General features: G+C 71.3%; 49 protein-coding genes, 1 tRNA gene and 1 pseudogene (2 of these 51 cut by a window edge). 27 read left to right on the forward strand and 24 right to left on the reverse strand.

Annotated elements, in window-relative coordinates:
* The 5 genes from ACIO5D_RS17770 to ACIO5D_RS17790 all read right to left on the reverse strand — a co-directional run.
* On the reverse strand, positions 1–255 hold the start of the coding sequence (locus ACIO5D_RS17770; protein WP_400652112.1) for an acyltransferase. Its footprint begins 975 nt before the window's first position; the window shows 255 of its 1,230 coding nt (coding positions 1–255); the start codon lies at positions 253–255; the stop codon falls past the left edge of the window.
* 53 nt (positions 256–308) lie between these two features.
* Positions 309–1,451 (reverse strand): alpha/beta hydrolase, encoded by a 1,143-nt coding sequence (locus ACIO5D_RS17775; protein WP_400796177.1) that lies wholly within the window; start codon positions 1,449–1,451, stop codon positions 309–311.
* A gap of 124 nt (positions 1,452–1,575) precedes the next feature.
* Positions 1,576–2,250: a response regulator gene (locus ACIO5D_RS17780; RefSeq protein WP_400796180.1), complete on the reverse strand. Its 675-nt coding sequence runs from the start codon at positions 2,248–2,250 to the stop codon at positions 1,576–1,578.
* Entirely contained in the window at positions 2,247–3,548 is a 1,302-nt protein-coding gene (locus tag ACIO5D_RS17785; protein ID WP_363607130.1) for a sensor histidine kinase, read from the reverse strand. Before ACIO5D_RS17785 ends, ACIO5D_RS17780 begins: the two co-directional genes overlap by 4 nt.
* Before the next feature lie 144 nt (positions 3,549–3,692).
* Complete coding sequence (locus tag ACIO5D_RS17790; protein WP_363607128.1) at positions 3,693–4,466, reverse strand: TetR family transcriptional regulator; 774 nt, start codon at positions 4,464–4,466, stop codon at positions 3,693–3,695.
* 217 nt (positions 4,467–4,683) lie between these two features.
* On the opposite strand from ACIO5D_RS17790, the gene ACIO5D_RS17795 reads away from it, so the two are divergent.
* Positions 4,684–6,288, forward strand: a complete 1,605-nt coding sequence (locus ACIO5D_RS17795) for an MFS transporter (protein WP_400652124.1) — start codon at positions 4,684–4,686, stop codon at positions 6,286–6,288.
* A gap of 142 nt (positions 6,289–6,430) precedes the next feature.
* Here ACIO5D_RS17795 and aceE read toward each other — a convergent pair whose 3' ends face one another.
* Positions 6,431–9,181 (reverse strand): pyruvate dehydrogenase (acetyl-transferring), homodimeric type, encoded by a 2,751-nt coding sequence (aceE, locus tag ACIO5D_RS17800; protein ID WP_363607124.1) that lies wholly within the window; start codon positions 9,179–9,181, stop codon positions 6,431–6,433.
* Positions 9,182–9,697: 516 nt separating this feature from the next.
* On the opposite strand from aceE, the gene ACIO5D_RS17805 reads away from it, so the two are divergent.
* The 5 genes from ACIO5D_RS17805 (at position 9,698) to ACIO5D_RS17825 (ending at position 13,735) form a co-directional block, all read left to right on the forward strand.
* Entirely contained in the window at positions 9,698–10,132 is a 435-nt protein-coding gene (locus tag ACIO5D_RS17805) for a DUF3052 domain-containing protein (protein ID WP_363607122.1), read from the forward strand.
* A gap of 326 nt (positions 10,133–10,458) precedes the next feature.
* Positions 10,459–10,917, forward strand: coding sequence for a peroxiredoxin (locus ACIO5D_RS17810; RefSeq protein ID WP_363607120.1), 459 nt, complete (start codon positions 10,459–10,461; stop codon positions 10,915–10,917).
* Positions 10,918–11,113: 196 nt separating this feature from the next.
* Complete coding sequence (locus ACIO5D_RS17815) at positions 11,114–11,689, forward strand: TerD family protein (RefSeq protein ID WP_363607118.1); 576 nt, start codon at positions 11,114–11,116, stop codon at positions 11,687–11,689.
* 208 nt (positions 11,690–11,897) lie between these two features.
* Complete coding sequence (locus ACIO5D_RS17820) at positions 11,898–12,473, forward strand: TerD family protein (protein ID WP_363607116.1); 576 nt, start codon at positions 11,898–11,900, stop codon at positions 12,471–12,473.
* A gap of 152 nt (positions 12,474–12,625) precedes the next feature.
* Positions 12,626–13,735, forward strand: a complete 1,110-nt coding sequence (locus tag ACIO5D_RS17825) for a DUF475 domain-containing protein (protein WP_363607114.1) — start codon at positions 12,626–12,628, stop codon at positions 13,733–13,735.
* Between the two features lie 176 nt (positions 13,736–13,911).
* Here ACIO5D_RS17825 and ACIO5D_RS17830 read toward each other — a convergent pair whose 3' ends face one another.
* Positions 13,912–15,036, reverse strand: a complete 1,125-nt coding sequence (locus tag ACIO5D_RS17830) for a DUF2637 domain-containing protein (RefSeq protein ID WP_363607113.1) — start codon at positions 15,034–15,036, stop codon at positions 13,912–13,914.
* Positions 15,037–15,395: 359 nt separating this feature from the next.
* Here ACIO5D_RS17830 and ACIO5D_RS17835 point away from each other — a divergent pair, with 359 nt between their 5' ends.
* On the forward strand, positions 15,396–16,136 hold the full coding sequence (locus ACIO5D_RS17835) for a Tellurium resistance (protein ID WP_363607111.1): 741 nt from the start codon (positions 15,396–15,398) through the stop codon (positions 16,134–16,136).
* Positions 16,137–16,188: 52 nt separating this feature from the next.
* On the opposite strand, the gene ACIO5D_RS17840 is transcribed toward ACIO5D_RS17835, so the two are convergent.
* Positions 16,189–17,304 carry a TerD family protein gene (locus ACIO5D_RS17840; RefSeq protein ID WP_400796185.1) on the reverse strand — a complete coding sequence of 372 codons (1,116 nt, stop codon included), beginning with the start codon at positions 17,302–17,304 and terminating at the stop codon, positions 16,189–16,191.
* A 362-nt stretch (positions 17,305–17,666) separates the two neighbouring features.
* Here ACIO5D_RS17840 and ACIO5D_RS17845 point away from each other — a divergent pair, with 362 nt between their 5' ends.
* The 3 genes from ACIO5D_RS17845 to ACIO5D_RS17855 all read left to right on the forward strand — a co-directional run bounded on the left by ACIO5D_RS17845 (position 17,667) and on the right by ACIO5D_RS17855 (position 22,484).
* Positions 17,667–18,983 (forward strand): HpcH/HpaI aldolase/citrate lyase family protein, encoded by a 1,317-nt coding sequence (locus ACIO5D_RS17845; RefSeq protein WP_363607109.1) that lies wholly within the window; start codon positions 17,667–17,669, stop codon positions 18,981–18,983.
* Between the two features lie 130 nt (positions 18,984–19,113).
* On the forward strand, positions 19,114–21,633 hold the full coding sequence (locus tag ACIO5D_RS17850) for a phosphoribosyltransferase (RefSeq protein WP_400796188.1): 2,520 nt from the start codon (positions 19,114–19,116) through the stop codon (positions 21,631–21,633).
* Between the two features lie 5 nt (positions 21,634–21,638).
* A complete protein-coding gene (locus ACIO5D_RS17855) occupies positions 21,639–22,484 on the forward strand; it encodes an HAD family hydrolase (protein ID WP_363607106.1) in 846 nt (281 codons plus the stop codon).
* Between the two features lie 53 nt (positions 22,485–22,537).
* Here the strand turns inward: ACIO5D_RS17855 and ACIO5D_RS17860 are convergent, their stop codons facing one another.
* A complete protein-coding gene (locus ACIO5D_RS17860; RefSeq protein ID WP_363607104.1) occupies positions 22,538–22,759 on the reverse strand; it encodes a zinc ribbon domain-containing protein in 222 nt (73 codons plus the stop codon).
* A 107-nt stretch (positions 22,760–22,866) separates the two neighbouring features.
* The gene (locus ACIO5D_RS17865; RefSeq protein ID WP_400759109.1) at positions 22,867–24,228 is read right to left on the reverse strand and encodes a hypothetical protein; all 1,362 of its coding nucleotides are present in this window, start codon (positions 24,226–24,228) and stop codon (positions 22,867–22,869) included.
* Between the two features lie 166 nt (positions 24,229–24,394).
* Between ACIO5D_RS17865 and ACIO5D_RS17870 the strand changes: the two genes are divergently transcribed.
* Positions 24,395–24,469: transfer RNA gene (locus ACIO5D_RS17870), tRNA-Val, on the forward strand.
* 547 nt (positions 24,470–25,016) lie between these two features.
* Here the strand turns inward: ACIO5D_RS17870 and ACIO5D_RS17875 are convergent.
* The 3 genes and pseudogenes from ACIO5D_RS17875 to ACIO5D_RS17885 form a co-directional block, all read right to left on the reverse strand.
* On the reverse strand, positions 25,017–25,964 hold the full coding sequence (locus ACIO5D_RS17875) for a hypothetical protein (RefSeq protein ID WP_400652142.1): 948 nt from the start codon (positions 25,962–25,964) through the stop codon (positions 25,017–25,019).
* Positions 25,965–25,966: 2 nt separating this feature from the next.
* Entirely contained in the window at positions 25,967–26,983 is a 1,017-nt protein-coding gene (locus ACIO5D_RS17880) for a DUF262 domain-containing protein (protein WP_400652145.1), read from the reverse strand.
* A 493-nt stretch (positions 26,984–27,476) separates the two neighbouring features.
* Positions 27,477–28,049: pseudogene (locus ACIO5D_RS17885) on the reverse strand (transposase); the annotation flags it as partial.
* Between the two features lie 279 nt (positions 28,050–28,328).
* On the opposite strand from ACIO5D_RS17885, the gene ACIO5D_RS17890 reads away from it, so the two are divergent.
* The 3 genes from ACIO5D_RS17890 to ACIO5D_RS17900 all read left to right on the forward strand — a co-directional run bounded on the left by ACIO5D_RS17890 (position 28,329) and on the right by ACIO5D_RS17900 (position 32,676).
* Positions 28,329–29,219: a YDG/SRA domain-containing protein gene (locus ACIO5D_RS17890; protein WP_400652148.1), complete on the forward strand. Its 891-nt coding sequence runs from the start codon at positions 28,329–28,331 to the stop codon at positions 29,217–29,219.
* 137 nt (positions 29,220–29,356) lie between these two features.
* Positions 29,357–30,058 carry a VIT family protein gene (locus ACIO5D_RS17895; RefSeq protein WP_400652151.1) on the forward strand — a complete coding sequence of 234 codons (702 nt, stop codon included), beginning with the start codon at positions 29,357–29,359 and terminating at the stop codon, positions 30,056–30,058.
* 86 nt (positions 30,059–30,144) lie between these two features.
* On the forward strand, positions 30,145–32,676 hold the full coding sequence (locus tag ACIO5D_RS17900) for an ATP-dependent Clp protease ATP-binding subunit (protein ID WP_400652344.1): 2,532 nt from the start codon (positions 30,145–30,147) through the stop codon (positions 32,674–32,676).
* Positions 32,677–32,739: 63 nt separating this feature from the next.
* On the opposite strand, the gene ACIO5D_RS17905 is transcribed toward ACIO5D_RS17900, so the two are convergent.
* Entirely contained in the window at positions 32,740–33,651 is a 912-nt protein-coding gene (locus tag ACIO5D_RS17905; RefSeq protein ID WP_400796191.1) for a metallophosphoesterase family protein, read from the reverse strand.
* A gap of 393 nt (positions 33,652–34,044) precedes the next feature.
* Here ACIO5D_RS17905 and ACIO5D_RS17910 point away from each other — a divergent pair, with 393 nt between their 5' ends.
* The 6 genes from ACIO5D_RS17910 to ACIO5D_RS17935 all read left to right on the forward strand — a co-directional run bounded on the left by ACIO5D_RS17910 (position 34,045) and on the right by ACIO5D_RS17935 (position 40,621).
* Entirely contained in the window at positions 34,045–34,962 is a 918-nt protein-coding gene (locus ACIO5D_RS17910; protein ID WP_400796194.1) for a serine protease, read from the forward strand.
* 124 nt (positions 34,963–35,086) lie between these two features.
* The gene (locus ACIO5D_RS17915) at positions 35,087–36,586 is read left to right on the forward strand and encodes a S28 family serine protease (protein ID WP_400796197.1); all 1,500 of its coding nucleotides are present in this window, start codon (positions 35,087–35,089) and stop codon (positions 36,584–36,586) included.
* A 141-nt stretch (positions 36,587–36,727) separates the two neighbouring features.
* Complete coding sequence (locus ACIO5D_RS17920) at positions 36,728–37,396, forward strand: TetR/AcrR family transcriptional regulator (RefSeq protein WP_400796200.1); 669 nt, start codon at positions 36,728–36,730, stop codon at positions 37,394–37,396.
* Entirely contained in the window at positions 37,380–39,014 is a 1,635-nt protein-coding gene (locus tag ACIO5D_RS17925; protein WP_400796202.1) for an acyl-CoA dehydrogenase family protein, read from the forward strand. Before ACIO5D_RS17920 ends, ACIO5D_RS17925 begins: the two co-directional genes overlap by 17 nt.
* A complete protein-coding gene (locus ACIO5D_RS17930) occupies positions 39,011–40,021 on the forward strand; it encodes an amidohydrolase family protein (RefSeq protein WP_400758968.1) in 1,011 nt (336 codons plus the stop codon). Before ACIO5D_RS17925 ends, ACIO5D_RS17930 begins: the two co-directional genes overlap by 4 nt.
* A 162-nt stretch (positions 40,022–40,183) precedes the next feature.
* The gene (locus ACIO5D_RS17935) at positions 40,184–40,621 is read left to right on the forward strand and encodes a hypothetical protein (protein WP_363607090.1); all 438 of its coding nucleotides are present in this window, start codon (positions 40,184–40,186) and stop codon (positions 40,619–40,621) included.
* A gap of 10 nt (positions 40,622–40,631) precedes the next feature.
* Here ACIO5D_RS17935 and ACIO5D_RS17940 read toward each other — a convergent pair whose 3' ends face one another.
* The 3 genes from ACIO5D_RS17940 to ACIO5D_RS17950 form a co-directional block, all read right to left on the reverse strand.
* On the reverse strand, positions 40,632–41,468 hold the full coding sequence (locus ACIO5D_RS17940) for a helix-turn-helix domain-containing protein (RefSeq protein WP_400796205.1): 837 nt from the start codon (positions 41,466–41,468) through the stop codon (positions 40,632–40,634).
* A 53-nt stretch (positions 41,469–41,521) separates the two neighbouring features.
* A complete protein-coding gene (locus ACIO5D_RS17945; RefSeq protein WP_363607088.1) occupies positions 41,522–42,004 on the reverse strand; it encodes a DUF2269 family protein in 483 nt (160 codons plus the stop codon).
* Positions 42,005–42,166: 162 nt separating this feature from the next.
* Complete coding sequence (locus tag ACIO5D_RS17950; RefSeq protein ID WP_363607087.1) at positions 42,167–42,883, reverse strand: 4'-phosphopantetheinyl transferase superfamily protein; 717 nt, start codon at positions 42,881–42,883, stop codon at positions 42,167–42,169.
* Positions 42,884–43,178: 295 nt separating this feature from the next.
* Between ACIO5D_RS17950 and ACIO5D_RS17955 the strand changes: the two genes are divergently transcribed.
* A complete protein-coding gene (locus ACIO5D_RS17955; RefSeq protein ID WP_400796208.1) occupies positions 43,179–44,597 on the forward strand; it encodes a choice-of-anchor A family protein in 1,419 nt (472 codons plus the stop codon).
* A gap of 98 nt (positions 44,598–44,695) precedes the next feature.
* Here the strand turns inward: ACIO5D_RS17955 and ACIO5D_RS17960 are convergent, their stop codons facing one another.
* On the reverse strand, positions 44,696–45,559 hold the full coding sequence (locus tag ACIO5D_RS17960; RefSeq protein WP_400652171.1) for a helix-turn-helix domain-containing protein: 864 nt from the start codon (positions 45,557–45,559) through the stop codon (positions 44,696–44,698).
* Between the two features lie 218 nt (positions 45,560–45,777).
* On the opposite strand from ACIO5D_RS17960, the gene ACIO5D_RS17965 reads away from it, so the two are divergent.
* Positions 45,778–45,951: a hypothetical protein gene (locus ACIO5D_RS17965; protein ID WP_363607083.1), complete on the forward strand. Its 174-nt coding sequence runs from the start codon at positions 45,778–45,780 to the stop codon at positions 45,949–45,951.
* A gap of 125 nt (positions 45,952–46,076) precedes the next feature.
* Here the strand turns inward: ACIO5D_RS17965 and ACIO5D_RS17970 are convergent, their stop codons facing one another.
* The 3 genes from ACIO5D_RS17970 to ACIO5D_RS17980 form a co-directional block, all read right to left on the reverse strand.
* Positions 46,077–46,574, reverse strand: a complete 498-nt coding sequence (locus tag ACIO5D_RS17970) for a hypothetical protein (protein WP_363607082.1) — start codon at positions 46,572–46,574, stop codon at positions 46,077–46,079.
* A 155-nt stretch (positions 46,575–46,729) separates the two neighbouring features.
* Positions 46,730–47,950 (reverse strand): kynureninase, encoded by a 1,221-nt coding sequence (kynU, locus tag ACIO5D_RS17975; RefSeq protein ID WP_400796376.1) that lies wholly within the window; start codon positions 47,948–47,950, stop codon positions 46,730–46,732.
* 50 nt (positions 47,951–48,000) lie between these two features.
* A complete protein-coding gene (locus ACIO5D_RS17980) occupies positions 48,001–48,840 on the reverse strand; it encodes a tryptophan 2,3-dioxygenase (RefSeq protein WP_400796211.1) in 840 nt (279 codons plus the stop codon).
* A 189-nt stretch (positions 48,841–49,029) separates the two neighbouring features.
* On the opposite strand from ACIO5D_RS17980, the gene ACIO5D_RS17985 reads away from it, so the two are divergent.
* A complete protein-coding gene (locus ACIO5D_RS17985) occupies positions 49,030–49,464 on the forward strand; it encodes an Lrp/AsnC family transcriptional regulator (protein WP_363607079.1) in 435 nt (144 codons plus the stop codon).
* A gap of 62 nt (positions 49,465–49,526) precedes the next feature.
* On the forward strand, positions 49,527–50,060 hold the full coding sequence (locus tag ACIO5D_RS17990) for an NADPH-dependent FMN reductase (protein WP_400796214.1): 534 nt from the start codon (positions 49,527–49,529) through the stop codon (positions 50,058–50,060).
* Between the two features lie 31 nt (positions 50,061–50,091).
* On the opposite strand, the gene ACIO5D_RS17995 is transcribed toward ACIO5D_RS17990, so the two are convergent.
* Both ACIO5D_RS17995 and ACIO5D_RS18000 read right to left on the reverse strand, forming a co-directional pair.
* Positions 50,092–50,724 (reverse strand): MarC family protein, encoded by a 633-nt coding sequence (locus ACIO5D_RS17995; protein ID WP_400652178.1) that lies wholly within the window; start codon positions 50,722–50,724, stop codon positions 50,092–50,094.
* Positions 50,725–50,747: 23 nt separating this feature from the next.
* On the reverse strand, positions 50,748–51,056 hold the full coding sequence (locus ACIO5D_RS18000; protein ID WP_400652181.1) for a barstar family protein: 309 nt from the start codon (positions 51,054–51,056) through the stop codon (positions 50,748–50,750).
* A gap of 118 nt (positions 51,057–51,174) precedes the next feature.
* Between ACIO5D_RS18000 and ACIO5D_RS18005 the strand changes: the two genes are divergently transcribed.
* Positions 51,175–51,744, forward strand: coding sequence for a DoxX family protein (locus ACIO5D_RS18005; RefSeq protein WP_400652184.1), 570 nt, complete (start codon positions 51,175–51,177; stop codon positions 51,742–51,744).
* A gap of 82 nt (positions 51,745–51,826) precedes the next feature.
* Here ACIO5D_RS18005 and ACIO5D_RS18010 read toward each other — a convergent pair whose 3' ends face one another.
* Positions 51,827–52,936 carry an NlpC/P60 family protein gene (locus ACIO5D_RS18010; protein ID WP_400652187.1) on the reverse strand — a complete coding sequence of 370 codons (1,110 nt, stop codon included), beginning with the start codon at positions 52,934–52,936 and terminating at the stop codon, positions 51,827–51,829.
* A gap of 196 nt (positions 52,937–53,132) precedes the next feature.
* Here ACIO5D_RS18010 and ACIO5D_RS18015 point away from each other — a divergent pair, with 196 nt between their 5' ends.
* Both ACIO5D_RS18015 and ACIO5D_RS18020 read left to right on the forward strand, forming a co-directional pair.
* Positions 53,133–53,795, forward strand: a complete 663-nt coding sequence (locus ACIO5D_RS18015) for a hypothetical protein (protein ID WP_400796217.1) — start codon at positions 53,133–53,135, stop codon at positions 53,793–53,795.
* A 327-nt stretch (positions 53,796–54,122) separates the two neighbouring features.
* Positions 54,123–55,681: the 5' portion of a glycosyl hydrolase family 18 protein gene (locus ACIO5D_RS18020; protein WP_400652193.1), read on the forward strand. It continues 241 nt past the right edge of the window; the window shows 1,559 of its 1,800 coding nt (coding positions 1–1,559); its start codon is at positions 54,123–54,125; its stop codon lies beyond the right edge, outside the window.

The following is a 55,681-nucleotide window of genomic DNA, read 5'->3' on the forward strand; positions in this document are numbered from 1 at the left end:
GCCGACCAGGAAGAACACACCGAGCATCTGGAGCACCCAGCTGAGCGGGGCGAAGAAGCCGAGCGAGCCGAGCGGGCTGGCGTTGTGCAGCGCGCCGTCGGGGGAGAGGGTGAAGCCGCCGAGCATCCAGTGGCCGACCGGGACGGCGAGCAGGGCGAGGGCGCGCAGCCCGTCCAGGGCGCGGTCGCGGGTCTCGGGGGTGCGGGCGTCGACCTGGTGGGCGGCGCGGCGCAGGGCGGTGAGCGGGTGGGCCATGGCGGTGCTCCTCACGGTGGCACGGGCGGGACGGGCGGGTCGGGCGCGGCTGGTCAGCGGCCGAGGGCGATGTCGGCGAAGGCCGCGAGGGAGGCGGTGCCGGGCGCGAAGTACCCGGTGTGGCCGTGCGAGCCGGTGGCGGGCAGCGGGCGGGCGCCGAAGGCGGGGCCGGTCGGGTCGGCGCCGTGGCCGAGGCCCAGGACGGAGACGAACGGCACGTTGCCGATCCAGTCGGAGCCGTTGCGGGCGGTGGCCCAGAGCGGGACCTCCGGGTCGAGATCGGCGGCCGAGCCGACGCCCATCCCGGGCGAGCCGAGCACCACCACCCCCGAGGACTGCGCGGGCCCCGGCCGGGCCAGCCCGCAGACCACCGAGCCGTAGCTGTGGCAGAACACCGTGGCGGGCGCGTCGGGCCCGGTGGTGACGGCGAGTCCGTCGAGCAGCCGGGCCAGCCGCTTCGCCCCGGCGTGGGCCAGCTTCTCGGTGGCGGCGTCCGGGCCCACGCCGACCGGGGTGGTGTAGCCGGCCCAGGCGATCACGGCGGTCCGTCGGCCGGTCGCGTCGTGGAGCGCGCGGGCCATCCCGGCCGGGGTGCCGTACGGGTCGGTGGCGCGGTCGAAGCTCAGCAGGTCGATGTCGGAGCCGGGCACGACGACGGCCGTCCGGCGGGCGGTGGCCAGGTCGCCGTAGACCTCGGCGACCTGGCCGCGGCCGCGCGGGTCGAAGGCGAGGATCTGCCGGCCGCCGTCGAGCAGGGTGCGGTAGCGCTCGGCGCGGGCGCGGGCGGCGGCGTGGTCCTGCGGGGTGCGCGCCGGGTCGGTGGCGCGGGCCAGTTCGCGGCCACGCTCCTCGGTCAGGGCCAGCGCGTTGGCCCGGTAGCGCAGTTGGACGGGGGCGCCGTCCAGGTTGCCGACCACCAGCGGGTGGCGGACGGCCAGCGCGTCCCGCCGGGCCGGCGTGAGGCCGGCGAAGAAGGCGGCCACCTCGGCGGGCGTGGCGGTGGCCGGGTCGGGCAGGCGGATCCCGAGGGTGGTGTCCGCCACCCAGGCGGTGCTGCCCGGTGGCGGTCCGGTGAGGGCGTGCTGGGTGTCGGCGGCCCAGCCGCCCGAGCCCAGTACGGCGGCCAGGGCCACCGCGGCGGCGGTGAGCGCCCGGCGCAGACGTGTGGACCTGTTCTGGGGGCGCTGCTGCCGCATGTCCCTTGTCTCCCTTGTCCGTTCGGTCTCGACGGAGAGGAAGGTAGGAATGCGGCGGCCCCGCGGGCGTCACACCGCGGGGCCAACTCCCGGGTACTACCCGGGTATCACGAGGGGGGAAGTGCTACTGACCAGGTGTCACCAGGCCGGACTCGTAGGCGAGCACCACGGCCTGGGCGCGGTCGCGCAGGTCGAGCTTGGCGAGGATGCGGCCGATGTGGGTCTTGACGGTCTGTTCGGCGAGCACCAGCCGGGCGGCTATCTCCTGGTTGGAGAGGCCGCGCGCGATCAGCTCCAGCACCTCGGTCTCGCGCGGGGTCAGGCCGTTGAGCCGCAGCTTGGGGTCGCGGCGCCTGGCGGGCCTGGTCCGGGCGAAGTCCTCGATCAGCCGGCGGGTCACCGACGGGGCGAGCAGCGCCTCGCCGGCCGCGACCACCCGGACGGCGGCGATCAGGTCGGCCGGGGGCGCGTCCTTGAGCAGGAAGCCGCTGGCCCCGGCGCGCAAGGCCTCGTACACGTAGTCGTCCACGTCGAAGGTGGTCAGCATCAGCACCTTGGGGCGGTGCGCGCCGGGCACGGCCGGGTCGAGCAGCCGCCGGGCCGCCTCCAGGCCGTCCATGACGGGCATCCGGACGTCCATCAGGACCACGTCCGGATGGGTGCGGCCGGTGACCTCCAGGGACTGCGCGCCGTCCGCCGCGTCGCCCACCACATCGATGTCGCTCTGGGCGTTGAGCAGGGCGGCGAAGCCGGCCCGCACCATCGCCTGGTCGTCGACGATGATCACGCGGATGGTCATGCGGATGTCTCCAGGGGGGTGTCGAACGGCAGGACGGCGGCCACCTTGAAGCCGCCGTCGGGCAGCGGGCCGGTGTCCAGCCTGCCATCCAGCAGGCGGACGCGTTCCCGCATGCCGACCAGACCGTGGCCGGTGCCCTCGGCCGAGGCCTCCAGGGACTCGACGCGCTCGGGCGGGGCGCCGTTCACCACGGTGACCAGCAGCGCGGGGCCGTCCACGGCCAGCGAGACCCAGACCCGCGCGCCGGGGGCGTGCCGGACGACGTTGGCCAGCGCCTCCTGGACGATCCGGTACACGGAGAGTCCGACGGCCTGCGGCAGGGCGTCGTCGAGTTCGGGCGCCACGGACAGTTCGGCCGGCACCCCGGCCCGGGCGACCGTCTCGACCAGCTGGGCCAGCTGCCCCACCCCGGGCTGCGGCACCTTCTCGGTGGTGGACTCCTCGCTGCGCAGCACACCCAGCAGCCGCCGCATCTCGGCCAGCGACTCACGGGCGGTGCCGGCGATGGCGGTGAACTCCTCGGCGGCGTCGTCCGGGACTCCGGTGATCCGGTAGGGGGCGCTGGCGGCCTGGACGGCGATCACCGACATGTGGTGGGCGACCACGTCGTGCAGCTCGCGGGCGATCCGGGCGCGCTCCTCCAGCAGGGTGCGCCGCTCGCGTTCGGCCTCGCTGATGTGCTCCTGCTCGGTGAGCAGCCGCTGGGCCTCGGCCCGCTCCCGCAGGGCTCCGCCGAGCAGCAGGACCGCGCCGGTCAGGACCACCGCGAGCATGCTGTTGTCGCTGCCGACCTCGGCCGTGGCGCCGGCCAGGGAGAGCGCGAGACTGGCGGCGGCGGTGGCCAGCCAGACGGAGAGCAGGGTGCGGCGCGGCTCGCGGAGGGCGAGCGGGAGCATCAGCAGCAGATAGCCGACCATGCTGGTGGCCGGCCAGGGCCAGGCGGAGGAGGTCCCCCGCCCGGTGGTCAGGATCAGCAGGGACGTCAGCAGGTTGGTGCCGCCGATGACCCACCAGGCGGCCAGCGGGCGGCTCGGCGTCAGCAGCAGCGGTGCCGTCTGCGCGATGGCGAGGCCCGCGGCGAGCCCGGTCGCGAGCTTGTAGTCGTGCGCGAGGACGTTGATCGAGTTGGGCAGCAGGGAGGTGAAGGCGGCCAGTGCGAGGACGTAGGGGAGGTAACGGACCCACCGGCTGGAGGCGTTGGCCAGCATCGGGGTGCGGTCGGCGGACGGTCGGGCGAGCGGCGCGAGCAGGGCCCGCAGCGGGTCGCTCCGGGCCGGTCCGGGGGGCGGGTCGATCATCCCGCCAGGGTAGGCGGGCCGGGCGCCGCCGTCGTCCGACCGGGGGCCGGGATCCCGGGTAGTACCCCGGTATGACCCGGTACTCCGGTACGACCCGGTGCCCCGGGTGCGACTGGACGGCGGCCCGCCCGGGTCCGCCGGTCCTCAGTGCCGCCAGTCGCCGGCCAGGGCGGGGCCGAGCTGGTCGAAATGACGCTCGATCAGGGTGATCATGGCCTCCGGGCCGCACTTCTCCTGGTCGTCGCACCAGGACAGGTGGGCGGAGCGCAGCACGCTGCCGAAGACGGCGGCCAGTACGGTCGGACGCAGGTCCTCGGCCGGATCCAGCCCTTCGCGTTCGGCGATCACCGTGACCACGATCCGCTCCTGCTGCGTGATCCGGCGCAGGTGCGCGGCGAGCAGGGTGGGGGTCTCCTCGATCAGCCGCACCAGCTCCAGCGCGCTGGTGATCGAGCCCGGTCCGCCGAGGTCGCCGGAGCCCAGGTCGCGCCAGGACTGGACGATCGCGGCGCGCAGGGCCTGGAGCGGGTTCTCCTCGGCCGGGCGGCGGCGCAGGCACTCGATGAAGTAGTCCTCGGCGTCGGCCATCACGGCGAGCGCGACCTCGTCCTTGTTGGCGAAGTACCGGAAGAAGGTGCGCTGCGAGACGTCGACGACGGCGGCGATCTCGTCCACGGTCGTACCGGCGAAGCCCTGGGTGAGGAAGAGCCCGTGGGCGGCGTGCACCAGGGCGTCCCGGGTGCGTTGCTTCTTGCGCTCGCGCAGCCCGGGCGGTCGGCCGGAGGCGCGGTCGGCCGGGTGGTCCGGTGTGCGGTCGGGCGTGTGGTCGGCGGCCGGATCGGGTGTCGCGCCGGGGGCCGTGCCGTCGGCGGTTCTGCCGTCCGGGGCGGTGGCGGGGGGCGAGGTCTGAGCGGCCATGGCGGGGGCCTTCCGGGCGGTGGTGCGGGAGGGGTGTGATCACAACCTTAGCGCTCTGACAAATGTCAGCTGAAGTCAGAAGTCACCATTTGCCGAATGTCAGTGGCTGACATAATCTGCCGGAAGTGGCGTCCGTCGGGCCGGGTGACTCGTGGGGACGGGTGGGCCGGGGCGCCACGACCACGTTTGTTCTCTGCCATGCCCCGGAGGGCCCCAGATGAGCCAGTCCGCCGTCAAGAACGCCCAGCCGGGCGTGGAGCCGCCACACCGGCCCCCGTCCGGGAACCGGCTGAAGGGACACCCCTGGCTGACCCTGCTGACCGTCGCCGTCGGCGTCATGATGGTGGCCCTCGACGGCACGATCGTCGCGATCGCCAACCCGGTCATCCAGGCCGACCTGAAGGCCGCGCCCTCCGAGATCCAGTGGGTGACCAGCGGTTATCTGCTGGCGCTGGCGGTCTTCCTGATCACCGCGGGGAAGATCGGTGACCGGTTCGGCCACAAGAACACCTTCCTGGTCGGCGCGGTCGGCTTCGCCGCCACCTCGGCCGCGATCGGCTTCGCCACCAGCATCCAGACGGTGATCGCCTGCCGGGTGCTCCAGGGCCTGTTCGGCGCGCTGCTCCAGCCGGCCGCGCTCGGCCTGCTGCGCGGGGCCTTCCCGGCCGAGAAGCTCAACATGGCGATCGGCATCTGGGGCGGGGTGATCGGAGCCTCCACCGCGGCCGGCCCGATCGTCGGCGGTCTGCTGGTCGAGCACGTCAACTGGGAGTCGGTGTTCTTCATCAACATCCCGGTCGGCCTGATCGCGCTGGCCCTCGGCGTCTGGATCCTCCAGGACGTGCGGGCCGAGAAGGCCGCCAAGTCCTTCGACCTGCCCGGCATCGCCCTGCTCTCGGTGGCGATGTTCGCCCTGGTCTTCGGCATCATCAAGGCGCCCGAGTGGGGCTGGGGCAACGCCTCCACGCTGCTGCTCCTGGGCGGCGCGGTGGTCCTGATGGTGGCTTTCGCGCTCTGGCAGCGGGTGGCCCGCGAGCCGCTGATCCCGCTCGGCCTGTTCCGCTCGGTGCCGCTGTCGGCGGGCACCCTGCTGATGGTGCTGATGGCGTTCGCCTTCTTCGGCGCGATCTTCTTCGTGACCTTCTACCTGCAGAACGTCCACGGGATGTCGCCGGTCTCGGCCGGCGTCCACCTGCTGCCGATGACCGCCATGATGATCGTCGGATCACCGGTGGCCGGCCTGGCCATCGGCAAGCTCGGCCCGCGGATCCCGATCGTGGCCGGCATGCTGGTCACCACCACCGCCATGTTCGGGATGTCCACCCTGGACGCGGGCTCCGGCACCGGCGTGATGTCGCTCTGGTTCGTGCTGATGGGCCTGGGTATCAGCCCGGTCATGGTCGGTGCCACCGAGGTGATCGTCGGCAACGCCCCGCTGGAGCTGTCCGGCGTGGCCGGCGGCCTCCAGCAGGCCGCGATGCAGGTCGGCGGCAGCCTGGGCACCGCCGTGCTGGGCGCGCTGATGGCCGCCAGGGTCACCGACGTGCTGCCCGGCAACTGGGCCAGGGCCGGCCTGCCGCCGGTCGAGCCCGCGCAGACCGAGGGCCTCAACCAGGCCGCCCAGCTCGGCATCGCTCCGCCCGCCCCGGCCGGCACCCCGCAGCAGGCGGTGGACGCGATGGCCGGCGCGGTGCACGACTCCTTCGTCAGCGGGATGTCGCTCGCCTTCGCGGTGGCCTCCGTGGTGGCCTTCGCCGCCGCCCTGCTCGGCCTGCTCACCCGCCGCGGCACCACCGACGCGGGCCCGGCCGTGCACATCTGACCGGCCCCGCGCGACGGCGGCCCCGGACTCCGCGGAGTCCGGGGCCGCCGTGCGTCCGAACCGAAGACCGTTCGAGTGCCGCACATGCCGAAGGGCCGGACCTCCGTCGAGGAGGTCCGGCCCTTCGGTGTCCGACTGCGGATCAGGCGTCGCCGCCGGCGGCGCCCGGGTCGGCCGCCGCCACGTCCAGCAGCTGGTAGCGGTCGATCGCGTCCTTCAGGGCGCTGCGGTCGACCTTGCCCTGCTTGGCGAGCTCGGTGAGCACGCTCAGGACGACCGACTGCGCGTCGATGTGGAAGAAGCGACGGGCCGCGCCACGGGTGTCGGCGAAGCCGAAGCCGTCGGCGCCCAGCGACTGGTACTGGCCCGGCACCCAGCGGGAGATCTGGTCCGGTACCGCGCGCATCCAGTCGGAGACGGCGACGAACGGGCCCTCGGCGCCCTGGAGCTTCTGCGTCACGTAGGGGACGCGCTGCGTCTCCTCCGGGTGCAGCAGGTTGAACTCCTCGGCCTCCACCGCGTCGCGGCGCAGCTCGTTCCAGGAGGTCGCGGACCAGACGTCGGCCTTGACGTTCCACTCCTCGGCGAGGATGCGCTGGGCCTCCAGGGCCCACGGCACCGCCACACCGGAGGCGAGGATCTGCGCCGGGATCTGGCCGGCGGTGGCCGGCGCGTACCGGTGCAGACCCTTGAGGATGCCCTCGACGTCGACGTTCTCCGGCTCGGCCGGCATCTTGATCGGCTCGTTGTAGACGGTCATGTAGTAGAACACGTCTTCGCCGTGCGGGTGCTGCTCGCTGGAGCCGTACATCCGCCGCAGACCGTCCTGGACGATGTGCGCGATCTCGAAGCCGTACGCGGGGTCGTACGCGACGACGCCCGGGTTGGTCGAGGCCAGCAGGTGCGAGTGGCCGTCGGCGTGCTGCAGGCCCTCACCGGTCAGCGTGGTGCGGCCGGCGGTGGCGCCGATCACGAAGCCGCGGGCCAGCTGGTCGGCCATCTGCCAGAACTGGTCGCCGGTGCGCTGGAACCCGAACATCGAGTAGAAGACGTACACCGGGATCAGCGGCTCGCCGTGGGTGGCGTAGGACGAGCCGGCGGCGATCAGCGAGGCGGTGCAGCCGGCCTCGGAGATGCCGTCGTGCAGCATCTGGCCGGTCGGCGACTCCTTGTACGCCAGCAGCAGATCGCGGTCGACCGACTCGTAGGTCTGGCCGAGCGGGTTGTAGATCTTCGCCGACGGGAACAGCGAGTCCATGCCGAAGGTGCGGTACTCGTCGGGCGCGATCGGCACGAAGCGGTTGCCGATGCCCTTGTCCCGCATCAGGTCCTTGAGCACCCGGACGAACGCCATGGTGGTGGCGATGGTCTGGTTGCCGGAACCCTTCTTGACCGCCTTGTACGCGTCGTCGCCCGGCAGCTCCAGCTGGCGCGGCCGCACCTTGCGGGTCGGCACGTAGCCGCCCAGCTCCCTGCGGCGGTCGTGCATGTACTGGATCTCCTCCGAGTCACGGCCCGGGTGGTAGTAGGGCGGGTAGCCCTCCTCCAGCTGCTTGTCCGTGATCGGGATGTGCAGGCGGTCGCGGAAGCGCTTCAGGTCCTCGACCGTGAGCTTCTTCATCTGGTGCGTCGCGTTGCGGCCCTCGAAGTTGGGGCCCAGCGTCCAGCCCTTGACGGTCTGGGCGAGGATGACCGTCGGCTGGCCCTTGTGCTCGCGGGCCGCCTTGAACGCCGCGTACACCTTGGCGTGGTCGTGGCCGCCGCGACCCAGGTGCTGGATCTGCTGGTCGGTCATGTTCTCGACCATCTTGCGCAGGCGCAGGTCGCTGCCGAAGAAGTTCTCGCGGATGTACGCGCCGGTCTCGGTGGCGTAGGTCTGGAACTGGCCGTCCACCGTGGTGTTGAGCTTGTTCACCAGGACGCCGTCGCGGTCCTGCGCGAGCAGCGGGTCCCAGCTGCGGTCCCAGACGAGCTTGATCACGTTCCAGCCGGCGCCCCGGAACTGGGACTCCAGCTCCTGGATGATCTTGCCGTTGCCGCGGACCGGGCCGTCCAGGCGCTGCAGGTTGCAGTTGACCACGAAGGTCAGGTTGTCCAGACCCTCGCGGGCCGCCAGCGACAGCTGGCCCAGCGACTCCGGCTCGTCCATCTCGCCGTCGCCGAGGAAGGCGTACACGTGCGAGTCGGAGGTGTCCTTGATGCCGCGGTGCTCCAGGTAGCGGTTCATCCGGGCCTGGTAGATCGCGCCGAGCGGGCCGAGGCCCATCGAGACGGTCGGGAACTCCCAGAAGTCCGGCATCAGCCGCGGGTGCGGGTAGCTGGACAGGCCGTACGGAGCCTTCGACTTCTCCTGGCGGAACGCGTCGAGCTGCTGCTCGCTCAGCCGGTCCAGCAGGAAGGCGCGGGCGTAGATGCCGGGGGAGGCGTGACCCTGGAAGAAGATCTGGTCGCCGGACTCGCCCTCGGCGTCCTTGCCGCGGAAGAAGTAGTTGAAGCCCACGTCGTACAGCGACGCGGAGGAGGCGAAGGTGGCGATGTGGCCGCCCACGCCGATGCCCGGGCGCTGGGCCCGGGAGACCATGACGGCCGCATTCCAGCGGGTCGCGTTGAGGACCTTGCGCTCGATCTCCTCGTTGCCGGGGAAGAACGGCTCGTCCTTGGTGGCGATGGTGTTGACGTAGTCCGTGCTGCGCATCTCGGGCACGGCGACACGCTTCTCGCGGGCGCGCTCGATCAGGCGGAGCATCAGGTAGCGGGCACGCTCGCGCCCCCGCTCGTCGATGGCCGCGTCAAGCGACTCCAGCCATTCCGCGGTCTCCTCGGGATCGAAGTCCGGGACCTGACTCGGAAGGCCGCCAATGATGATCGGGTTGCGATCGGATCCGGAAGCCACGCTGTTCCTTCACTGTCGGTCGAAACTGAGGTGTGTCGCGCCGCCTCCATCGTGCTACCGCGCTCGGAGATCCGTCATCTCTACCGATCGGTAACCGTTCCGCCTGGTGGGCGGTACGGTCTGGCGGTGTGCGGCTCAGGCGCTGTCGCCTGCGCCGCGCACCACCGGGTGTTACGAACAGAGGTGGTCCGACCTGGTTGCCCGACCGTCCGATGGCGGGCGGTCGGGGTGAGGGCCAACAGGAGACTCTACGCCCGCGTACGCGCGGACCCGAATGCCGTTCGTATCTCGGGCACGCGTGCGCCCTGTGGGCCGGGACCACCCGAAGCATCCTTGTCCTACGCAGAGAAGGGCAAATCGGTGTGATTCCCGACACGTCGACCGGCGTGTTTCGGTGCGACACGTCAACCTTTGGAGGGGATCGGGGGTCGGGTACTTGCGCGAACCGCCGCGCCCGTGTGGACTACGGCCACAGCCTCGGCATGGACGCCGGGCCGAATACTGGAGGTTATTCCCGTGAGCGCGACCGCGGACCCCGCGGACAAGTCCAACCCGGCGCACCGTCTCGGCTTCGAAGAAGGCCAGATCATCCAGGAGCTGGGGTACGACGAAGACACTGACCAGGACCTCCGCGAAGGCATCGAGGAGATCACCGGGACGGATCTCGTCGACGAGGACTACGACGACGTCGCCGACGCCGTCCTGCTGTGGCACCGCGACGACGACGGGGATCTCACCGACTCCCTCGTCGACGCCCTGGAATACCTTGCGGAGGGCGGCCTGATCTGGCTGCTGACGCCCAAGACCGGCCGGGACGGCCACATCGAGGCCTCGGACATCGCGGACGCGGCCAAGACCGCCGGTCTCTCGCAGACCAGCTCGATCGCGATCGCCAAGGACTGGGCGGCCACCCGCCTGGCCACCAAGGCCGCGAAGTCGGGCAAGCGCTGACCGCCCCCGGCGTCGCCGAACGCACCTGAGCACGGCCCGGCCGGGCCTCGCCGGAACTTCCTCCGGTGAGGCCCGGCCGCGTCCGTTTCCCGGCCGGGGGCGCCGGCGGGGGGTGTGCTCGGGGCCGTCACGGTCGCGCCGTCGGCCGGGGTCGGGGCCGCGGTCGCCGGGGTACCGGTGCGCCCGGGCGCGCGTTCGCCGAGGGCGAAAGCGGCTGGGTGCGGGGCCGGCGCCCTCACTCGTCCGGCGGAATCGGTCCGGGCGGATGGGAGGATGTGGCTCGCCGCGCCCGCCGCGCGGCACTGTCGCGTCAGAAAGGTCCCACCATGGCCATCGAGGTCGGCACCCAGGCTCCGGACTTCGAGCTGAAGAACCAGCACGGCGAGCTGGTCAAGCTCTCCGACTTCCGGGGCGAGAAGAACGTCGTCCTGGTCTTCTACCCGTTCTCCTTCACCGGCGTCTGCACCGGCGAGGTCTGCGCGATCCAGAACGAGCTGCCGCGGCTGCAGAACGACGACGTGCAGGTGCTCGGCGTCTCCAACGACTCGCCGTTCACCCAGCGCGTCTTCGCCGAGCAGCAGGGCCTGGAGTACCCGCTGCTGTCGGACTTCTGGCCGCACGGCGAGGTCTCCCGGGCGTACGGCGTCTTCGACGAGGAGAAGGGCTGCGCGGTGCGCGGCACCTTCGTGATCGACAAGGCCGGCGTGGTCCGCTGGAGCGTCGTCAACGACCTGCCGGACGCCCGCGACGAGCAGGAGTACCTGAAGGTCCTCGGCGCGCTCTGAGGCCCCCTGGACGCCCTGCGGGCCCGGTCCGGCCGAGATTCGAACAGCCACGCCGGGCCCGTTCCCCGTCCGGTACGGGAACCCGGCACTACGATCGGTCCGTTGGCTGGTCAGAGGCCCGGCGGCAACCGCCGGCCGGCGCCTTGAACCGCACCACGGGGGCACCGCGACGTGCCTCCCGAATCTTGGAGGACAAGTGGGTGTCAGCCTGAGCAAGGGCGGCAATGTCTCGCTCACCAAGGAGGCTCCCGGCCTGAGCGCCGTGGTCGTCGGCCTTGGCTGGGACGTCCGCACCACCACCGGTACGGACTTCGACCTGGACGCCAGTGCCCTGCTCTGCAACGACCAGGGCAGGGTCGACAAGGACGGAAACTTCGTCTTCTTCAACAACCTGAAGAGCCCCGAGGGCTCGGTCGAGCACACCGGTGACAACCTCACCGGTGAGGGCGAGGGCGACGACGAGGCCATCAAGGTCAACCTGGCGACCGTCCCGGCGGACGTACAGAAGATCGTCTTCCCGGTCTCGATCTACGACGCGGAGAACCGGACCCAGAACTTCGGCCAGGTCCGCAACGCGTTCATCCGCGTGGTGAACCAGGCCGACAACAAGGAGCTGGCCCGGTACGACCTCTCCGAGGACGCCTCGACCGAGACCGCGATGGTCTTCGGCGAGCTGTACCGCAACGGCGCCGAGTGGAAGTTCCGCGCCATCGGCCAGGGCTACGCCTCCGGTCTGCGCGGCATCGCCCAGGACTTCGGCGTCAACGTCTGAGTCGGGCGCGGGCCCTTCGTGGCCTGACGGAGCACCACCGGCCGGGGCGGCCGCGGACGCGAGGCGTCGGCGGCCGCCCCGGCTTCGTGCTGCCCCGGTGCACTGGAAGGATGGGAGTTCAGGAAGTTCAGCCGGCCAAAAGCGGCCGGACGGGGCCGCGGGGGAATACACCTGAGATGCGCCCCGGAGGCAAGGAGGAAGGACAGACATGAGTGTCACGCTCGCCAAGGGCGGCAATGTCTCGCTCACCAAGGCCGCACCGAACCTGACGCAGGTGCAGATCGGTCTGGGCTGGGACGCCCGCTCGACCACGGGTGCGCCGTTCGACCTCGACGCGAGCGCCCTGCTCTGCTCGGGCGGACGGGTGCTCGGCGACGAGTACTTCGTCTTCTACAACAACCTCAAGAGCCCCGAGGGCTCGGTCGAGCACACCGGTGACAACCTCACCGGTGAGGGCGAGGGCGACGACGAGGTCGTTCTGGTCAACCTGGAGCTGGTCCCGGTCCAGGTGGACAAGGTGGTCTTCGCGGTGTCGATCTACGACGCCGAGTCCCGGCTGCAGAACTTCGGCCAGGTGCGCAACGCGTACATCCGGGTGGTCAACTCGGTGGACCAGCAGGAGATCGCCCGTTACGACCTGACCGAGGACGCGTCCAGCGAGACCGCGATGATCTTCGGCGAGCTGTACCGCTACGCGGGGGAGTGGAAGTTCCGCGCGGTGGGCCAGGGGTACGCCTCCGGCCTGCGTGGCATTGCCCTCGATTTCGGCGTAAACGTACAGTAAAGGTCGGAAAATCGCATTCGACGAGCCCGTTCAACGATTAAAAGAACAGAGGGCAGTGCGGGGGTGACCTGACCGGGCCCGGCCCGGTCAGGGCGTCTCAGGACGACGCCGCACCCGTGGCACGCCCTGAGCCCGAAAGGTAATCAAATCCCGTGTTCCTCCGCACATTCGGCTGGTCATTCGCGATCACCGTCATCGGCCTGATCGCAGCCGGTCTGCTCTGGGGGGCAGAAGGATTCGGCATCGTGCTGATCCTCTCCATCCTGGAGATCTCCCTGTCGTTCGACAACGCGGTGGTCAACGCCACGGTGTTGAAGCGGATGAACCCGTACTGGCAGAAGATCTTCCTCACCGTCGGCGTGCTGATCGCCGTCTTCGGTATGCGGCTGGTCTTCCCGCTGCTGGTGGTCGGCCTCACCGCGCACCTCAACCCCGCGACGGTCGTCGACCTCGCGCTCAACTCGGACAAGACGTTCAACGGCTCCACGTACGGCCAGTACCTGGAGGCGGCCAACCCGGCCATCGCGGCCTTCGGTGGCGTCTTCCTGCTGATGATCTTCCTCGACTTCATCTTCGAGGAGAAGGACTACAACTGGCTGGCCTGGATCGAGCGCCCGCTGGAGAAGGTCGGCAAGCTGGAGGCCTTCTCGTCGGTCGTCGCGCTGGTCGCGCTCCTGCTGGCGGCCAACTTCTTCGCCGAGGAGCACGCCGAGACGGTGCTGCTCGCCGGCATCCTGGGCCTGGTCACCTACCTCGTCGTGAACGGCCTGTCCTCGATCTTCGAGTCGGGCCTGGAGGAAGAGGAGGAGAAGGAGGCGGAGGCCGAGAAGTCCGGGAAGTCCATCATCCAGGTGGGCGGCAAGGCCGCGTTCTTCCTCTTCCTCTACCTGGAGGTCCTGGACGCCTCGTTCTCCTTCGACGGTGTGGTCGGCGCGTTCGCCATCTCCAGTGACATCTTCATGATCACGCTGGGCCTCGGTATCGGCGCCATGTACATCCGTTCGCTGACCGTCTTCCTGGTCCGCAAGGGCACCCTGGACGACTACGTCTACCTGGAGCACGGCGCGCACTACGCGATCGGCGCGCTCTCGGCGATCCTGCTGGTCGGCATCAAGTACCACATCCCGGAGATCGTCACCGGCCTGATCGGTGTCGCCTTCATCGGTCTGGCGCTCGGCTCGTCGGTCCTGCGCAACCGCCGCGAGGCCGCCGAGGGCGGAGACGGTGGCGAGGAGCGGGAACTGGTGAGCGCCGGCAAGTAGCGGCCCTTCCGCCTTCCCCGGCAAGCACAACGGCCGCCCCCACATCCCCGGGGGCGGCCGTTGCGCGTTCTCGCGTCTGCGGAGTACGCGGAGTACTCGGTGGTTGAGCAGGGCGGGTCCGGGCCCGGCTCAGGCTCGCTGCGGGCTCGGGCCCGGACCAGACCCGGTGCCGGCGCTCAGCCGAGCTGCTGCTCGATGGCGCGCAGCTTGCGCTCCAGGGAGTCCAGCTTGGGCATCGACAGGGTGTCGTCGTCGGCCGTCAGGTCGATGGTCGAGCTGCGGTAGGACGAGGAGGAACCGGTGTAGGAGGAGTCGGCGGAGCCGGCCGAGGACGAACCGACGGCGGCGCGGGGCCGGCGGCCGGCGTCCAGGGCGCTCATGGACGCGGGCTCCAGCGACGAGGCGCCGGTCTGGGAGGTGCTGTCGGCGTCAGCGGCTAGGGCAGGCTCCGTAGCGCTCGGGCCGTCTCCGGCAGCGGTGAGCGCGGGCACCTGACGGCCGCCACGGGCCCGGGCGAGCATGCCGCCCTGGCGCGAGATGGCCTTGAGCTCGGCGCGCTCGCGCCGGTCGGCGCTCCGGGCGCGCAGCTTGGCGTCCATCTTCGCCTGGCGCTCCTCGCGCACCTCCTCGACCGCCTCGTCCAGGCTGCGGACGTTCTCCAGCAGCATCAGCGACCAGGCGGCGTAGGTCTCGCGGGGAGCCCGCATCCAGCGGACGATGCGGATCTGCGGCAGCGGGCGCGGGACGAGGCCCTGCTCGCGGAGGGCGGCCTTACGGGTCTGCTTCAGCGCCCGGTCGAACAGGATCGCGGCCGAGATCGACATACCGGAGAAGAACTCCGGGGCGCCGTCGTGCGACATGCCACGCGGGGCGTGCACCCAGTTGAACCAGGCCGAGGCGATCGCGAACACCCAGACCAGCAGGCGCGAGCCGAGGGCCGCGTCACCGTGGCTGGCCTCGCGCACGGCGAGCACCGAGCAGAACATCGCGGCGCCGTCCAGACCGAACGGGACGAGGTACTCCCAGCCGTTGGAGAGGCCCAGGTTCTCCTTGCCGAAGCCCACCAGACCGTGGAACGACAGTGCGGCCGCGACGCCGGCGCAGCAGAACAGCAGGACGTAGGAGGAGATCCCGTAGATCATCTCCTTGCGGCGGCGGCGGTCCTCGCTGCGCTCCCAGGAGTCACCCGACTCCTCGGCCTTGGTGTTCTTGAAGCGCAGGGTCGCCACCAGGATGGCGGTGAACAGCAGGGCTGCGCCGCCGACGACGGTCCAGACCAGCTGTATGGAGGTCAGGTTCATTGCGGGTCGGGCCTCGGGTTTCCGCAGGGGACAGGTCACAGTGCGACACAGGCGGTCAGGTTCGTGAAGAGGAACCGCGCCTGACGGTGCGTCGTCGCCGTCGGGCGAGCCCGCCGCGCCGGGGCGGGAGCGGACGGGACACCTGTGCGGCTAGACGATATCGCGTCCGAAGGGGCGGCATGTTACGGGAGGGGGGCTTGGCCCCGCCAATCGACCCGCCGGTGGCTCGAGATGGCCGCCCCGACGGCATCCCGGGAACGTGGATGGGTAGGGGAGTCGGGGTACCCGGCGGCCGGGCTGATGCCCGATCATGGAGCGGCGGACCGTCAGATCGACTGGCGGACCTTGGGAGGACGGGAATGGCCTCGATCTGGGAGTACCTGCGCGGGGAGCGGAACACTTTCGACCCGGGCGGGCAGCACAAGATCACGCTCACCAAGTCGACCCCGCACCACGCGATCACCGGGGCCGCCGCCACCACCGGCTACCTGTACGTCAATCTGCACTGGACCACGCGGATAGCGGCTTCGGGGCCGAGCGCCAGGGACATGGTCAAGCGCTGGTTCAGCCCGCGCATCCTCAGCCCGATGGAGCCGGACTCCCAGGCGGGCGGGCAGGTCAACGTCGACCTCGACCTGGCCTGCATGTACGAACTGGCCGACGGCAGCCGGGGAGTGGTGCAGCCGCTCGGTGGCTTCTTCGGGGACCTGCAGCACCCGCCGTACATCAAGCTCAGCGGCGACGACCAGTACGGGGCGCCGTCCGGCGAGACGATGTACGTCAACCTGGAGAAGAAGGACCAGTTCAAGCGGCTGCTCATCTTCGTCTACATCTACGACGGCACGCCCGCCTTCGAACAGGCCAACGCGGTCGTGACGATCGTGCCGCAGACCGGGCCGCGGATCGAGATCAAGCTGGAGGAGCGGGCGGCGGCCGCGCGGTCCTGTGCGGTGGTGCTGATCGAGAACGTCGGGGACAACCAGCTGACGGTGCGTCGCGAGGTGCGTTACGTGAACGGCTTCCAGGCGGACATCGACCGGCTGTACGGCTTCGGGATGCAGTGGCAGCGCGGCTACAAGGGCGGGGCGGGGGCGGAGTAGCGGCGGGCGGGGACGGGAGCCCCTGTCCGGCCGGGCAGGGGCTCGACAGACCCTAACGGGGCTGGAACTGCGGGCCCTGCGGCGGCAGCGCGAACTCCTCCCCGGCGGCCGGGGGCCGGGCGGGCGAGGGCTGCTGCGGTGGCTGGTGCTGGGGCGGCTGGGGCTGTGCGGTGCTGTTCGGCGGGTAGCCGTAGCCGTCGGCCTGCTGCTGCGGTGGGTAGCCGTAGCCGGGCGAGGAATGCTGCTGGGAGGTCTGCGGGGGCTGCTGGGGGTACCCGTAGCCGCCGCGCTGGTGCTGCGGCTGCTGCTGGGGCGACTGCTGGGGGTAGCCGTACCCGGGCTGTTGCGTCGGGGGCGCCGGGGGGACGGGCGGGGTGCTCGGCGGCAGGGTGGGCGGCGCCGGCGGCGGTGGGGGAGGGGGGACCGGTGCGGCGGTGACCGGTGCGACGGTGGGCGGCTGCGGCACCGGCGGCGTCAGGGTGTAGGTGCCGGGCTCGGCCCGCGAGGCCGGGTGCGGGTCCGGCAGGACACCGCGCGGGTCCGGGGCCGGGTCGGTGGTGGTGCGGGCGGTGGCGGCGTGCGCGGTCGGGTCGGCGGCCGTGCCCTGGGCGTCGCCCGCCTCGTCGTCGACGGTGATGCCGAAGTCGGTGGCCAGCCCGATCAGCCCGGAGGCGTAGCCCTGGCCGACCGCCCGGAACTTCCAGGCCCCGGCCCTGCGGTAGAGCTCGCCCGCGACCAGCGCGGTGACATCGTCGGCCTCGGGCATCGGGAACTCGGCGAGCGCGGGCGCGCCCTCGCCGGTGGCGGCGTCGAAGAGCAGCACGCGCAGCCCCGCCACCGCGCGGAACGAGCCGCCCTCGGAGGAGCCGGCCAGCACCACCCGGTCCACCTCGGCCGGCAGCTTGCCGAGCTCGACCTCCACGGTGTCGGTGATCTCGGCGCCCCCGCCGGTCTGCTGCTTCGGCAGGTGGCGCACCAGGCCGGAGGGGTGGCGCGGCTGGTTGTAGAAGACGAAGTCGGCATCGGAACGGACCCTGCCGTCGGGGCCCAGCAGCAGCGCGGACGCGTCCACGTCCGGTGCGCCGGACGTGGCGCTCCAGCGCAGCACGGCGCGGACCGCGGCCACCGGCAGTGCGATGTTGGCGCCCTTGGCCATCACGTGCGTCATAGCCGACCATCCTGCCTGTTCGCCACCCCTTCGGACAACGTGACCGAAGGAGGCGGAATGGTAGGGGACTTTGCCAACGCTTGCGCTTTGTGAAGTGGAGGGTAACCTTCCGAGAATTCGATGTTTCGGAACCGTATTCGACCGGAAGCCGTCCGTACGATGGGCGGCGGGAAGCCCCCGGGGGGTTCGGCGGGGGGTAATCAGCAGCGCGTGCCCGGGAACCACCGCGCCCGGTGGGCCGGTTAACCATGGTGTTGCCCCGCACCCGGAACGGGGCCCGACGGCCCGCACTCCGACCCCCGCACCCGAACACCTCGCTCCCCCGCCCGGACCGGCGGTCGCACACCCCTGAGGAGAGCACCATGCGCCATTTCGGCCACCTCGCCGACGACGTACGCGGCCGGCTCTTCCTCGAACAGCCCCGGTCCTTCTCCGCGGGGAGCGGGGCGGCCGTGCTCGCCACCGCCCTCGGCGCGACCCTCTACAGCCCCGCCACCAGGCCCACGCTGCGCTCCGACATCCGCAGGCAGGCCGCCCGGGGCGTGGTCTCGATGGTGCTCTGCCTGGAGGACGCGATCGCCGACCACGAGGTGACCGCCGCCGAGGCCAATCTGGTCGCGCAGCTCGGCGAGCTCCTCGGAGAGGTGTCCGGAGAGGCCTCCGGAAAGGCGTCCGGGGAACTCCCCGGAGGGGGCTCGGGGGAGCTCTCGGGCGGGTTCTCCGAAAAGGGTGCGGGCGGGGGCGAGGGCGCGGTTTTCGGGGGAGATTCCGGGGAGGTCTCCACGGATTGCACACATGACCTCCCGTTGCTCTTCATCAGAGTTCGCACGGCCTCCCAGATCACCGACCTCGCCGATCGACTCGGCCCGGCCGTCGGGCTGCTCACCGGGTTCGTCCTGCCGAAGTTCACCGAGGAGAGCGGCGGCGACTTCCTGGAGGCGCTGACCGCCGCCGAGACCGCCACCGGCCGGCGGCTGTTCGCCATGCCCGTCCTGGAGTCACCCGAGCTGGCCCACCTGGAGACCCGCCGCGAGCAGCTGTTCGGCATCGCCCGCCTGCTCGACAAGTACCGCGAGCGCGTCCTCGCCGTCCGCCTCGGCGTCACCGACCTGTGCTCCGCGTACGGGCTGCGCCGCTCGCCGGACCTCACCGCGTACGACGTCTCGCTGGTCGCGGCGGTGATCGGGGACGTGGTGAACGTGCTCGGCCGGGCCGACGGCACCGGGTTCACCGTCACCGGGCCGGTCTGGGAGTACTTCCCGGTCCAGGAGCGGATGTTCAAGCCGCAGCTGCGCCGCACCCCGTTCGCCGAGGCCGAGCCCTCCGGGGAGGCCGTGCGCCAGCGGATCATCGAGCACGACCTGGACGGGCTGATCCGCGAGATCGAACTCGACCGGGCCAACGGCCTGCTGGGCAAGACCTGCATTCACCCCAGCCACGTCCCCGCCGTGCACGCGCTCTCGGTGGTCACGCACGAGGAGTACTGCGACGCGCGGGACATCCTCGACCAGGAGCGCGGCGGGGGCGGGGTGCTGCGCTCGGCGTACACCAACAAGATGAACGAGGCCAAGCCGCACCGGGCCTGGGCGGAGCGGGTGTTGCTGCGGGCCGAGGTGTTCGGGGTGGCCCGGGAGGACGTCAGCTTCGCCGAACTGCTCTCGGCCTGCCTCTGTGGCTGAGGCCGTGGCCGGGTCGGGGGCATCTGGCCGGGCCCGTGGCCCGGCTGAGGCCGGGCGCTGATCGGCGGCGGGGGCCGGCCGGTATCCAAGGACAATCGCACCACCGAAAGCACCGAAAGCAGGGCCAGTAGTGACAGCACAGCACGTGTGGACCGGACGTTGGGTCGCCGACCGGGTCGGCGTCGGCCTGACCGGCTCCGACCGGCTCCCCGAACTGGTCGGCCTGGCCCTGCGGGAGAACAGGAAACGCGCCCACCTGCTGGTCTCCACCGTGCTCGGCAAGCACGTCCCGCAGCGGCCCTCCGTGGTCCACGGCGCCGGCCTGGACCTCGGCCGCCGGGTGCGCGAACTGCTGGGCGGGGAGACGGCCGCGCGCGCCGTCGTCCTCGGCTACGCCGAGACCGCCACCGGCCTCGGCCACAGTGTCGCCGACGGCCTGGACGCCCCGTACCTGCACTCCACCCGTCGCCCGGTGGCGGGCGTGGAGCCGGTCGGCGGCTTCGAGGAGGAGCACTCGCACGCCACCTCCCACCTGCTGCTGCCCGCAGACCCCCGGCTGCTCGCCGGGAACGGCCCGCTGGTCCTCGTCGACGACGAGTTCTCGACCGGCAACACCGTGCTCAACACCATCCGCGAACTGCACGCCCGCCACCCGCGCGAGCACTACGTCGTCGTCGCGCTGGTCGACCTGCGCGGCGAGGCCGACCAGCGGCGGCTCGCCGAAACCGCCGCCGAACTCGGCACCCGGATCGACCTGGTGGCCGCCGCCGGCGGAGGCGTCGACCTGCCCGCCGACATCCTGACGCGCGCCGAGCGGCTGATCGCCGAGGTCGGTCCGGCCCCCGCGCCGCCCCCGGCCACGCCCGCCCCGCTCGTCCGGATCGCCCTCGACTGGCCCGCCGGTCTGCCGGACGGCGGCCGGCACGGCTTCACCACCGCGCACCGCGCCCACCTGGACGCCGTGCTGCCGAGGCTGGCCGGGCAGCTGGCCGACGGGCTCGACGGGCTCGACGGGCTCGACGGGCTCGACAATGGCCGGGAGAACGGCCGGGTGCTCGTGCTCGGCTTCGAGGAGCTGATGTACGCCCCGCTGCGACTGGCCGGCGCGCTCGCGGACCGGCTCGGTGAGGAGCGGGTCCGCTACTCCACCACCACCCGCTCGCCCGTCCTCGCGGTGGACGACCCCGGCTACGCCATCCGCACCCGGCTGGCCTTCCCCGCCCACGACGACCCGCGCGACGACTCCCCGCGCGAGCGCTTCGCCTACAACGTCGCCCCCGGCGCCGACCCCGCCCGCCGGTTCGACGCGATCGTGCTGGTGGTGGACGACGTCGCCGACACGCCCGCCCTGTACGAGGGCGAGCGGGCGCTGCTGACCCAGCTGCGGCAGGTCACCGACCGGGTGGTGCTCGCCGTGCTGCCGTCCCACCGGCCGGGCGGTCCCGGGGCCACGGACCCCGGGCCGGTGGGCCGGGCCGTCGACCCGGCGCTGCCGCGTCCGCTGTACGGCCCCGCGTTCTCGTCCTACCGCCCCGACGAGGTGGCCTGGCTGCTCAAGGACCTCTCCGACGTCCCGCTGGAGGCCCCCACCGAGGAGCGCGAGGAGGCCGTGCAGAACGGCGGCGCGCACTACGCCGAGTCACTGCCGGTCGAGTACCAGCCCAGCCCCGAGTACCAGGAGCTGTTCCACCAGGCCCTGCGGGTCTCCGCCCGGCGGATCGCGCTCGCCGTCGGCACCGTCGCCGAGACCCTGCTGCGCGAGCGCGGCCGCGGCCTGGTACTCGCCTCGCTGGCCCGGGCCGGCACGCCCGTCGGCATCCTGATCCGCCGCTGGTACGCCTTCGCGCACGGTCTGGACACCCCGCACTACGCCGTCTCGATCATTCGCGGCCGGGGCATCGACCCCGTCGCCGTGCGCTACCTGGACGCCCACCACCACGCCCCCGACGTGGTGTTCCTCGACGGCTGGACCGGCAAGGGCGCGATCACCCGCGAACTCGCCGACGCCCTCGCCGGCACCGCGTTCAACCCCGGCCTGGCCGTCCTCGCCGACCCCGGCCGCTGCGTGCGCACCTACGGCACCCGGGACGACTTCCTCATCCCCTCCGCCTGCCTCAACTCGACGGTCTCCGGCCTGGTTTCGCGCACCGTGCTGCGCGGTGACCTCATCGGCCCCGACGACTTCCACGGAGCCAAGCACTACACCGAGCTGGCCGGCGGCGACGTCTCCGGGGCCTTCCTCGACACCGTCGCCGACCACTTCGCCGACGTCCGGGCGGAGGCCGTCGCGGCCGCGGACCTCCTGGTCGCCGAGGGCCGCCTCGGCATGGGGGACCGCGACCCCGACTGGGCCGGCTGGGCCGCCGTCGAGCGGATCAGCGCCGAGTACGGCATCGACAACGTCAACCTGGTCAAGCCGGGCGTCGGCGAGACCACCCGGGTCATGCTGCGCCGTGTCCCCTGGCGGGTCCTGGCCCGCCGCGGCAGCGGAGCCGACCTGGACCACGTCCGCCTGCTCGCCGCGCAGCGCGGCGTCCCGGTGGAGGAGGTCGACGATCTGCCGTACTCCTGCGTCGGCCTCATCCACCCCCGTTACAGTCGTGGAGCGACCGGTGCCGCCGGCACAGCCGTTCTGGTGAAGGAGTCCTGAGCCCGATGAGCCGTTTCCTGGTCGCCAGCGACCTCGACCGCACCCTGATCTACTCCAACCGCGCCCTCGCCCTGGACGTGCCCGACCGGCTCGCCCCGCGACTGCTCTCGGTGGAGGTGCACGACGGCAAGGCGCTCTCGTTCATGACCGAGCAGGCCGCCGAGCTGCTGGCCGAACTCGCCCGGGAGGCCGTCCTCGTCCCCGCCACCACCCGGACCAGGACGCAGTACGAACGCGTCAACCTGCCCGGCCCGACGCCAGGTTGGGTGCCGGCCTACGCGATCTGCAGCAACGGCGGCCAGCTGATCGTCGACGGCGTACCGGACGAGGACTGGCGCGCCGAGGTGGCCGGCCGGCTGGCCACCGCGTCGGTGCCGCTCGCCGAGGTCGTCGAGCACCTGGCGCTCTGCGCGGACCCGGAGTGGACGCACAAGCGCCGGGTCGCCGACGAGCTCTTCGCCTACCTGGTCGTCGAGCGCGCCGAGCTGCCGGCCGGCTGGCTCGACGAACTCACCGGCTGGTGCGCCGAACGCGGCTGGACGGTCTCGCTCCAGGGCCGCAAGGTGTACGCCGTCCCGGCGCCGCTGAGCAAGAGCGCGGCGCTCGCGGAGGTCGAGCGGCGGCTCGGTGGGGCGGTCGTGCTGGCGGCCGGCGACTCGCTGCTCGACGCGGACCTGCTGCTCGCCGCCGACGCCGCCTGGCGCCCCGGGCACGGCGAGCTCGCCGACAGCGGCTGGACGGCCCCCGGCGTCACCGCGCTCGACCAGGTCGGGGTGGCCGCCGGGGAGGAGATCGTCCGTCAGTTCCTGGGCCGGGTGCGGGGCGAGGTCGAGGCGGTGGCGGTCGGGTAGGCGGGGTCGGCTGTTCGGTGCCGGCTGTTCGTGGCTGGGGGTGCCCGGCGTGGCTAGCCGCAGCAGCCGCCGCCGCAGCAGCCGCCCCCGCCACCGGACGGCGCCTGCTGCGGGGCGCCGCCGGAGGCCGCGCCGGTGACGGCGACGGTCGACAGCAGTTTCACGGTGTCCTCGTGCCCCTGCGGGCAGACCGCCGGGTCGTTGGCCTGCGCCATCGCGCGGCGGAGTTCGAAGGTGGCGCCGCAGGAGCGGCAGCGGAAGTCGTAGCGTGGCATACCGGCAGCGTACCCAGCCCGCCGTCGGATGAGCCGTCCGAGGGGCGCGGATCCCGGCACGGCTCTCCGGCAGCCCCTCCGACGTCTTCTACGGTTCTCCGGTCGGGCTACCGCTGGCTGCCCAGGTCGCCCCGGATCAGCTCCACCACCCGCGCCGCCGACTCCCGCACCGCCGCGAGCTCGGTCAGGAAGTGCCAGTAGTCGGGGTGCCGCCCGGCCGCCTCCAGCGTGGCCACCGCCCGGTCCAGCCGCCCCACCGCGGCGTCCAGTGGACCGGCGTGCCGGGGGTCCGGAGCCTGCCGGCCCGCCATCGCGAGCCGCTGGGCGTCGCGGAGGGCGAACCTGGTCCGCTCGATCTCGCGGTTCGGGTCGTGCTGTACCTCGTTCAGCTGCCGCAGCCGCTCGTTGACGGCGACCACCGAGCCGTCCGCCGTGTCCAGCAGGGCGCGCACCGTACCGATCGCGCCCGTCGCGTCCGCCCAGCGCTGCTCATCGCGCGCCCGCGCCGCCTCCGCGAGCTTCTGCTCGGCCGCGCGCCCCGTCTCCGCCACCTGGTCCGGCACCCGCTGGAGGTCCTGCCAGCACGCCGTGCTGAACCGCCGGCGCAACTCGCTCAGCGCCGGCTCGACCGTGGCCGCCTTGGTCTCCAGCGCCTGGATCCGGGTCCGCAGACTGGCCACCCGCCGGTCGATCTCCCGTGCCCGCTCCGGCAACTGCCCCGCGTCCGCCGCGATCGCGTCCGCGCGCTCCTGCACGTTCTCGGCGCGCTGCAGCGTCGCCGCCACCCCGTGCCGGGCCGCGCCCTCGTTCAGCCGCCCCAGCTCCGGCGCCAGCTCCGCCAGCCGCGTCGCCAGATCGTCCGCCCGCAGCCCGGCCCCGCGCACCGCCTCCAGCGCGGTGGTCGCGGCGAGCAGTGAACGCTTCGCCTGCTCCACCGCCGGGGTCACCCGCATCAGCTGCGACTCGGCGTGCTGCAGCACCGGCTGCAGCCGCTCCAGGAAGGCGTTCAGCTCCGCCTGCGCCGAGCCCAGCTGCCCCTTCACGTCCTCCAACTGGTGCCGCGCCCGGGCCGCCGCACCCGCCTCCAGCTCCTCCGCGTCCAGATCGTGCGCGTCCAGCGCCGCCAGGTAGTTCACGGTCACCTGGTCGATCCGGCCGGAGATCGCCTCGAAGTCCGCCGTCGCCCGTCGCGCCGTCGCACCGTCCTCCGCCGCGCGCACCGTCTCCACCGCCAGCCGCACGTCGCGCTGCGTCGAGTCCAGCTCGTAGAAAGCCTGTTGCGCCGCGTCCCGGGCCGCCTTGGCGTCCGCCCGCATGCTCTCGCCGCCGCGCCGCCCCCACCAGCCGCCGCCGGCCCCGAACGACGCCGCCCCGGCAGCCCCCAGCGCACCCGCGACCACCAACGGCAGCACCAGCGCCTCGACCGCCGCACTCCCCAGCCGCCGCCCTCGCCCGCTCCCGTCGGCCACTCTCACTGCGCGCTCCCTGCTCCGACCGCTGATCCGCCACCCATTCTTCCCGATCACCCCGCCCCACCGGCACCCCACCCGTCCCACTCCCCGACCACCTGCACGACACCACCCCCCGGACCAGGTACCCTAGGCAGTCGTCGTGCCCCCACCAGGCCGCGACAGGGGGCGCGTAGCTCAGTGGTAGAGCGCTGCTCTTACAAAGCAGATGTCGGCGGTTCGAAACCGTCCGCGCCCACCAGTCCTTGGGGCCAGTTCAAGAGGAATGATCCTCCCGAACTGGCCCTTGATCCTTGCGGTCGACGTTCACGATCTTGTCGCCGACCCACACAGGGGCGCCGGGGCGGCGCTTTGAGTTGCTCGCCCCCCAGACCGCGGAGCGTGCAGGAGTCGCCGAGGTGCTGCCGGGATACCTTGGCAGCCAGGCGGACGAGCAACTACGAATTCAAGGACGCGTGTTGCGCGCCAGGGCGCCAGCCTTGCTGCTCGCCTCGCACCCCGTCTTCGCCCGGGGGCGGGTGGCGGCCGGTCGCGCCAAGCGCCGGACCGGAAGGGATGGGTACAGGCCTCTACCGGCTGTGGCTGGCGACGGGTGGCCTTACGGTCTTACCCACATCCCTGTCCGGGACCCGCGTTGAGCAAGAACGGGGGCAACTCGGTCAGATCGCGGGCAAGCGAGGAGCCTGCCCGATTCGCGGGGCAGTTCGCGGTCCCCGATCATGCTTGGTCCCAGACCAGGCAAGGCGCCGGCTAAAATCGCTCCCCCGCCCTTGAATCGGAGTAGGGATCTAGATATTTACGCGATTTACTTGGGGAATTCCCTGGGCCTCTGGAACGAGAGCCTCAAGTTCCGAGCTGACCAAGATCTTCCGCTTTTTGAGCGAGCTGATGAATTGAGTTGAATTGTGTCGAAGAATTACCCCAAGGACCTTGTCGATAGGCGTCAAGGAGAAGGCGGAAATTAGATCCGTGTTGGATTCAGCAAGGTCGATCCACTGGCTCACGGTGAGGCCAGAAATTTTGAGAAGGCCTTCGACTGTGATTGCGAACCTGCGAAGATCTGTTGGTAGCTGACCTTCACTCCAAATTTCCTGCGCTGCAGCGATGATCTGATTGCGCGAGTCGAATAGTGGGTATGAAGGGTCCTCATTAACCTTTGCAAGGTCAGCTAGGTTTGCCAAGACATCGTCAACTATCTCAAGGAGCCCGCGAAGCCTGCTATCTAGGCGATGTTCTCGCCATGAGAAGCGTGCACCCTTGTAGATTACGTCGTGTGTTGACTCCTGCAGGGCATGCTGGATATAGGTTGTGAACTGCAGTTCAACCTTTATATTGCCGAGCTCGGGGCGTCGCTCAGAATAATCCTCGGGAAATCCGACGATAAGGTGAGGTTGTTGGTATCTGAAGTCTTCCGGTTTGCCGGCCTCTGTATTCTTTTCCTCCCTAACTGGGAATGTCTTTCGGCACCTGTCGATGGCGTTAGAGACCTGATCTGGATGAAGGAATACCGCGCGGGCGGCAATAAGGTCGTCCAGGTCTCGAAGCTGTGACGATTCACCCTTCTGAAGCTTCTCATATACGGAAGCAGCAGCCTTTACCCGGACCTGAATAACCACCGGACTTAGGTCTGATAGCTCCGCTTCCAGGCGGGAGAGGAAGTATTTCCTGCCTACTTCAAGCTCTGAGGCGATATTGTCGTAGAGGCCTCGAAATGATGCCGGTATTGTCGTCGACATTGCTACCTCTGCAAAGCTTCGATGAGGTAGCTCGAGCGCAATTCTCGGTTCGACTTCTTGTTTGACCCTTGAACTGCTGCGACGCGATAAGAATTCGATCGCCTAGTCTCCTGGGCCTCGACCTCTGCGGCGAACTCGCTTAGGCGGGTAGCTGCCAACTTCACATCGGGCAGATTTCCATCCCGGTGCATCGTCGTTACTGCAGCCCAGAGGGAGTAGAAGTCTGCTACGTTTGAAAACCGGGTTTGCTTAAGCGGAAAAATATCATCAAGACTCTTCAGGTAATCCTGAACCGAGAAGAATCGAACGTCTGCATCGCGCTCGTCTTTAATCTCTCGGTCGTATCCGGCGTAGATTTCGTCAAGGTAATCTTTGCCCTCTTGGATTCCATCCAAGGAAACTACATACAGCTCCGATACATACTCGACATCCTGCATTCTGCGAATTCGAGCTGGCGTAACAAGGCCGACCTGAACCCAGAAGGGGTGTTCGGCGAGTTGCTCAACCTTTTTGATGAACTCGCCTTCAAACTTGGCGTGTCTCAACTCTTGCTTGTTTAGGCGAGCGACGTTCCGGTTGAGCCTATCGAAAGCCTGGTTGAGTTCACCCGGGGAGGCGTTCTTGATCTGCTCGACCGTGAATATGTATTCCAGGATCTGAAGCTTTACCGGTTGGGGGAGTTCTGAAAAATACATCCCGCCCAGGCCGATGTCGTCGAGAGTGTCAGGCGTTGCGAATTCATCTCTCTGAAACTCGAACAGCGCCGAAAGTCGCTGCTTGCCGTCGATAACTCGATACAAGGTTGGCTTGTCCACAAAGACGTCAACCTGTAGAAATATGGTTGGCGCCGGGTAATTGCGAATAAGTGAATCGATGAAGAATTGTTTGAAGGAGAGGTTCCAGACGCTTCGCCGCTGGTATGGAGGGTCGAGGTCGAGGCGACCTGCCGAGTGCAGGTCAAGAAACCATCCTGCAGACTGCATGCCCGTGCTACGCGTCAGGCTGTGCTGTGTCGTCATGGCACTATCTCTCACAGTTATATGATCAACATTGAGGTCTGGGTAGTCTAGGCCCTTCTGGCCATGAACCACATCCCAAGCGAGAAATTTGGCACGCTGATCGCCAAGTTGTGGGTGGCGAAGCCTGCAGGGCGGAGTCCGGTGCTGGCTCTCGTGTGGTCACAGGGCGTCCTCTATGGTTGCTAGATCGAGCCGTACGTGGCGGTGAGTCGTCGCCGGCGGCGAGGAGACGGCGCAGTGGGCGTGGGCCGCCCGCAGGTTAGGGCAGGTACGCCGACAGTTGCTGTGTAAAGGGGTTCCCCTGCTCCACCCCGGGAGAATGTGGTCGCAACTCCGCAGCTAGCGTGCAAGTCTGACGTGCAGTCGATGTCACCGTCGCCGTGGTAATCCTTCGTATCCCGCTCCTGCGTAGCATCGGGTTCTCACCGACCTGGCGGTCTTCTTCGCTCTGGTGATGGATGGCAGCAGTGCAACAGCGAGTAGCCGAAGCGTGCTTGTAGGTCGGAGCCGCGTTCTCCTTCTCGGAGTGGCAGGTGACCAGGGTGGCGTCGATGTCCAGGACCAGGCCTGGCAGTTCACGTCCGCCGGCGTGGGCGACAGGGATGCCGTCGCGGGTCTCGCCGGCTTGCAGCCAGGCGGTCTTGCGGGCGGCGGCGCGGCCCGCGCGCAGCGCTGCGAGTGCGGCAAGGTCGATGCCAGCCAGTAGTCGCCAGGCGGTCGGGGTGGAGGCAACCGGTCCGAAGACTTCGGGCTGGTCACGTAGGAGGGGCAGGTCGGCGATCGCTTCGCCGCCGTCGGCGAGCATCACCGCCAGATCGGCGGCGATCCGGCCCGGTTCGTGGCCGGTGCCGCGCGGACGAAGCCGACGCAGGGCGTCGTTGAAGGCCTATGTGAGGCCGGTGGCATCGGCGAGGTCGGCCAGCAGGCGCGACCTGGCGTGGCTGCCGACCCCGCGCCCGTTGGTGGAGACGATGAGCCGGGGACGTGACCCGGTAGTGTGCACGTAGAAAGTGCCTTCCTGCTGGGCTGACGGAGACCTTAGACAGGCCTCATCGTCCCAGTTCAGAAGGCACTTTCGCGTTCCTGGCCATGATCCGGACAGGGGTCCAAGTGAAACGCGCAGGTTAGGGCTGGGCGGCGGGACGTGGCCGCGGGCGTCGAGGGGCGGGCGTAAGTGGGTCCTATCAAGCGGGTGTTGGCGGCTTGAAACCGTCCGAGCCCACCTCAACCGGCCCCCCAGCCGCCACCGTGAAGGATCCGTCCGACGGTGGATCCTCAAGACCTGACTCTCTGCCGTCTCCAAAAATCGGGCCGCGATGTCGTACTCGCTTGCGAAACTGGTGTCATGGCTAAGGTCTTTGGGCACATTGAAGGTCACCCGGTGGGGTCTCACTACCAGCGGCGGAGGGAGCTCAGCGAGGCTGGAGTGCACGCGCCGCTGATGAGCGGCATTCACGGCAACTCGTCGGAAGGGGCAGACTCAATCGTCGTATCGGGTGGCTACCGAGACGATGAAGATTACGGCGATGTGATCATTTATACCGGGCATGGCGGCCAGGAGAACAAGCGTCAGGTCCGTGATCAGAATATCGATGATCCTGGCAATGCCGGTCTAGTTCGGAGTGAACTTGAAGGTAATCTGATCCGTGTCATTCGTGGCGCCAAGGGAGACCCCGAGTATTCGCCCGAGTCGGGTTTTCGTTACGATGGCCTCTTTCGGGTGGAATCACATCACAGCAAGCTTGGCGCGGACGGCTACCGCATTTGGCAGTTCCGGCTGGTTGCCGCAGATTCGGAGGGTCGTGATGAGGTTGAGGTCCAGCCGTTTCACGGCGACGAAGGCGTGCATGGGCCGGTGCCCAGGCAGTCCGTCACGATCCAGAGGACTGTCCGTAAGAGTGCCGTCACGCAACTGGTGAAACGGCTACACAAGGGGCACTGTCAGATGTGTAGCCAGATCCTTCAGGTGCCGGGCGGCTCCTTCTATAGTGAGGGCGCGCACATTCAGGCAATCGGCCACCCTTATCATGGTCCGGATGTCCCGGAGAACATCCTTTGTCTCTGCCCTAACTGCCATGTTCTTTTCGACTACGGGGCGCGATATCTCACCGACGACCTTCGAATTGTCGACGGGCTCACGCATCAGGAGATAGGGGCTCTCCGGACTCATCAGAAGCATCGAATCGACGCTCGATTCGTTCGCCATCACCGTGGCCGCTGGGTCGCGGTTGACTGATCCATAGCTGCTGCGTCGGAGGTTCGAAGCCGGCCTGAGCATGGACGGGGGCCCTCGGCCGGGCGGGTGGTGGAGGTGCGGGGGGTGGTGGGGTGGGTGATCATCGGGTGGGGGAGGTGGTCGAGGGAGTGGCGCCGATGGGTGAGCAGGAGGCGAGTCGGGCGGAGCTGTCCGCGCGGCTCAACTGGCTGCGGGCGGCGGTGCTCGGGGCGAACGACGGGGTGGTCTCCACGGCGGGCATCGTCACGGGTGTCGCGGGTGCGGCGGAGTCGCGGACGGCGTTGCTGGCGGCGGGTGTGGCGGGGCTGCTGGCGGGGGCGATGTCGATGGCGGCCGGGGAGTACGTCTCGGTCAGCACCCAACGGGACACCGAGCAGGCCGCGTTGGCGCAGGAGCGGCGCGAGCTGGCGGAGGACCCGCAGGGCGAGCTGGACGAGCTGACCGACTTCTTCCGCGGCGCCGGCCTGGCGGACGGCCTGGCCAGGGAGGTGGCCGTGGCGCTCACCGAGCGGGACGCGCTGGCCGCGCACGCGCACACCGAGCTGGGCATCGATCCGAAGGCGCTCACCAACCCCTGGCAGGCGGCGGTCGCCAGTGCCGCCGCGTTCACCCTCGGCGCGCTGGTGCCGCTGCTCGCGGTGCTGCTGCCGCCGGATTCCCTGCGGCTGGTGGTGACGGTGGCGGCCGTCCTGGTGGCGCTGACGCTGTCGGGCTGGGTGAGCGCCCGCCTCGGTGGGGCCGGGCCCGGGCGGGCGGTGCTGCGGAACATCGTGGGCGGCGTGCTGGCGATGGCGGTCACGTACAGCGGCGGTGTGCTGCTCGACCACTTCACCGGGTAACCGGGTGGGTTGTCCCGACAGGCGGGGGCTCGACGCCTGTGTTTGTGTGGGGCCAAACCGCTTGGGAGAGGTGATCCACCGTGACGATGCCCCCGTTCGGATCGAACGATCCGTTCTCCGATCTGCTCAGCCGGTTCTTCGGAATGAGCCCGATGGCGTCCCCGCCCGCCGTGCAACGGGTGCCGATCGGCCGGCTGCTGAGCGAGTCCTCACAGGAACTGCTGGCGCTGGCCGCGCAGCGTGCGGTGGAGGACGGTGGTAGCGACCTCGACACCGCGCACCTGGCCTGGGCCGCCACCCGGGTGGACCCGTCGCGCCGGATGCTGGAGCGGGCCGGGATCGACCCGGACCGGCTCGCGGACGACCTGGCCAAGGCGCTGCCCTCCGGGGACACGACGGCCGCGCCGGAAGGGCGGCCCTCGCTGACCCCGGCCGCCAAGCGCGCGCTGCTGGCCGCGCACGCCCGTTCGCAGGCGGCCGGTGCCTCCTACATCGGGCCGGAGCACATTCTCGGCGCGCTTCTGGGAGAGGAGCGCTCGGGCGCCGGTGCGGCCCTGCGCAACGCCGCGCCCTCGCAGGAGGCGCTGCGCACGGTCCTGGACGGGCGTGGCGTGGGCGGTGAGCGCAGCAGCACGGGCGCGCACCCCAGCCAGACGCCCACCCTGGACGAGTACGGCCGTGATCTGACCGAGGAGGCCCGTGCCGGCCGGCTGGACCCGGTGGTCGGGCGGGCCGAGGAGATCGAGCAGACCGTCGAGATCCTCTCCCGCCGGACCAAGAACAACCCGGTGCTGATCGGTGAGCCGGGCGTCGGCAAGACCGCGATCGTCGAGGGCCTGGCGCAGCGGATCGTCTCCGGGGACGTGCCGCAGAACCTCGAGGAGAAGCGGGTGGTCGCCCTGGACCTGACCGCGCTGGTGGCCGGCTCCAAGTACCGCGGCGAGTTCGAGGAACGGCTGAAGGCCGTGATCGACGAGGTCACGGAGGCCGAGAAGAGCGTGATCCTCTTCCTGGACGAGCTGCACACGGTGGTCGGCGCGGGCGCCGGCGGCGAGGGTTCGATGGACGCCGGCAACATCCTCAAACCGGCCCTGGCCCGGGGCGAGTTGAGCGTGGTCGGCGCCACCACCCTGGACGAGTACCGCAAGCACGTGGAGAAGGATGCCGCGCTGGAGCGCCGCTTCCAGCCGGTGCTGGTGCCCGAGCCGAGTGTCGAGGAGACGATCGAGATCCTGCACGGGCTGCGCGACGCGTACGAGGCGCACCACCAGGTGCGGTTCACCGACGAGGCGCTGGACGCGGCCGCCGCCCTCTCCGACCGGTACGTCAGCGACCGCTTCCTGCCCGACAAGGCCATCGACCTGCTCGACCAGGCCGGCGCCCGGGTCCGGCTGCGCAGCCTGAGCGGCGCGACGGAGGCGGCGCCGGTGCAGGACCGGATCACCAAGCTCCGGCGGGAGCTGGAGGAGGCCATCGCGGACGAGGAGTTCGTGCGGGCCGCCAACCTCAAGACCGAGCTGCGCCAGACCGAGGACGAGCTGGCCGCGATGGCGGAGTCGCGCGAGGAGGTCGTCGAGGTCACCGCGGACGACATCGCGCAGGTGCTCTCCCGGCGGACCGGCATCCCGGTCGCCGAGCTGAACGCCACCGAGCGGGAGCGGCTGCTGAAGCTGGAGGAGCACCTGCACCAGAAGGTGATCGGCCAGGACCAGGCGGTGACCGCGGTCTCCCAGGCGGTCCGGCGCGGCCGGGCCGGGATGGGCGACCCGGAGCGGCCGACCGGCAGCTTCCTCTTCCTCGGGCCGACCGGTGTGGGCAAGACCGAGCTGGCGAAGGCACTGGCCGAGCTGCTGTTCGGCGACCCGGACCGGATGGTCCGTTTCGACATGAGCGAGTTCCAGGAGAAGCACACCGTCTCCCGGCTGGTCGGCTCCCCGCCCGGGTACGTCGGCTACGAGGAGGCGGGGCAGCTCACCGAGGCGGTCCGCCGCAAGCCGTACTGCGTGCTGCTCTTCGACGAGGTGGAGAAGGCCCACCCGGACGTCTTCAACCTGCTGCTCCAGGTGCTGGACGACGGACGGCTGACGGACGCCCAGGGGCGTACGGTCGACTTCCGCAACACCGTGGTCATCATGACCAGCAACATCGGCTCGCAGCGGATCCTCGACCACTCGGGCAACGTCGACGAGATCAGGGACGAGCTGATGCGCGACCTGCGCTCGCAGTTCCGCCCGGAGTTCCTCAACCGGATCGACGAGGTGATCGTCTTCCATGCGCTCACCCGGAAGGACCTGCTCTCCGTGGTCGACCTGCTGCTGGAGCGCAGCCGGCGCCGGCTGAAGGCGCAGGACGTGCGGCTGGAGGTCACCGAGCAGGCCAAGGAGTGGCTGGTGAACCGGGGTTACCAGCCGGAGTTCGGGGCGCGGCCGCTGCGCCGGACCATCCAGTCGGAGCTGGACAACCGGGTCTCCAACCTGCTGCTGGAGGGCACCGTGCAGGAGGGCGACACGCTGATCGCCGAGGTGAGCGACGGCGAGCTGGTGGTCACGCTGGCCCGGCCGGAGGCCTCGGCGACCTTCGAGGAGGCGGAGGCCAAGGCGCAGGCCGGGCCGGAGTGACCCACACCTGATTCCGCGCCCGCCGCGCCCGCCGCGCCCGCACCGGGCGCGGCGGGAAGCGGCTCAGTCGGCCTCGGGGAACACCTGGCGCAGCAGCGGGTCCGGCAGACCGCGGCGGCGCCACTCCCGCGGGTAGCCGAGCGACACCTCCTCGAAGCGGACGCCGTCGTAGCTGGTCACCCGCGGGATGTGCAGATGGCCGTAGATCATCGCGGCGGTGTTGAAGCGGCGGTGCCAGTCGGCCGTCAGCTCGGTGCCGCACCACTGGGCGAACTCCGGGTACCAGAGGATCTCGGTGGGGTGGCGGACCAGCGGGTAGTGGTTGACCAGCACCAGCGGCAGCTCCGGGTCGCAGGCCGCCAGCCGCTGCTCGGTGAGCCGGACGCGCTCGCGGCACCAGGAGTCGCGGTCGGGGAACGGGTCGGGGTGGAGCATCCGCTCGTCCGCGCAGACCACACCGCTGGTGTAGGCGGCCTCCAGGGACTCCTCCTTGGTGGTCGTGCCGGGCGCGCGGAAGGAGTAGTCGTACAGCAGGAACAGGGGGGCGACGGTGACCGGCCCGCCGGCGCCCCGCCAGACCGGGTACGGGTCCTCGGGGGTCACCACGCCCAGGCCGCGGCAGAGTTCCACCAGGTGCTCGTAGCGGGCCACACCGCGCAGCTGCACCGGGTCGTCGGGGTGGGTCCACAGTTCGTGGTTGCCGGGGGCCCACACCACGCGGGCGAAGCGTTCGGCGAGCAGGCCCAGGGTCCACTCGATCGAGGTGGTGAGCTCGGCGACATCGCCGGCGACGATCAGCCAGTCGTCGGGGGAGGAGGGTTGCAGCTTCTCCACCAGGTCGTGGTTCTCCTGGTAGGAGACGTGCAGATCGCTCACGGCGAGCAGGCGGCCGGCGCCGGTCGCGCCCTGCCGCGCTCCTCCCGTCGGCTCCGACTGTGCGTCACTTCGGTACTCGGTCGTCACTCCAGCCCCCATACGGTCACTCGGCCGATCCCGCCACAGTACGGTGGCCGACCGGCTTTGCGTGGCAGGTTGGCTGGATCAGTCGTTCGATCGGCTTGACCGGTTCGACGTCTCTTCGGCGCTTCTTCAGTCGTTCTCCAGTGGCCGTCGCGCGAGCGGGCCGGGGCGGTGTGGCGGGTGCGCGGGGTGGGCCACCGGTGCGGCGCAGCGCGGTCACCGGCCTGAGGTAGGACTCGATCGCCTTTGCTGGAACGGAAGTTGAAGGACGGGACGGCTGGCGGGGGCGGGCGTGCGCGGCGCCGGTAGGATCCCGCCCTTCCCCTGGCCTCGGCGTTGTGGCGGGACTCTTGACAACACGTCATGTCCGCGCCAGCTTTGGTGCACCCCCACAACGAGAGGTCTCTCATGAAGAAGCCGCTCACTGGCATACTCACCGCACTCCTGTTCGCCGGGGCCACCGCCCTCGCCGGAGCGGCCCCCGCCGCCGCGAGCGCCCCGGCCCCGGTCGGCGCCACGGCCGCCACCGCCACCGTCACCGAAGCCGCGGTCGAGGCCGTGGCCGCGCAGGGGCAGCAGGCGCAGGCCGCCGCCGCCGTCAACTTCGCCGGGACGGTGGCGCTCAGCAACTGTTCCGGTTCCCTGGTCCGGCTGCCCGGCTCGGCCGCGAACGACCCGGCGCTCGTCCTGTCCAACGGCCACTGCCTGGAGTCCGGTATGCCCGGCCCCGGCCAGGTCGTCGTGAACAAGGCCTCCAGCCGCACCTTCTCGCTGCTCAGCTCCACCGGCGGCAGCCTCGCCACGCTCCGCGCGACCAAGGTGGTCTACGGCACCATGACCGACACCGATGTGTCGATCTACCAGCTGAACACCACCTATGCGTCGATCCAGTCGCAGTACGGGATCGCCCCGCTGACCATCTCCGCCGGCCACCCCGCGCAGGGCGCCTCGATCAAGGTCGTCTCCGGGTACTGGAAGAAGATCTACTCCTGCTCGATCGACGGCTTCGCCTACCGGCTGAAGGAGGGCGGCTGGACCTTCAAGGACTCGGTCCGCTACACCTCCAGCTGCAACACCATCGGCGGCACCTCCGGCTCGCCCGTGGTCGACGCCGGCACCGGCCAGGTCGTGGCCGTCAACAACACGGGCAACGAGGACGGTCAGTACTGCACCGTCAACAACCCGTGCGAGGTGGACCAGAACGGTTCGGTGACGGTCCGGCAGGGAATCAACTACGCCCAGCAGACCTACGGCATCCCGGCCTGCTTCGCGTCCGGCAACCGCCTCGACCTCACCCTCCCCGGCTGCACCCTGCCGCGCCCCTGACCAGGACTCCCTTCCCGATGGGCCATCCGCTACCGGCGGATGGCCCATTCGGCCGTCTACCGGACGGCCATCGCTCGACCTGTCGAAGAGTGACGAACAGTTCCGTTGACCCAATGGAGAGTTGATGTCCACCACGCTCAGAAGGCTGCTGGTCGCCGTCCTGCTGATACCCCTGCTCGCCCTCGGTCTGGCGTCGCCCGCGCTCGCGCGGAGCACGGGAGCCCCGGACGTCCCCGCCGTGGACGCCCCCGCGGCGGACGCCGTCGGCTCGGCCACCGCCGACAACCCCTCCGCCGACATCAAGGACCGCCTGGCGGCGATCCCCGGGATGACCGTCACGGAGGAGAAGCCCACCACCACCGGCCACCGCTACTTCCTGCTCACCTACACCCAGCCGATCGACCACTTCCGGCCCTGGCTGGGCACCTTCCAGCAGCGGCTCAGCGTGCTGCACCGCGGTGACGACCGCCCGACCGTCTTCTACACCAACGGGTACACCCTCGGGACCAACCCGTCGCGCACCGAGCCGACCCGGCTGACCGACGGCAACCAGGTCTCCATCGAGTACCGCTACTTCACGCCGTCCCGCCCGGAGCCCGCCGACTGGACCAAGGCCGGGATCCGGCAGGCCGCGGCCGACTCGCACCGGATCATCACCGCGCTGAAGCGGATCTACCACCGCGACTGGCTCTCCACCGGGGCCAGCAAGGGCGGCATGTCCTCCGTCTACCACCGCCGCTTCTACCCGGACGACGTGACGGCCACGATCGCGTACGTCGCCCCGAACGACGTCGACAACCGCGAGGACTCCGCCTACTCCGCGTTCTTCCGCAACGTCGGGACCCCGGAGTGCCGCGCCGCGCTCAACGCCGCCCAGCGCGAACTCCTGGTCCGCCGCGACCGGCTGGAGGCCCGCTACGTGGCCGACAACGCCGCCGCCGGCTCCACCTTCACCACCGTCGGCAGCGCCGACCGGGCCTACGAGGCGGGCGTGCTCGACGTCGTCTGGGCGTTCTGGCAGTACAGCACCGAGGCGGACTGCGCGACCGTCCCGGCGGCGGCCACCGCGACCGACGACCAGCTGTACGCCTGGTTCGACGCCCAGTCCGGCATCACCGGCAACAGCGACCAGTCGCTCGCCAAGTACACCGCGTACTACTACCAGGCGGGCACCGAGCTGGGCTCGCCCGGCTTCGACGTCTCGCACCTCAAGGGCGTGCAGCACTACGACTTCAAGGAGCTGTACTCGCCGCGCAGTTACGTGCCGAAGAACATCCCGATGCGCTTCGACCCGTCCGCGATGTCTGACATCGACCGCTGGGTGAAGCGCTCCGCCGAGCGGATCATCTTCGTCTACGGGCAGAACGACCCGTGGGGCGCCGAGCCGTTCCACCTCGGCCGGGGCAGCGAGGACAGTTACGTCTACACCGTGCCCGGCGGCAACCACGGCTCCAACATCGGCAAGCTGACGGCCGACGACTCGGCGGCGGCCACCGCCAAGGTGCTGGAGTGGGCCGGGCTGGCCGACCCGGCCACCGCCCGCTCCCTCGCCCAGAGCCACCGGATCCCGCCGTTCGGTGAGCTGGACGCGGAGGGTCTGAAGCTGGAGCGTCACCGCCCGTAGCGGGACGGCGCACACGAAGGGGTCACCCGTCGGCACCGGGCCGGCGGGTGGCCCCTTCCGGTGGGCGCGCGGGGTGGAGCGTACGCGGGCGCACAGGGCGCACCCCTCCCCGAAGCGGTGAATCAGTGCTTCAATACTTCTATGGCCTACCGTCGCACGCCCGCCGTACAAGCCCGCCTGGACGCCCAGCGCGAGGCCGTACTGCAGGCCGCCGTCGGGCTGCTCGCCGAGCGCGGCTACGGCGGCTGCTCGATGGCCGCCGTGGCGGACCGCACCGGGATCGCCACCGGGAGCCTGTACCAGCACTTCGCCGGCAAGGCCGAGCTGTCCGTCGAACTGTTCCGTCGGGTGGTCACCCGCGAGATCGCCGCCGTCACCGCCGCCGTCGCCTGCCGGGAGACCCCGCGACAGCGGATCGCCGCCGTGGTCGAGACCTTCGCGACCCGCGCCCTGCGCGCGCCCGTACTCGCCTACGCGCTGCTGGTCGAGCCGGCCGACGCCGTCGTGGACGCCGAACGGCTGGTGTTCCGGCGGGCCTTCCGCGACGTGATCGCCACCGAGATCGCCGCCGCCGTGGCGGCCGGCCAACTGCCCCGCCAGGAGCCGGAGCTGACCGCCGCCGCGCTGGTCGGCGCGGTCGCCGAGGCACTGGCCGGCCCACTCGGGGCAGCCCCTGAAGCCGCTGCCCCCGCAGCCGCTGAAGCCGCCACCCCCGAAGCCGCCACCTCCGGCACCGTGCCCGAGGTGGTCCCGGCCCTGGTCTCCTTCACCCTGCGTGCCCTGGGAGGACGCGATGACAGCGACGCATGAGGTCACCAACCAGGTGCCCCTGCCGTACGGACACGACACCGCCGCCGACCCGTCCCTGCTCGCCGCCCTGCACCGGGCCGGCGCCGGCTGGGCCGAACCCGAACTGCGCGAACTCGGCCGCCTGGCCGGCTCCGAGCAGGCCGCCGAGTGGGGCCGGCTGGCCAACGAGAACCCGCCCGTGCTGCGTACCCACGACCGCTTCGGCCACCGGATCGACGAGGTCGAGTTCCACCCGGCCTGGCACGAGCTGATGCGCACCGCCGTCGGCCACGGTCTGCACGCCGCCCCCTGGCGCGACGAACGGCCGGGCGCGCACACCGCCCGGGCCGCCAAGTTCTTCGTCTGGAGCCAGGTCGAGGCCGGCCACACCTGCCCGATCTCGATGACCTACGCCTCGGTGCCGGCCCTGCGCGCGAACCCGGCCCTGGCGGGCGAGTTGGAGCCGTTGCTGGCCGCCACCGAGTACGACTTCGGGCTGCGCGAGCCGCACGGCAAGCGCGGCCTGATCGCCGGCATGTCGATGACGGAGAAGCAGGGCGGCTCGGACGTCCGCACCAACACCACCACCGCCACCCCGTACGCCGACGGCACCTACCGGCTCACCGGCCACAAGTGGTTCACCTCCGCCCCGATGTCGGACCTCTTCCTGACGCTGGCCCAGGCGCCGGGCGGTCTCAGCTGCTTCATGCTGCCGCGGGTGCTCCCGGACGGCGGACGCAACCGCCTGCTCCTCCAGCGGCTCAAGGACAAGCTGGGCAACAAGTCCAACGCCTCCGCCGAGATCGAGTACGACGGCGCGGTCGGCCTGCTGGTCGGTGAGGAGGGCCGGGGTGTGCGGACCATCATCGAGATGGTCAACATGACCAGGCTCGACTGCACCATCGGCGCCGCTTCCGGCATGCGCCTCGGCGCCACCCGGGCGGTCCAGCACGCCCTCCACCGGCGGGCGTTCGGCAAGGAGCTGATCGACCAGCCGCTGATGCGCAATGTGCTCGCCGACCTGGTCGTCGAGTCCGAGGCGGCCACCACCGTCGCGATGCGCCTTGCCCAGTCCACCGACCGGGCCCTCGCCGGGGACGAAACCGAGGCGCTGGTACGGCGGTTGGGGCTGGCCGTCGCCAAGTACTGGGTCTGCAAACGCGGTCCGGCGCACGCCGCCGAGGCGCTGGAGTGCCTCGGCGGCAACGGCTACGTCGAGGAGTCCGGTATGCCCCGGCTCTACCGGGAGGCGCCGCTGGTCTCGATCTGGGAGGGCTCCGGCAACGTCGCCGCCCTGGACGCGCTGCGGGCCATGGCCAAGCACCCGGAGACGGTCGAGGCCTTCTTCGGTGAACTGGACGCGGCCGCCGGTGCGGACCGCCGGCTCGACGCGGCCGTCGCCGGACTCCGCAAGCAGCTCGGGGACACGGCGGACCTGGAGTACCGGACGCGCCGGCTGGTCGAGTCGATGGCGCTGGCCTTCCAGGGCGCGCTGCTGGTCCGCCACGGCAGCCCGGAGGTGGCCGACGCGTTCTGCGCCTCCCGCCTCGGCGGTGACCACGGCGCCGCCTTCGGCACCCTGCCCGCCGGCCTCGCCGTCGGGACGATCATCGACCGCGCCCGTCCGGTACCCGCGTGAGCGCCGCCACCGCCGGGCGGCCGGAAGGCCCCGGCGGGCGGCGCGCGGAGGCGGCCGAGGTCCGCGCCTTCTGGCAGGGCCTCGGCCTGCCCGGCCTGATCGACGTCCACACCCACTTCATGCCGAAGAACGTCCTCGACAAGGTCTGGGCGTACTTCGACCGGGCCGGCCCGCTGGTGGACCGGCCCTGGCCGATCACCTACCGCGAGGACGAGGCCGAACGCGTCCAGCGGCTGCGGGACTTCGGCGTCCGGGCGTTCACCTCGATGCTCTACCCGCACAAGCCGGGCATGGCCGGCTGGCTCAACGCCTGGGCCGCCGACTTCGCCGCCCGCACCCCGGACTGCCTGCACACCGCCACCTTCTTCCCCGAGCCCGGCGCGCCCGGCTATGTGGCACGGGCCCTGGCGGACGGGGCCAGGGTGTTCAAGGCGCACCTCCAGGTCGGCGGGTACGACCCGGCGGACCGGCTGCTCGACGAGGTCTGGGGCCTGCTCGCCGAGACCGGCACCCCCGTGGTCACCCACTGCGGCTCCGGTCCCGTCCCCGGCAAGTACACCGGCCCCGGTCCGGTCGGCCGGGTGCTCGCCCGCCACCCCCGGCTCAACCTGGTGGTCGCCCACCTGGGCATGCCCGAGTACACCGACTTCCTCGACCTCGTCGAGCGCCACCCCGGCGCCCGCCTCGACACCACCATCGCGTTCACCGACTTCGCCGAGCGCGACACCCCGTTCCCGGCCGCCGAACTGCCGCGCCTGCGGGGCCTGCGGGAGCAGGTCCTGCTCGGCAGCGACTTCCCCAACATTCCGTACCGGTACGTTCACCAGCTGGACGCGCTGGCCCGGCCGGGCCTGGGGGAGGAGTGGCTGCGGGCCGTCTGCCACGACAACGCCGCCCGGCTGTTCGGCCTGGCCGACGCCGGAGGCCCGGCCCACCCGGCCCGCCCCGGGGGCCGGGCGGCGCCCGAGGGGGGCGTACCGCTTCGGCGCACCGGGCCGTACGCCTGACCCGGTGGGCCATGACCTCGGAGGTGCATGACCTCGGAGGTGCATGACCTCGGAGGTAATCGACGGCCGGCGGCCGGCCGGGCAGGGTGGGGAGCACCCGGTGCCGAACGCGGCGCCGGGCCCCGGCCCCCTGCCCCGACTCCTCCCGGAGGTTGATCCGCCATGTCCGCGAACACCCTGCCCGGCGGCCGTACCGCCCTCACCCCCGTCGACGCCCCGTGGAAGGCCCTGCGCGGCTTCCTGGCCCTGGACGCGGTGGTCAGCGGCGGCAACGGCCTCGCCTATCTGGCCTTTCCCGGACAGCTCGGTGACCTGCTCGGCGCAGGCCGCGCCACCCTGCTCGGCCTCGGCGCCGTCCTGGCGGTGTTCGGTGCCGCGGTCGGCGTCCTGGCCGCCCGCCGGCGACCGCCGCGGCTCGGCGTGCTGGCGGTGATCGACATCAACCTGGCCTGGGTGGTGCTTAGCCTGGTGGCGATGGCGGCCTGGCTGGAGCCGACCACCACCGGGCTGGTCTGGATCCCGCTGCAGGCCGCCGTCGTGGCCCTGTTCGGAGCCCTGCAGTTCACCGCCCTGCGCCGGACCGGTGCGCTCTCCCGCTGACCAGGCCGCGCTACGCCCGGGGCACCGCTTCCCGGGGCGCCGCCTCCCGGAGCACCGCCGCGGTCTGCGCGTCGGCCGGCAGGAAGGTCTCCATGGCCAGCTCGGAGACGGTCACGTCCATCGGGGTGTTGAAGGTCGCGACGGTGGAGAGGAACGACAGCACCCGCCCCCGGTACGCCACCCGCAGCGGCAGCGCGAACGGGAAGAGCTCGGCGATGTCCTCGTCGGTGTCGTCCAGCAGCCGGTTCGCGGGCTCGGGGTAGGCGCTGACCTCCTCGTACAGCGCCCGCAGCGGCGCCGAGCGGACCAGCTCGATCTGGCGCTCCATCCGTTCCAGCAGGTGCCGCCGCCACTGCCGCAGGTTGGCGATCCGCGGTGCCAGCCCCTCGGGGTGCAGGGTGATCCGCATCGCGTTGAGGGGCGGTGCCAGCAGCCGGGGGGTGACCCCGTCGAGCAGGACGCCGAGCGAGCGGTTGACCGCCAGCACCCGGAAGACGCCGTCGACGACCAGGGCGGGGTACGGGTCGTGTGCGGCCAGCAGCCGCTCCATGCCACCGCGCAGGGCGTCCATCGCCGGGTCGTCGAGCGGGGTCTCCGGGTAGTGCGGGGCGTAACCGGCCGCCAGCAGCAGCGTGTTGCGCTCCCGTACCGGGACGTCCAGGTGCTCGGCGAGCCGCAGCACCATCTCCTGGCTGGGCCGGGACCGGCCGGTCTCGATGAAGCTGATGTGCCGGGCCGAGGAGTCGGCCCGCAGGGCCAGTCGCAGCTGGCTGAGCTGCCGCCGCTCGCGCCAGCCGCGCAGCAGCGCCCCCACGCCCGTACCGGTTCCGGTCTCCGCCGTCGTCATGCCAGGACGGTACTACCGGGAGACCGGACCGCAGTGGCCGAACCGTGGCGTTCTCAGACGCCCGTGGTCGAGCCCGGCCGGATGATCATCAGGACCACGACCACCGCCCAGAGCAGGTTGAACACCCCGGCCGTCATCGGCAGCAGGCGCAGCCCCTGCACGGCCTTGCCGTGTTCCGGGTCCTCGGCGCCGAGGTCGAGCGCGTCCACCGCCGCCTGCTGTGCGGGCAGCACGAACAGCAGCAGCGAGAGCGCGGCGAGGGCCGTGAGCACCATCGAGACGATCATCCAGGACTGCCCGAGCACGTCCATCACCTGGGCGACGCCGATGCCCATCACCGGGACGGCGATCCCCAGCAGCGCGTAGACCTGGGTGATCCGGTGCAGTACCCGCAGCACGCCCGCGTCGGCCGCCCCGTCGGGCCCGCCGGCGAGCGCGGCCCTGGCCCGGCGGGGGAACATGCTGACGGCCACCGCGACCGGGCCTATGAACAGTACCGAGGCGAGGACGTGCAGGCTCAGCAGGAACTTGGCCATGGCGGGGACACCCTTAATCCGACGTCGGGCTGCGCGACGGGCACACCCGGCGCGGGCAGCCGGGGCGTCCGGTTCCGAAGCCCTGAGCACGCACGCTAACACCGCTTATCCGGGGCCCCGCCGGTCGGGTGGCCGTCCTTCGCGGGCTGTTCAGCGGGCTGTTCAGCGGGCCGTCGGCGGCGTCAGCGCGACCACCCGCGGCGCGACGGTGCTCACGGCCGAGACGGCCGCGCCGCCCAGGTCCTCGTCGGCCCAGTCGAGCAGGTGGAGGTCCTGGTAGCGGCTGCGCAGCGGCGCACCCGGAGGGACGTCGAGCGGCAGGGCGGAGAGGTCGACGGCGGCGAGGGTGTCCAGGCTGGTCCGGCCGAGTTTGATCAGCGACTCCTTCCGTACCCAGAGCCGCAGGAACGCCCGATCCGGCTCCGGGTGCGCCTCGACCAGGCGCAACTCTGCCGGGGCGAGTACCCGTTGGGCGACCGGGAGAAGCGATCCGCCGCGCGTCGACAGCTCGACGTCGACGCCGACCGGCTGATGTCCGGCGGCGGCCGCGACCACGCCCTTGGTGTGCGAGAGGCTCACCTCCACGCCCGGGTGGTCCGGCAGGTACGGCTTGCCGTGGTCGCCCTTCCCGCAGTCCGGGCAGTTCTGGGCCAGGGTCAGCCCGGCGGCCGGGACGCCGAGCAGCCGGGCGGCGCAGAGTCGGACGAGGATGTGCGCGGCGGTGAAGTCCACCCGTCCCGACTCGTGCCGGAAGCGCGCGGCGCGCTCGAGCTCGACGGCGGTGAGCAGGTGCTCGCCGGCCTCGGGGTGCCGCAGGACGTCGGCGCTGGCCGCGACGGCGGCGAGCGGGGCGTTCTGGTCCAGGTCCTCGGAAGTCATGCTTCCCAACCTAGCGGGGTCGGCGAAAGGACGGGGCCGCTGCGCCGGCCGGATGATTTCCATATCACGCCTGATGGTCTGTAGGGTATAGATAGTCCGATTTGGGGTTGGATGTCCCGGATCGGCCGGGATTACCCGGTGATCGGACGAAAACGTGGCAGGAGTTGTGAGGCCTGCCCTTTTCCATGTGCGGAGGAATGTGTCGATGGGTCAGGGCACCGGTACGCCGGATCACAGAACGACCGCCGTGAAAAGTCCGCCGACGGCCCGCAGGCGTCGGGCCGTTCGGGTGGCGGTGGCCACCACGCTCGCCGTGCTGCCGATGGCCGCGGTGCTGACGGTCGGTTCGGCCGCCCCGCTGGCGCCGCCGCTGGGCGCCTGCACCGGGCCCGACTGCCCGGCCACCTGGCCGCCGCCGAACAACGGCGACTTCACCGGCCGGGACTCCACGATCAACATCTTCACCGGTGGCAACTACACCGTGAACGGCCGCGCCGCCGAGGCCGAGGGCAAGATCGTCACCCTGGGGAACCTGACCGTCGACAAGAGCCAGGGCGGCGGCGCGTTCAACATGGGCGTCGTGGGCGTCGGCTCGCGCGTCGTGCCGCCCAACGGCAGCGACTTCGTCACCGTCGGCGGCAACGTCGACGTGGTCACCGGCAACCAGATCCTGATCGGCGGCAGCGACTCCACCGGCCCGGCGTTCGGCAACCTCCGCTACGCCGGCACGCTCTCCGGGATCGTCAACATCGACCCCACCGGTCAGGCGATCAAGGACCCGAACGCCGCCGCGCCCTACCAGGCGGTGCTCTCCCAGATCGAGGAGGCCTCCACCTGCGCGGGCCAGGCCACCGCGACCGGCACGGTCGCGGTCACCAACAGCGAGGCGACCTTCACCGGTGACGGGACCAGCATGCGGCAGGTCTTCAACGTCACCGGAAACCTGGGCACGGCCACCCAGCAGATCGGGCTGGTCTTCAACAACATCCCGGCCGGCGCCACCGTCGTCGTCAACATGCTGTCGGACAACGCCATCATCAACACCTACACCGGTACCGGTCTGCCGGGCGACCCGACCACCGACATGCGCTCCAAGCTGATGTGGAACTTCCCCACCTCCACCAACGCGCAGATCCTGGGGAGCGCGCAGTTCCAGGGCTCGGTCATGGCGGGCAACGTGGGCGGCACGACCACGATCGCCACCCCCGGTCTCAACGGGCGGGTGTACCTGGCGGGCAACCTGATCCAGACCGGCAGCGGCGGCTACGAGATCCACAGCTACCCGTTCGACGGGGACCTGCCGGACTGCACGACGTCGCCGAGCGCGTCGCCGACCTCGCCGTCGTCCTCCCCGACGTCGCCGAGCGCGTCACCCACCTCGCCGTCGTCCTCCCCGACGTCGCCCAGTTCGTCGCCGACCTCGCCGTCGTCCTCCCCGACCTCGCCGAGCGCGTCACCCACCTCGCCCAGCGCGTCCCACAGCCCGTCCCACAGCCCGTCCCACAGCGCGTCCCCGACCTCGTCGAGCCCCGCGCCGACCAGCCACCACCCGAGCGGCCACCACTCGAACAGCCACCACCCCGGTGGTGGCGGTGAGCTTCCGTCGACCGGAGCGGGCAACGCGCCGGTCGTCTTCGGCCTGGCCGGTGTCGGCCTGCTGGGCCTCGGCGGTCTGGCCGTCCTGGCCGCCCGTCGCCGCGGACGCCACAGCTAGGGCTTGTCCGGCGGCTCGACAGTACTGAACGACGGTCAGGCGGCCCGGTTCCCGAACCGGGCCGCCTGACCGTCGTCGTATCCGGCCGGGCCCGGCGCTCAGCATCCCCGCGGGCGCCGGTCGGCCGGTGCCGGGGTGATGCCGGCGGCGCGGGACAGTGTGCGCAGCGCCTCGGCGGAGGGGGATCCGGGGGCGGCCGTGTAGACGAGTACGACCTCGTCGGGGCTGTCGGTCAGCTGGAGGGTCTCCCAGGAGAGCTCCAGCCGGCCGAACGGCGGGCAGATCAGACGGACGGTCGAGTGCGTGGTTTCGAGGACGAGCTGTTCGGACCAGAGCCGGCGGAAGTCCTCGCTCCGGGCGGTCAGCTGCCGGATCTCGTCGGCGAGGGCCGGGTCATGCGGCCGCTTTCCGGTCTCGGTCCGCAGGTAGGAGACGGCTTCGCGGGCCTTCGCCTCCCAGTCGGCGTAGAGGCGTCGGGCGCGGGGGTGGGTGAAGACCAGCCGCCCGACGGTCCGCTGCCCGGCGGGGATCCGGGAGAAGTCGGCGAAGACCGCGGCCGCCAGCCGGTTCCAGGCCAGTACGGTGCCGCCCGGGCCGACCAGGTAGGCGGGTGTGTCGATCATCGAGTCGAGGACGTGCTGCACACTGGGCCGGACGCCGGCGCGGCTCGTCTTCTCGTGTCCGGCGGGCGGCCGCGCGAGGCTGTGCAGGTACCGGCGTTCGCCCGGACTCAGCCGGAGGGCGTCGGCGACGGCGTCGAGGACGGCGTCCGACACCTGTGAGGCGTGGCCGCGTTCGAGCCGGATGTAGTGCTCCAGGCTGACGGCCGCCAGTTCGGCTACCTCCTCGCGGCGCAGCCCGGCGACTCTCCTCGGCCCGTGGCCGGACAACCCGACGTCGTCGGGCCGCAGCCGGGCCCGACGGGAGAGCAGGAAGTCACGGAGAGCGCCGGAGGGGTCCACGTCAACGATTGTTCATCGTGGTGTCGCGCGATCACCAGGGGTCGGTCGAGCCTGTCGGCCCCGCGGCATGGATTCGCCGGGTCGGCAAGGGCGCGGCATGACCTCCCGCTCTCGGTCCGGACGGGTGATCCTCGGTCCGTCGCCCCTCACCGGAGGGGCCGCTTCACCGCTTGTCGGCGCCGATCGATCCGGCGCCGGCCCATGGAGAGGGACCGTCTGTGGCTCGTACCACCACCCGCACCCGCAAGCACCGGGCGGCCGTCGCGGCCGGCGTCCTCGTCGCGCTGATCGGGATCGGCGCCGGCACGGCGGGCAGCGCCGCCGCCTACTACAACCCGAAGGCGGTGTGCGACATGCAGAGCATGCCGTCGAGGCCCAAGCCCGTGTGTTGACGGACCGCTGAGTTCCCTGCGCCCCGCCGGAGCCGCCTTCTGCCCGGCGGGGCGAGGACCCGTACCCCGCGACGACGGGACGCCGGTCCTCGCGGCAGGTACCCGAGGGGCGCCGAGGCTCCGGCTCAGCGCTCGTCGAAGAACCGCTCCACGGTGCCGCGCCGGGCGGCGACGGCGGCCAGCGGCTCGCCGACCACCCGTCCGGCCAGCTCGACCGCCAGCTCGCCGACCTCCGCCTGGAGCGAGACCGCCGCGAGCGCCTGGTCCACGGAGATCCGGGCGCCCGCCTCCGCGACCAGCCGGTCGCGCTCGCGGATGCCCTCCTCGCGGGCCGCCGCGATGATCGCCGCACCTTGCCCGGTGGCCTCCTGGCGGATCCGCGCGGCCTCGTGCCGGGCGTCCGCCAGCTCCTGCCGGCAGGTGTCCAGGGTCCGCTCGGCCTCGGCCCGGATGGCCTCGGCCCGCTCCGTGCGCCCCTCGATGGCATCCCGCCGCTCGGCCAGCACCCGTTCCGCCCGCGGTAGCAGCAGCCTGCCCAGCAGCCAGAACAGCAGGAAGAAGCAGACCAGACCGACGATCAGCTCGGCAGGTCCGGGCATCAGCGGGCCGAGTTCCAGGTCCATGCGTCCCCTCCCGCAGTATGATGACCAGTCAAATATCAGCCTGCCCAGGTTCACCGCCGCCGAACCCCGGCCGGAGTCGCACCAGCCCCGCCCACGCGCGGCAGGCCACCGGCCCGGCCGGGCCCAGGGTGCGGGCGGCGAGGGTGATCCCGCCCTCAGGTGACCTCGCCGCGCCGGCCGAACCGCTCCTGCCGCCACTCGCCGGACTCCAGTACCCCGGCCAGGTGCCGGGCCGCGTCCCAGACGTCCGTGTACGTGAGATAGAGCGGGGTGAAGCCGAAGCGCATCAGGTCCGGGGCGCGGAAGTCCCCGATCACCCCGCGTGCGATCAGCGCCTGCACCACCGGGTAGCCGTCGGCGTGCCGGAGGGCGATCTGGCTGCCGCGCCGGGCGTGCTCGCGCGGGGTGGCCACCTCGATCCCGTCCAGCCCCTCCACCAGGGCGACGAACGGATCGGTCAGCGCCAGGCTCTTCGCCCGCACCGCGCCCAGGTCGGCGCGCTCCCAGACGTCCAGGCTCGCCTCCAGCGCGGCCTGGCCGAGCAGCGAGGGCGAGCTGGTCAGGAACCGCCCGATGCCCGCCCTGGCGTCGTACCCGGGCTCGAAGGCGAACGGGCGGGCGTGCCCGAACCAGCCGCTCAACGGCTGGGCGGCGGCGGCCTGGTGCCGCCGCGCCACGTACAGGAAGGCGGGCGAGCCGGGGCCGCCGTTCAGGTACTTGTAGGTGCAGCCGACCGCGAAGTCCGCGCCGCCGGCGCCGAGTTCGACCGGCAGTGCGCCCACCGAATGGCAGACGTCCCAGATCATCAGGGCGCCCGCGGCCCGCACCCGGGCGGTGATCCCGGGCAGGTCCAGCAACTCGCCGGTCCGGTAGTCCACATGGGAGAGGACGACGGCGGCGACCTCGCCGTCCAGGTGCCGGTCCAGTTCCTCCGGCGCGACCAGCACGCTGCGGGCGCCCTCGACCAGGCCGGTCACGCCTTCGGCGATGTACAGGTCGGTCGGGAAGGCCGCGCCGTCGCCGAGCACGGTGCGGCGGCCGGGGCGCAGCCGCAGCGCCGCCGCGAGCACCTTGAACAGGTTCACCGAGGTGGTGTCGCAGACCACCACCTCGTCCGGTTCGGCCCCGACCAGCGGCGCGATCCGTCGGCCCAGCCGGTACGGCTGCTCGAACCAGCCCGCGTCGTTCCAGCTGCGGATCAGCTCCCGGCCCCACTCCTGCTCGACCACCCGCCGCACCCGCTCGGGGGTGCCGGCCGGCAGCGCGCCGAGCGAGTTGCCGTCCAGGTAGACGACGCCCTCGGGCAGGGCGAACTCCCGGCGGAAGCCCGCCAGCGGGTCGGCGGCGTCCAGCGCCGCGCACTCCTCGCGCGTGATCACGGCGGGTCCCTTTCTCTCCGGCTCCGTCAGCACCGTCGGTTCCGTCGTCACAGCTCGTCCCGGACGGTCCACAGCTCCGGGAACACGTCCTGCTCGGCGGACCTGCGCAGCCAGGCGAGGCCGCTGGAGCCGCCCGAGCCCGGCTTGGCGCCCATCGAGCGCTTCACCGCCGCCAGGTGGCGCCGGCGCCAGCGGGTCACCCGCTCGGCGACGTCCAGCAGCGCCTCGGCGAGCGCCTTCAGGTCGGCGAACCCGGGCTCGGTGTAGACCCGCTGCCAGGCCGCCTCCACCGCAGGCTCGGCCCGGTACCGCTGCTCGGACGGTTCGGCGGGCCCGACCGGCAGCGCCAGGCCGCGCCGGGCGAGCAGCGCCAGCGCGTCGTCGTAGAGGCCGGGGGAGCGCAGCGCCGCGGTCAGTTCGGCGTGCGTCCCCGGCGCCTCGTCGTACATCCGCAGCAGGGCGGCGTTCTTGTTGCCCAGCAGGAACTCCAGGTGCAGGAAGGCCGAGGACTGGAAGCCCGAGGCCTCGCCGAACACCGGGCGGAAGGCGTTGAACTCCTGCGGGGTCATGGTCGCCAGCAGGTCCCAGGACTCCACCAGCACGTCCTGGACGTGGGTGCCGCGCCGCAGCGCGGCCAGCGCGGCCGGCAGGTCGTCCTCGCGCAGCGCCCGCTGGGCGAGCGTCCACTCGTGCCGCAGCAGGTCGAAGAGCAGTTCCATCACCTGGGTGGTGACGATGAACGACAGCTCGGCCGGCACCTCGCTGCGCGGGTGCTGCAGGCTGTGCAGCTCCTCCAGCCGTACGTAGCGGGCGTACGGGGTGCCTCGACCCGGCTCCCCGTCCCGACCGAACGACAGGTTGGGTGTTTCCACCGTGTCGTGCCCCATCGTGATCCCTCCTGGTGACCCGGACGCCGCCGGGGGCCCCATTGTGCGGCGGTCCCTGCCCGTTCTTGAATGGGCTTCGGGCACGGCAACCGCATCCGTGCTTATCGTTCAAGAGGTCTTTCCGTCGGTCCTCCTTACGATCGCAAAACAGCGGGATCCAGCCACTCGACCCACCCGCCGGGAGCCGCCATGGACGCCGTCGACCGCCGCCTGCTCGCCGAGCTGCAGGCCGATGCCCGGCTCTCCTACAACGAACTCTCCCGCCGGGTGAGCCTGTCCGCACCCGCCGTCGCCGAGCGGGTGCGCCGGCTGGAGGCCGACGGGGTGATCACCGGGTACCACGCCCACGTCGACCTCGCCCGGGCCGGGCTGCCGATCACCGCGCTGGTCCAGCTCCAGTGCTACGGCCCCCGCTGCGTGCTGCGCGATCCGGCGGTGGCCCGCTGGCCCGAGGTGCTCCAGCTGCACCGGGTCACCGGCGGGGCCTGCTGCGTGCTGCTGGTCGCGGTGCCCGCGATGGCCGATTTCGAGGCGCTGATCGACCGCCTCGGCGGCTACGGCCAGCCGGCCAGCTCGATGATCCTCTCCAGCCCGGTGCCCTGGCGGCCGGTGGTCGCGCCGTAGGGCCTGGACCGGGCACGCACGTGGTGGGACACGCTCCGGCAGCGGCCGGTAGGTTCATCGCCATGCCGATCAACCGTCACGTCCTCCTGATCCCCGGCAGCCTGCGCGCGGGCTCCACCAACGAGACCGTGCTGCGCACCGCCGCCGCAGTGGCGCCGGAGTCCGTCACCACGACGTACTACACCGGGCTGGCCGGACTGCCGCACTTCAACCCCGACCACGACACCGACCCGCTGCCGGAGCCGGTCGTCGAGCTGCGGGCCGCCATCGAGGCCGCCGACGCGCTGCTGATCTGTACCCCCGAGTACGCCGGCACGCTGCCGGGCTCGTTCAAGAACCTGCTGGACTGGACGGTCGGCGGGATCGAGATCTCGGACAAGCCGGTCGGCTGGATCAACGCCGCCGCACCGGGCCGGGGCCAGGGTGCCGAGGCCGCGCTGGGCACCGTGCTCCGCCACACCGGCGCCGCCCTCGTGGCGGACGCCTGCGTCCGGGTCCCGCTGGACCGCAAGGGCGTCGGCCCGGACGGCCTGGCCGCCGACCCGCTGGTCCGGGCGCGGATCGGCGAGGTCCTGGAGCTGCTGGCCGCCGGCTGAGCCGGACCGCCGCGGCGCCCGCCGGGCGGGCTCAGTGCCCGTCGGGCAGGTGCAGGCCCAGGCCCGCCAGGCCGGTCAGGAACAGCTCCACGCCGACCGCCGCCAGCAGCAGGCCGAGCAGCCGGGAGAGCACCTCCAGCGAGGTGCGGTGGGTGCGCTGCATCAGCGGGGCGAGCAGCGCCACACAGACGTAGTTGATCACCACGACGGCGATGTACGCCCCGGCGACGGTGACGCGCCAGCCCCAGTCGTTCTTGGCGAGCGAGCCCACCAGCACCGCCGTCACCGCGAGCGGGCTCGCGATGTAGGGCAGCAGCAGCTCGCGGATGCCGTCCACCAGCGGGTTGGGCAGGTGCTCGGTGTCCTCGTCGCCGCCGCCGAGGTGGATGCCCAGGACCAGCGCGACGGCGTAGATGAAGAAGATCGCGCCGCCGGCCAGTTGCAGGGACTGGTCGGAGATGTGGAACAGCGAGGTGACGAAGTCCGCGCTGAAGGCGAGCAGCAGGCCGACGACGGCGGAGATGATCGTGCTCCAGGCGGCCAGCCTGCGCAGCTCCCCGGTGGTGCGGGTGGAGGCGAGCCGGGCGAAGGACAGCAGGACCTTGGGCGGACCGACGACGGCGAAGAAGGCGATGAAAGCGCTGCTCAGGTTGAAGACGAACATGGGGCAAGCATGACCGGGGCGATTTACCGCAGATCGACCGCCACGCCTCCGGCGCGGAGTGTGTCGAGGATCGCGTCGAAGTAGCTCAGGGCGCGTTCGCCGAGGAAGACCGTGCCGGTCAGGTGGTTGCGGGCGATGCCGGCGTCCCGCCAGACCAGGGTGAACGGGGGCGTGGGGCCGAAGCCGCCGCGCAGGCAGTCGGCGAGCGCGTCGAGGTTCCCGCCGTAGTAGCCGCCGGGGCCGTTCAGGGCCGCCCCCAGGGCGGTGTAGAAGGCCTCGCGGTCGGTGATCGTGCCGCCGTCCAGCCGGTACTCGGGTTGCCGCCGGGTCATCGGGACTCCACTCCTCACTGCTTCGATATTCGCCCGGATGGCGGTCCCGAGTCGAGCCGGCTCGCCCTTTCGGCTGGGATGGAAGCCGGACCACCCTCCGCTGGAACGAGGATTCGACATGTGTCTGAACCGCAAGGATCTCGGTCTGCTGGCCCTGCGCGGCGCTGTGGGCGGGGTGCTGATCGCGCACGGCACCCAGAAACTGTTCGGCTGGTTCGGCGGCGCCGGCCTGGAGGGCACCGCCAAGGCGATGGAGCACATGGGCTTCCACCCGGGGCGGCAGAACGCCCTGGCGGCGGGCCTCGGCGAAGCGGGTGGCGGCGCGCTGCTGGTGGCCGGGCTGGCGACGCCGGCGGCCGGTGCGGTGGTGGCCGGCACCATGGCGGGGGCGGTGGCGGTGCACGCCCCGGCGGGCTTCTTCATGACGTCCGGCGGCTACGAGTACCCGGCGTTCCTCGGCGCGACCGGGCTGGCGCTGGGCGTGTCCGGTGCGGGGCGGTACTCGCTGGACCATCTGGCCGGGCACGTCCTCGACCGGCCGTGGATCGGCGCGGTGTCGTTCGTGGCGAGCGCGGCCTCGGCGTACTGCGTGGTGGCCCGCCGCCGGCACGTGGTGCGGCTGCGCGAGGAGCGGTCCGCCGTGGAGGCGGAGGAGGCGGCGCGCGAGGAGGGTTCGGGGCTGTCCTGAGGACCGGTCCCGCCTCCGTACGGCCACCCGGCCGGAGCGGGACGTCGGACCGGCCGACGTCCCGCTCCGGCCGGGGCCCGGGTCAGACCCGGACCGCGCCCGCGTACGGCATGCTGTCGAGCGGGACGACCTCGACGTTCTTGCCGGTACGGGGGGCGTGCAGCAGCTTGCCGTCGCCCGCGTAGATGCCCACGTGGTGGATGTCCGGGTAGTAGAACACCAGGTCACCGGGTTGCAGCTGGTCCCGGGAGATCTTGGTGCCGATCCGGTACTGGTCCTGTGAGGTGCGCGGGATCTTGATATTGGCCGCCGCGTACGCGGTGACGGTCAGTCCGGAGCAGTCGAAGCCGCTCGGGCCGACGCCACCCCGGACGTACGGCTTGCCGAGCTGGGCGTAGCCGAACGCCAGGATGTCCTTGGCCCGGCCGGCGGACGGGGCCGGCGGGGCGGACTGCGGGGTGCCGGAGGCGCCCTCGCCGTTGCTGCCCGGGGCGTCGGAACGGTTGGTGCCGCGGGAGGCGGCCTGCTGTGCGGCGGCGGCAGCCTGCTGGTTCTCGCGCAGGACCTTGGCCCGCTCGTCCGCCTTGAGGCCGTTCAGGATGCCCTGCACCTTGGCGAGCTTGGCCTGCACCTCGGTCTTCTTGGCCGCCAACTGGGCCCGGTTGCCGTCGAGTTCGGCGAGCCGGGCGGCGGTCTCGGTGCGCAGCTGGTCGATCTTGCGCTGGTCGGCCTGGAGCCGGACCAGGGTGGCGGACTGGTCGGCGGTGGCGGCCTCCTGGAGGCCGGCCCGGCCGAGGTAGTCCTCGGGGCTGGAGCTGAGCATCAGCTTGACCGTGGGGTCGATGCCGCCGGTGCGGTACTGCTCCCCGGCCACCGTGGCGAGCGACTCGTGCACGGTGTTGATCTTCGCCTGCTGGTCGGCCAGTTGCTGCTGGAAGGTGCCGGCCTGGGCCTCCAGCTGCTGCTGGCGCTCCTGGAGTCCGTTCTGCTGCTCGGTGGCGACCTCCACCTCTTCGTACAGGGCGTCGACCTCGCGCTGTACCTGTTCCAGGGACGGTTTGGCCCCGGGGGCTGGGGTGGAGGGCGCCGCGTGGGCGACGGTGCCGGAGAGCAGTAAGGCACCCCCGGCGGTCAGGGTGAGGGCGGAAATGCGTTGCCGGTTGCGGGTTTTCGGGAGGCGGTGCTGGCCCATGCGCTGAGGCTCCTGGGGGGCTGGGAGAGATCAACAAGTCCGATAATCCAGAAAATTAATAGTTCTACCGCTATGTCAGCAAGCCGTCGGGCCCTCACCCGTACGTATCAGCCCTGCTGGCGGACCCGGTCCGGGGCTCGGAGGGTGGGCGTGGAGTGTGCCGGGCAGCCCGGCGCCGGGCAGAATCGAGGACCCCATGGATCGCCAGCCGCCCACCAGGACGACCACCACCGGCCGGCCGACCGCCCCGGTGCGGGTGACCGCGCAGGACGTCACCGCCCCCGCGGTCCGGCACCGGAGCCGGGCCGTGGCCGCCGCCCTGGCCGCGGCCGTGCTCGGCGCGGCGGCACTGGCCGGCTGCTCGTCCAGCGGCAAGCCGAACGGTGCCATCGCCTCCGCGGTGGAGAAGGGTGCCTCCGCCGCGGCCTCCGCCATCTCCGCCGCCGCCTCCGCCGCGGCCTCCGCGGTCGGCTCGGCCGCGGGTGGGCTCTCCTCGGCGGCCGGCGCCGCGGCCGGCGGGCTCTCCTCGGCCGTGGCCTCCGCGGAGGCGGCGGCCTCCTCGGCGATCGCGGGCGTCAAGGGCGGCCTGGACGCCAAGGCGGACGTCGCCGCGGGGGCGGTGACCACGACCCCGGACGGCAAGGCGGAGGTGCCGCTCACCGTCACCAACCCCGAGCAGCAGGCCAACCGGTACGTCATCCAGATCAACTTCACGGACGCCTCCGGCAACGTGCTGGACGCGACGGCGGTCACCGTGTCGGATGTCGCCGCCGGGCAGAGCGCCCAGGCCACCGCGCGCAGCAACCGGGACCTCACCGGCACGGTCAAGGCGGTCGTGTCCAACGCCGTCCGGTACTGACCCGCGTCACCCGGTCCCGCACCGCCGCTCACCCGCAGGTCAGCGGCGGTGCGGCCGGGGCGGGTGAACCTTAACGGCGGCTCAAGCGTCAACATCACCCCTTGACGGGGGAGTTGGTCTAGTCCATTTTAATCCCCAGGTGCAGGGAGCCCCTGAACCGGCGTCAGCGGTCCGTACCGCTGGCGCCGGTTCGGCATATCCCGGCGTCTGTCAGGCATGTTTCCGCTCGATTCCCTCCCCCGTTCTGTCATGCCCTGGTCGTACGGCCCCACCCCGTACGGGTTCGCCAGGGCGGCGGAATCCCCCACAACAAGGAGTCACGCACCCATGCTCCGTTCACGTATCGAAAGGGCCGGGGCACCGGCCCAGCAGGGCGGCCGTCGACGCCGCCCGAAGAGCCTGGCCGCCCTCGCGGCCGGCACGACCGCCTCGCTGCTGCTCGGCACGGGCCTCGCGCTCAGCGGTGGCGCCGCGGCCAACGCCGCCGTCACCAACAGCACCGGCGCGCCCGCCACCAGCGGCGGCCTCAAGGTGGCCTACTTCGACCAGTGGTCGATCTACGGCAACGCGTACTACCCCAAGACGATCCAGGACACCGGCGTGGCCGGGAACCTGGACTACCTGATCTACTCGTTCGCCAACATCAGCCCGACCGACCTGGGCTGTTTCCAGGCGACCAAGGCCGCCAGCCAGGACGACAACAACCCGAACGCGGGTGACGGCGCGGCCGACGCGTTCGCCGACTACCAGAAGAGCTTCGGCCCGGACATCTCGGTCGACGGCGTCGGCGACGTCTGGGGCCAGCCGATCGCGGGCAACTTCAACCAGCTGAAGAAGCTGAAGGCGAAGAACCCCAACCTCAAGATCCTGCTCTCGATCGGTGGCTGGACCTACTCCAAGTACTTCTCGGCGGCGTCCGCCACCGACGCCTCGCGCAAGCACCTGGTCTCGTCCTGCATCGACATGTTCATCAAGGGCAACCTGCCGGTCGACGCCGGCTACGGCGGCCCGGGCTCGGCGGCCGGCATCTTCGACGGCATCGACATCGACTGGGAGTACCCGGGCGGCGGCGGCCACACCGGCAACGGTTCCAGCCCGGCCGACAAGCAGAACTTCACCCTGCTGCTGAAGGAGCTGCGCACGCAGCTCGACGCGCAGGGCAAGGCCGACGGCAGGACCTACGCCACGGCGGCGGCGGTCGGCGCCGGCCAGGACAAGATCATGAACATCGAGACGGACAAGATCGCTCCGTACCTCACCTTCCTCGATGTCATGACCTACGACATGCACGGTGGCTGGGACGCCAAGGGCCCGACCAACCACCAGGCCCCGCTGTACTCCGGTCCGAACGACCCGAGCACCCCCGTCAAGCCGGGCAGCGGCAAGTACTCGATCGACAGCGCCATCAAGGCGTACACGGTCGGTGACAAGGAGTACGGCATCCCCGGCGGCTTCCCCGCCAACAAGATCAACATGGGTGTGCCGTTCTACTACCGCGGCTGGACCGGCGTCGCGAACAACGGCCAGAACGGCCTGTTCCAGCCCGCCGCCGCGCCCGCCACCGGCGCCGCGATGTCCGGCAACATGCCCGGCATCCAGATGTACAAGGAGCTCACGGGCTTCGTCGACAACCCGTCCAAGACCTTCTGGGACGACACGGCGAAGGCCACGTACTTCTACGACGGCAACACCTTCTGGTCCGGCGAGGACGCCAAGTCGATCCAGGCCAAGGTGGACTACGCCCACTGCAACGGCCTCGGCGGCTCCTTCGCCTTCTCGCTGTACGACCTGGGCACCAAGACCGCGCTGTTCGACAAGATGGTCCAGGCCACCAACGGCTCGTCCGCGTCCTGCCCGGCCCCGCCGACCACGACGCCGCCGACCAC

Source organism: Kitasatospora sp. NPDC087315 (assembly GCF_044744345.1).
Taxonomy (GTDB): Bacteria; Actinomycetota; Actinomycetes; order Streptomycetales; family Streptomycetaceae; genus Kitasatospora.

What these genes read in the sequence shown, in the direction of transcription:
- ACIO5D_RS17775 (WP_400796177.1), bottom strand. Translation starts at nt 1,451, where the DNA reads ATGCGGCAGCAGCGCCCCCAGAACAGGTCCACACGTCTGCGCCGGGCG.
- ACIO5D_RS17780 (WP_400796180.1), bottom strand. Translation starts at nt 2,250, where the DNA reads ATGACCATCCGCGTGATCATCGTCGACGACCAGGCGATGGTGCGGGCC.
- ACIO5D_RS17785 (WP_363607130.1), bottom strand. Translation starts at nt 3,548, where the DNA reads ATGATCGACCCGCCCCCCGGACCGGCCCGGAGCGACCCGCTGCGGGCC.
- ACIO5D_RS17790 (WP_363607128.1), bottom strand. Translation starts at nt 4,466, where the DNA reads ATGGCCGCTCAGACCTCGCCCCCCGCCACCGCCCCGGACGGCAGAACC.
- ACIO5D_RS17795 (WP_400652124.1), top strand. Translation starts at nt 4,684, where the DNA reads ATGAGCCAGTCCGCCGTCAAGAACGCCCAGCCGGGCGTGGAGCCGCCA.
- ACIO5D_RS17810 (WP_363607120.1), top strand. Translation starts at nt 10,459, where the DNA reads ATGGCCATCGAGGTCGGCACCCAGGCTCCGGACTTCGAGCTGAAGAAC.
- ACIO5D_RS17820 (WP_363607116.1), top strand. Translation starts at nt 11,898, where the DNA reads ATGAGTGTCACGCTCGCCAAGGGCGGCAATGTCTCGCTCACCAAGGCC.
- ACIO5D_RS17830 (WP_363607113.1), bottom strand. Translation starts at nt 15,036, where the DNA reads ATGAACCTGACCTCCATACAGCTGGTCTGGACCGTCGTCGGCGGCGCA.
- ACIO5D_RS17835 (WP_363607111.1), top strand. Translation starts at nt 15,396, where the DNA reads ATGGCCTCGATCTGGGAGTACCTGCGCGGGGAGCGGAACACTTTCGAC.
- ACIO5D_RS17840 (WP_400796185.1), bottom strand. Translation starts at nt 17,304, where the DNA reads ATGACGCACGTGATGGCCAAGGGCGCCAACATCGCACTGCCGGTGGCC.
- ACIO5D_RS17845 (WP_363607109.1), top strand. Translation starts at nt 17,667, where the DNA reads ATGCGCCATTTCGGCCACCTCGCCGACGACGTACGCGGCCGGCTCTTC.
- ACIO5D_RS17855 (WP_363607106.1), top strand. Translation starts at nt 21,639, where the DNA reads ATGAGCCGTTTCCTGGTCGCCAGCGACCTCGACCGCACCCTGATCTAC.
- ACIO5D_RS17860 (WP_363607104.1), bottom strand. Translation starts at nt 22,759, where the DNA reads ATGCCACGCTACGACTTCCGCTGCCGCTCCTGCGGCGCCACCTTCGAA.
- ACIO5D_RS17875 (WP_400652142.1), bottom strand. Translation starts at nt 25,964, where the DNA reads ATGTCGACGACAATACCGGCATCATTTCGAGGCCTCTACGACAATATC.
- ACIO5D_RS17880 (WP_400652145.1), bottom strand. Translation starts at nt 26,983, where the DNA reads ATGACGACACAGCACAGCCTGACGCGTAGCACGGGCATGCAGTCTGCA.
- ACIO5D_RS17890 (WP_400652148.1), top strand. Translation starts at nt 28,329, where the DNA reads ATGGCTAAGGTCTTTGGGCACATTGAAGGTCACCCGGTGGGGTCTCAC.
- ACIO5D_RS17895 (WP_400652151.1), top strand. Translation starts at nt 29,357, where the DNA reads ATGGGTGAGCAGGAGGCGAGTCGGGCGGAGCTGTCCGCGCGGCTCAAC.
- ACIO5D_RS17900 (WP_400652344.1), top strand. Translation starts at nt 30,145, where the DNA reads ATGCCCCCGTTCGGATCGAACGATCCGTTCTCCGATCTGCTCAGCCGG.
- ACIO5D_RS17905 (WP_400796191.1), bottom strand. Translation starts at nt 33,651, where the DNA reads ATGGGGGCTGGAGTGACGACCGAGTACCGAAGTGACGCACAGTCGGAG.
- ACIO5D_RS17910 (WP_400796194.1), top strand. Translation starts at nt 34,045, where the DNA reads ATGAAGAAGCCGCTCACTGGCATACTCACCGCACTCCTGTTCGCCGGG.
- ACIO5D_RS17915 (WP_400796197.1), top strand. Translation starts at nt 35,087, where the DNA reads ATGTCCACCACGCTCAGAAGGCTGCTGGTCGCCGTCCTGCTGATACCC.
- ACIO5D_RS17920 (WP_400796200.1), top strand. Translation starts at nt 36,728, where the DNA reads ATGGCCTACCGTCGCACGCCCGCCGTACAAGCCCGCCTGGACGCCCAG.
- ACIO5D_RS17925 (WP_400796202.1), top strand. Translation starts at nt 37,380, where the DNA reads ATGACAGCGACGCATGAGGTCACCAACCAGGTGCCCCTGCCGTACGGA.
- ACIO5D_RS17935 (WP_363607090.1), top strand. Translation starts at nt 40,184, where the DNA reads ATGTCCGCGAACACCCTGCCCGGCGGCCGTACCGCCCTCACCCCCGTC.
- ACIO5D_RS17940 (WP_400796205.1), bottom strand. Translation starts at nt 41,468, where the DNA reads ATGACGACGGCGGAGACCGGAACCGGTACGGGCGTGGGGGCGCTGCTG.
- ACIO5D_RS17945 (WP_363607088.1), bottom strand. Translation starts at nt 42,004, where the DNA reads ATGGCCAAGTTCCTGCTGAGCCTGCACGTCCTCGCCTCGGTACTGTTC.
- ACIO5D_RS17950 (WP_363607087.1), bottom strand. Translation starts at nt 42,883, where the DNA reads ATGACTTCCGAGGACCTGGACCAGAACGCCCCGCTCGCCGCCGTCGCG.
- ACIO5D_RS17970 (WP_363607082.1), bottom strand. Translation starts at nt 46,574, where the DNA reads ATGGACCTGGAACTCGGCCCGCTGATGCCCGGACCTGCCGAGCTGATC.
- ACIO5D_RS17980 (WP_400796211.1), bottom strand. Translation starts at nt 48,840, where the DNA reads ATGGGGCACGACACGGTGGAAACACCCAACCTGTCGTTCGGTCGGGAC.
- ACIO5D_RS17985 (WP_363607079.1), top strand. Translation starts at nt 49,030, where the DNA reads ATGGACGCCGTCGACCGCCGCCTGCTCGCCGAGCTGCAGGCCGATGCC.
- ACIO5D_RS17990 (WP_400796214.1), top strand. Translation starts at nt 49,527, where the DNA reads ATGCCGATCAACCGTCACGTCCTCCTGATCCCCGGCAGCCTGCGCGCG.
- ACIO5D_RS17995 (WP_400652178.1), bottom strand. Translation starts at nt 50,724, where the DNA reads ATGTTCGTCTTCAACCTGAGCAGCGCTTTCATCGCCTTCTTCGCCGTC.
- ACIO5D_RS18000 (WP_400652181.1), bottom strand. Translation starts at nt 51,056, where the DNA reads ATGACCCGGCGGCAACCCGAGTACCGGCTGGACGGCGGCACGATCACC.
- ACIO5D_RS18005 (WP_400652184.1), top strand. Translation starts at nt 51,175, where the DNA reads ATGTGTCTGAACCGCAAGGATCTCGGTCTGCTGGCCCTGCGCGGCGCT.
- ACIO5D_RS18010 (WP_400652187.1), bottom strand. Translation starts at nt 52,936, where the DNA reads ATGGGCCAGCACCGCCTCCCGAAAACCCGCAACCGGCAACGCATTTCC.
- ACIO5D_RS18015 (WP_400796217.1), top strand. Translation starts at nt 53,133, where the DNA reads ATGGATCGCCAGCCGCCCACCAGGACGACCACCACCGGCCGGCCGACC.